Genomic DNA, 57,671 nt, shown 5'->3' with positions numbered 1-57,671 from the left:
CAGAGGTCGATTCCGGCCGCGGTGCCGGCCGAGGTCAGTACGTCTCCGTCGTCCACGAAAAGCTCCCGGGGGTCCACATGCACGGAGGGATAGCGCTTGGCCAAGGTGGGCGCGTACATCCAGTGGGTGGTCGCGGGGCGGCCGTCCAGAAGCCCCGCGGCGGCCAGTACGAACGCCCCTGTGCACAGGCCGATGATCCGGGCGCCCTCCTCATGGGCCCGGCGCAGCGCGTCGAGGGCCTCGGGAGGTGGTGGTTGGGAGATCGAGCGCCAGGCGGGCACCACTACGGTGCCGGCCCGTGACAGCGCTTCGAGTCCGTACGGGGCGCTGAGTTCCAGGCCCCCTGTGGTGCGAAGTGGCCCGTCCTCGCCGGCGCAGACCAGCAGCCGGTAGCGGGGCACGCCCGCGTCCTGCCGGTCGATGCCGAACACGGAGAGCGGGATGGAACTTTCGAAGATCGGCCCGCCGCTGAACAACAGCACGGCGACAACTTCGGCACGCCGCCGCGCGGACAGTTTGCGAGTGGCGCGGGACGACGCTGACGGTGCTGAGGATCCGGCTGATGGCGACAGGTTCTCCATCGCCGTACCGGTCCTGGACTCCTGGCTCATCATGGAGCTCAAGCCCCCCTCGATCGACGCGGCCCCTCGGTCCTGCACGTTTCCCCCGCCGTATTTCCCAAGATCGAATCTACTGTGTTTGGTGTGTCAGATGAGGCAGTTGTGAATACTTCACCACCTGGCGCTAAGTCGACTTGACCACGTGGCGTGAAGCATTCGATCACGAAGCGTTCCACTCACCGGGCCTGCTGGGAAGTACGCCTCTGGCTCCCGCGGTGGCCTACGACGCTCCTCGCGCCCCCTGGAGCCGTTTCATTGCAGGTGGCAGACGTGTCAGCAAGCGCTTTGACCAACAGGGGTACTGCGGCCAGAAGTTGGCTGAAAAACATACGCACCGATGTGCACGCCCCTGGACGGCACCCCGGTGTGCGCCCCCTGGCCAGCCAACCGCCCCGGTGCGCTCCTCACGGCCGCCGGCGTCATCGGGGCGTTATCGGGCCATTTGCCGGTCCCTCGCCGGACCGGTGTCTTGTTCACGCCGGTGCCGCGGAGAATTTGGTTTGCGCGGGGGGCGATGTTCGTGCGGTCACCCCCCGGCCGGGCGTCCCGCGCAGGTCTGGGGTGCTCCGCACATCGCTCCGGGGTGTCTCCAGGGGAGCCCTCGGGCCGCTCCGGAAGACCCCTTGAGCCGTTCTGGAGCCGCCCTGGACCCGTTCTGGAGCCGGCCCGCCCGCGACGGCCGCTCCCGCCGCGCGGATTCGTCCGGCCGGATGACGGCACGACGTTGCGCTCACGGCCGGGCTCCGGCATTCTCCTGGAAACTCCGGGTACGTAATGCCTGCGAAGGCTCGACGAGTCTGTGCAGGGATGCGTCTCCGCCGTACTCTGGAGTGACCAGGGTCGGAAGCCTCGAACTGGCCGAAACCGGTCAGCCTCGCGGCCCCCGTCAGGGTATTACCGAAGACGCAGCGAAGCTCGCTGTGACGACTGCAGCACCGCCGTTGTCCGCCGGTCGGCGTCCCCACGCCGCCCTTGTCGAGAAACCGCATCATGGCCGGTTATGAGCTCCCTGAGCCCGCTGAAGGCAAGCCGCTCGCCGAATCGGCGGCGCTCCCCGAAGCGGCCCCCGAGCTGCGCTCGTCCTGCGACCCGGCCTTCCGGCACGGTGTCGTGGTGGGATTCGACGGTTCGGTCTCCAGCGAGCGGGCGCTTGCCTACTCGATCGGCATGGCCCGGCGACTGGGCTCGGCTCTGATCATCGTCCACGTGGCCAACCGCCTCCCGGCCACGGTCTGGGCGGGCTGCGAACCACCGGTCTTCGTCGACGTCCCCGACCACAGAACCGAGGTCCTGGGGCTGGAACTCGCCTGCGCCGACCACCTCGCCGAGGTCCCCTGGATCCTCGTCGAACGCGGCGGCGACATCTGCCACGAACTGGAGGAGGTCGGCCGCGAGTACGAGGCCGACGCCATCGTCGTGGGCGGCACCCAGGGCATCATCGGCCGCATCTTCGGCTCGGTAGCAGGCCGCCTGGCGCGCCGGGCGCAACGCCCGGTCATCGTCATCCCGTAGAACGCCCACGGGAGCACCCAGGGGAGCGCCACCACAGCCACACCCACCACCGGCCGTCGGTCACGCACCCCGCACACCCATGCGGCAAACCGTCGCCGCAGCAGACCCACCCCCCGTATCCAGTGCGCTCTGACCCCTTGCGGCCCACGTTCCCGCAGGTCAGACGGGACGCAAGGGGGCCGGGGCCGCAGGGGTGGGTTTCGAAATGCTGCCGAGCTATTTGTGGGCCGCTGGGGGCACCCCCGGCCGAAGGTTGGGGGACCGTAAACAGTCGATTTCGAAACCCACCCCGGAGGACCCGGCCCCCGCACCCACCACCAACCCGCAGGCCTACTCCACCGTCACGGACTTCGCCAGGTTCCGCGGCTTGTCGATGTCACGCCCCATCGCCTTCGCCGTGTGGTAAGCGAACAACTGCAGCGGAATCCCCATCAGAATCGGATCCAGCTCGACCTCGTTCTTCGGCACCACGATCGTGTGGTCCGCCTTCTCCTGCACCTGGTGCGCCACCGCCAGAATCCGCCCGCTCCGCGCCTTGATCTCCTCCAGCGCCGCCCGGTTCTTCTCCAGCAGATCGTCGTCCGGCACGATCGCCACCGTCGGCAGCGCCGGCTCGATCAGCGCCAGCGGACCGTGCTTCAACTCGGAGGCCGGGTACGCCTCCGCGTGGATGTAGCTGATCTCCTTGAGCTTCAACGAGGCCTCACGCGCCACCGGATAGCCCCGCACGCGCCCGATGAACATCATCGACTTGGCGCCCGCGTACTCGGCGGCCAGCTTCTCGATCTCCGCCTCGCCCTCCAGCATCTCGGCGATCTGAGCGGGCAGCTTCCGCAGCCCCGCGATGATCCGCTTGCCGTCCGCGACCGACAGGTCGCGGATCCGGCCCAGGTGCAGCGCGAGCAGCGCGAACGCGACGACGGTGTTGGTGAAGCACTTGGTGGAGACGACGCAGACCTCGGGGCCGGCGTGCACGTACACGCCGCCGTCCGTCTCGCGGGCGATCGCCGAGCCGACGACGTTCACCACACCCAGCACCCGCGCGCCCTTGCGCTTGAGCTCCTGGACGGCGGCGAGCACGTCGTAGGTCTCGCCGGACTGGGAGACCGCGATGTAGAGGGTGTCGGGGTCGACGACCGGGTTGCGATAGCGGAACTCGGAGGCGGGCTCGGCGTCCGAGGGGATGCGGGCCAGCTCCTCGATCATCTGCGCGCCGATCTGGCCCGCGTGGTACGACGTGCCGCAGCCGAGGATCTTGATCCGGCGGACGCTCCGCGCCTCGCGCGGGTCGAGGTTCAGCCCGCCCAGGTGCACGGTGGAGAACCGGTCGTCGATACGGCCGCGCAGCACGCGGTCGACCGCGTCGGGCTGCTCGGAGATCTCCTTGTGCATGTACGTGTCGTGGCCGCCCATGTCGTACGACTCGGCCTCCCACTCCACGGTGGTCGGCGTGGCCGAGGTGCTGGAACCCTCGGTGGTGTACGTGCGGAAGTCGTCGGCCTTGAGGGTGGCCATCTCGCCGTCGTCGAGGGTGACGACCTGGCGGGTGTGGCTGACCAGCGCGGCGACGTCCGAGGCGACGAACATCTCCTTGTCGCCGATGCCGAGCACGACGGGCGAGCCGTTGCGGGCGACGACGATGCGGTCGGGGAAGTCCTGGTGCATGACGGCGATGCCGTAGGTGCCCTCGACGCGGCGCAGTGCTTCCTGGACCTTGGCCTCCAGGGTGTCGGCCTGCGAGCGGCCGATGAGGTGCACGACGACCTCGGAGTCGGTCTCGGAGGTGAACTCGACGCCGTCGGCGATCAGTTTGGCGCGCAGATCGTCGGCGTTGTCGATGATGCCGTTGTGGACGAGGGCGACTTTGCCCTCCGCGTCAAGGTGGGGGTGCGCGTTCTCGTCGTTCGGAGCGCCGTGCGTGGCCCAGCGGGTGTGCGCGATACCGGTGGTGCCGGCGAAGCGCTTGGGGATACGGGCCTCCAGCTCGCGGACCCGGCCCTTGGCCTTGACCGTCTTGAGGACCCCGGACTTTCCGGTGATGACGACGCCCGCCGAGTCGTAGCCCCGGTACTCCAGCCGCTGCAGGCCTTCCAGCAGCAGTGGAGCCACGTCGCGCTTACCGATGTATCCGACGATCCCGCACATATGGTCGTCCCTCTCCGTCGTGAGTCAGTCGTACGTCAGTAGGTGGTGCCGCACCCGCACGCGGGCACCAGGTGTTTCCGGTGTGTCAGCCTGTGTCAGCCGTAGACGATGCGGCGCAGTTGCCGCAGGGAGAGCTCCGGCGGAGCCACCGCGCGGTACGGCAGCTCCTCGGTGATCCGCTCGAAGATCACCGCGTTGACCAGGCCCTTGGCCTGGAGCTCGCGGTGCCGGCGGCGGACGAACAGCTCTGTCGTCTCGTCGAAGTACGCCAGCACGTCCTGGATCACCCGGACCGCCTCACCGCGGTGCAGCGGTGTGGTGCGGACCAGGTGGTCGACAAGGTCCTCATGGGACGTCTGGCGGTCGGGCATCCGTCGATACTGGTGTGATCATCGCCCGTTTGCAAGAATCCTGCCCGATTTCGGGCAGGAGATGGATCCGGGTGAGCCAAAAGCGTGGGGAATTGGTCTACACCTTGACCACTCCGGGGGCGCACGGTACCCAAGTGGCATCGGTACTCTCCGCCGCCCGCTGAAGGGAATCCCCCTGTGAGACGACCCAGCGTTCGGAACAATCTGCCCCAGATCCTGTGCTCGTTGCTGCTGATCAGCGCCACTGCCTGGGCCACCGCCCCGGCCGCGCCGGCCGCCTCGGCCGCCTCCGCCTCCGGAGCCGACGCCTCGTCGGCCGTCCTGGAGCGGGTCGTCCCCGCCCCGGCCTCCGTACGGTCCGGCGGCGCCTCCTATGCCATCGGCGCCGGCACCCGCATCCACGTGCCCGGGAACTCCGACGAGGTGCGGAAGGTCGGCGACTACCTCGCGGGCGTGCTGCGGCCGTCCACCGGACACCCGCTGCCCGTCGTCGCGGACGACGGAGGCAGCGACGGCATCGTGCTCAGGCTGGGAGCGACGATCAGTGGTGCGGGCAGCTACAACGCTGCCGGCGCCAGGTCGGACGGGGCCAAGGCGGACGGCGCCGAGGCGCCCCACGACACGGTCGTGGCACTCGGAGCGGAGGGGTACCGGCTCGTCGTCTCCGGGCAGTCGGTGACCATCGGCGCCGAGCAGGCCGCCGGGCTGTTCCACGGCGTGCAGACGCTGCGCCAGCTGCTCCCCGCCACGGTCGAGAAGCGCACCGTGCAGAGCGGCCCCTGGAACGTGCCGGGCGGCACCATCACGGACGCGCCGCGCTACGCCTACCGCGGTGGCATGCTCGACGTCTCGCGGCACTTCTTCTCCGTCGCGCAGGTCGAGCGGTACATCGACCAGCTCGCCCTCTACAAGATCAACCAGCTGCATCTGCATCTGTCGGACGACCAGGGGTGGCGGATCGCCATCGACTCCTGGCCGCGGCTGGCCGCCTACGGTGGCAGCACCCAGGTCGGCGGGGGACCCGGCGGCTCGTACTCGAAGGCCGACTACCGCGAGATCGTGCGCTACGCCGCGAGCCGCTATCTGACGGTGGTGCCCGAGATCGACATGCCCGGCCACACCAACGCGGCCCTCGCCTCCTACGCGGAGCTGAACTGCAACGGCATCGCCCCGCCGCTCTACACGGGCACCAATGTCGGCTTCAGCTCGCTGTGCGCCGCCAAGGACGTCACCTACCGGTTCGCGGACCAGGTGCTGGGGGAGCTGGCCGCCCTCACCCCGGGCCCGTATCTGCACATCGGCGGCGACGAGGCGCACTCCACCAGCCACGCCGACTACGTGACGTTCATGGACAAGGTCCAGCCGATCGTCACCAAGTACGGCAAGACCGTGATCGGCTGGCACCAGCTGGCGGGCGCGCACCCGGTCGCCGGGGCCGTCGGCCAGTACTGGGGCACGAAGGGCAGTGAGAAGGAGGTCGCGGACGCGGCCAAGGCCGGAATGCGGCTGATCCTCTCGCCCGCCAACCGTGCCTACCTGGACATGAAGTACAACGCCTCCACCCCGCTGGGCCAGGCCTGGGCCGGCCTGGTCGAGGTGAAGGACTCCTACAACTGGGACCCCGCCACCTTCATCAAGGGCGCACCCGCCTCCGCCGTCCTCGGCGTGGAGGCGCCGCTGTGGACGGAGACCATCGTGACCAGCGCGGACTCCGACTACATGACCTTCCCGAGACTGCCGGGAATCGCCGAGATCGGCTGGTCCCCGGCAGCCACCCACCAGTGGGATGCCTACAAGGTGCGGCTCGCCGCCCAGGGCCCGCGCTGGACGGCGCTGGGCATCGGCTACTACCGGTCGCCCCAGGTGCCCTGGCCGAGCAGCTGACGGCCGGCCGGCGGCGGACGGTCACCCACGACCGCCCGCCGCCGGCTCGTCAGCCCCTCAGCCCGTGAGCCCCAGCTCGCGGGCGATGAGCATCCGCTGGACCTCGCTGGTGCCCTCGCCGATCTCCAGGATCTTGGAGTCCCGCCACATACGGGCCACCGGGTACTCGTTCATGAAGCCGTATCCGCCGTGGATCTGGGTGGCCTCACGGGCGTTGTCCACGGCGACCGTCGAGGAGTAGAGCTTGGCGATCGCCGCCTCGTTCTTGAACGGCTCGCCGCGCACCAGCCGGGAGGCCGCGTCGCGCCAGCCGACACGGGCCATGTGGGCGCGCATCTCCATGTCGGCGAGCTTGAACTGGATCGCCTGGTTCGCACCGATCGGCCGGCCGAACGCCTCCCGGGTCTTCGCGTACGCCAGGGACTCGTCGACGCAGCCCTGGGCCAGCCCGGTGGCCAGCGCCGAGATCGCGATCCGGCCCTCGTCGAGGATCCGCAGGAACTGCGCGTAGCCGCGGCCCTCCTCGCCGAGCAGGTTCGCGGCCGGGACCCGGCAGTCGGAGAACGACAGCTCACGGGTGTCCGAGGCGTTCCAGCCGACCTTGGAGTACGGAGCCGCGACACCGAAGCCCGGCGTGCCCGAGGGCACGATGATCGACGAGATCAGCGGTCGTCCGTCGTCCTTGCGGCCGGTGACGGCGGTGACCGTGACCAGACCCGTGATGTCGGTACCGGAGTTGGTGATGAAGCACTTGGTGCCGTTGATCACCCATTCGTTCGTCGCCTCGTCCAGCCGGGCGGTGGTGCGCGTGCCGCCGGCGTCGGAACCGCATTCGGGCTCGGTCAGCCCGAACGCGCCCAGGATCTCCCCGGAACACATCCGCGGCAGCCACTCGCGCTTCTGCTCCTCGGTGCCGAAGCGGAAGATCGGCATCGCGCCCAGCGAGACGCCCGCTTCGAGGGTGATGGCGACGGACGAGTCCACCCGCGCGAGCTCCTCGAGGACGATGCCGAGGGCGAGGTAGTCGCCGCCCATGCCGCCGTACTCCTCGGGGAAGGGCAGGCCGAACAGGCCCATCCGGCCCATCTCACGGATGATCTCGTAAGGGAACTCGTGGTTCTCGTAGAACTCCCCGATCTTCGGCGCGATCACGTCGTGCGCGAACGCCTCGACGGTGCGGCGCAGTTCCTCGTGCTCGGGGGCGAGGCGGTGGTCGATCGACATGACTACGGCTCCTGGTGGGAGAGGGCGCGGACGGTGCGGGAGGGGCTTGGCCTCCCGAGCTGCTCCGCCATCCACACGCTTGTGGCGGTGAGGCGGTCGAGGTCGACCCCGGTGTCGATACCGAGGCCGTTCAGCATCCAGACGAGGTCTTCTGTGGCGAGGTTTCCGGTGGCGCTCTTCGCGTACGGGCAGCCGCCGAGGCCGCCCGCGGAGGCGTCGACGACGGTCACCCCCCGCTGGAGGGCGGCCAGGGTGTTGGACAGCGCCTGGCCGTAGGTGTCGTGGAAGTGCACGGCGAGCCGGTCCGTCGGGACCCCCTGCTCCACCAGCGCGGCGAGCAGCGCGGTGACATGGCCGGGGGTGGCGACCCCGATCGTGTCGCCCAGGCTCAGCTCGGTGCATCCCAGGTCGTACAGCCGGCGGGCGACGGCGGCCACCTGCTCCACCGGGACCGGGCCCTCCCACGGGTCGCCGAAGCACATGGAGAGATAGCCGCGCACGGTGGCCCCGGCCTCCCTGGCCTTGGCGACGACCGGCTCGAACATGGCGAGGGACTCGTCGACGGTCCGGTTGAGATTGGCCTTGGCGAACGACTCGGTCGCGCTGCCGAAGACCGCGATCTCCGAGACGCCGAGCGCCAGGGCGCGTTCCAGGCCGCGTTCGTTGGGGACCAGCACCGGCAGATGCGCGTCCACATCGGCCAGCAGCGGCATCAGCTCTGCGGCGTCGGCCAGTTGGGGCACCCACTTGGGGTGCACGAAGCTGGTCGCCTCGATCGTGCCGAGGCCCGCGGCGGCCAGCCGGTGGATGAACTCGGCCTTCACCGCCGTCGGGACGGTCGTCTTCTCGTTCTGCAGCCCGTCGCGCGCGCCGACCTCGTGGATCCTGACCCGCGCGGGCAGTCCGGACGCCGGTACGGACATGGGCAGACCGTTGGTCATGACTCCTCCCGGGGAGTGACGACGGCGAGCACCTGGTCCATGGCGACGGTGCTGCCGGGGGTGACGTCGATCTCGGTGACCGTGCCGTCGTGGGGAGCGGTGATGACGTGCTCCATCTTCATCGCCTCGACGACCAGCAGGCTCTGGCCCGCGGTCACCTCGTCCCCGGTCGCGACCTTGACGACGGTCACGGTGCCGGGCATCGGCGCGGTGAGCGCGCCGGTGCCACCGGCGCCCGCGCTGCCGCTCAGGGCGGCCGCGACGGGGTCGTGGTCCGCGACGTGCCAGCTGTCCCCGTCACGGCCCAGCCAGGCGCCCGCGTGGTGGAAGGAATGGGTGGCGCCGTCCCAGTGCAGGACGCCGCGTCCGCCGTCGGTGACCAGACGCGCGGGGACCGCCGGGGCGTCGCCCACCCGGACCTCGTCACCGCGGACCCGGACGGCCAGCGGCTCGTGTCCGGGCACCCGCAGATGGTGGGTGGTCCAGGCCGGCTCGCCGCCCAGCCGCCAGCCGTCGGCAGCCGAGAACGGATCGGTCCAGGTGGTGGCGTCCGACGCGGGGAGCAGGGCGGCCTGGCGCAGCAGCGCCGCGGCCGCGTAGACCTCGGGCGGGACGTCCGGTGAGATCAGCGAGCCGACCTCGCGCTCGACCAGTCCGGTGTCGAGGACTCCGGAGACCACCTCCGGGTGGGCCAGCAGCCGCCGCAGGAAGCCGGCGTTGGTGGCGACACCCAGGGTGACGGTGCCGGCCAGCGCCGCGCGCAGCTTGCGCAGCGCGGTGGCGCGGTCGGGCCCGTACGCGATGACCTTGGACAGCATCGGGTCGTACAGGCTGCCGATCTCGGTGCCCTCGGCGAGCCCGGAGTCGGTGCGGACCCCGTCGCCCTGCGGTTCGTGGAGCGACAGCACGGTCCCGCCGGAGGGCAGGAAGCCGCGGGCCGGGTCCTCGGCACAGATCCGGGCCTCGACGGCGTGGCCGGTGAGGGTGACGCCCTCCTGCCCGAACGGCAGGTGCTCGCCGGCGGCGACGCGCAGCTGCCACTCGACGAGGTCCAGGCCGGTGATCAGTTCGGTGACGGGATGCTCGACCTGGAGGCGGGTGTTCATCTCCATGAAGCAGTACGCGGAGGGGTCCGCGCCCGGGACGATGAACTCGACGGTGCCCGCGCCGACATAGCCGCAGGAGCGGGCGGCCTGCACGGCGGCCTCGCCCATCGCCGCACGGGTGGCCTCGTCCAGGAGCACGCTGGGCGCCTCCTCGATCACCTTCTGGTGCCGGCGCTGCAGCGAGCACTCCCGCTCGCCCAGGTGGACGACATTGCCGTGGGCGTCGGCGAGCACCTGGATCTCGATGTGCCGCGGCCGGTCGATCCAGCGCTCGACGAGGAGGGTGTCGTCGCCGAAGGAACCACGGGCCTCGCGCCGGGCGGCGGCGATCTCGTCGCCGAGCAGCGTCTCGTCCCGCACCAGCCGCATGCCCTTGCCGCCGCCGCCCGCGGACGGCTTGAGCAGGACCGGCATGCCGATCTTCTGTGCCTCGCCGATGAGTTGGGTGTCGGTGAGACCGCTGCCGGACGAGCCCGGGACGACCGGGACACCGGCCTCCAGGACGGTCGCCTTGGCGCGGATCTTGTCGCCCATCAGCTGGATCGCCGAGGCCGGCGGTCCGATGAAGACGAGCCCCGCGTCGGTGCAGGCCTGAGCGAAGGCGGCGTTCTCCGCGAGGAAGCCGTAGCCGGGGTGGACGGCCTGCGCCCCGGTTCGGGCGGCCGCGCGCAACTGCTCGTCGATGGAGAGGTAGTTCTCGATGCGGACCGCGGTGTCGGCCTCGCGGACGTGCCGGGCGTCGGCGTCGGCGTCGCTGAACACGGCGGCCGAGCGCACGCCGAGGCGCCGCAGCGTGCGGATCACCCGGACGGCGATCTCGCCGCGGTTGGCGATGAGGACGGTGTCGAACATGGTCATCTCTGTCCTCACATCCGGAAGACGCCGTAGCCGGGCTCACCCAGCGGCGCGTTGGCGCAGGCGGTGAGCGCGAGGCCCAGGACCGTGCGGGTCTCCAGCGGGTCGATCACGCCGTCGTCCCAGAGCCGGGCGGTCGCGTAGTAGGCGTTGCCCTGGGTGTCGTACTGGGCCCTGATCGGGTCCTTGAACGCGGTCTCCTCATCGGGAGCCCACTCACCGCCCGCCGCCTCGATCTGGTCGCGCTTGACGGTGGCGAGCACGGACGCGGCCTGTTCGCCGCCCATCACGGAGATCTTGGCGTTGGGCCACATCCACAGGAAGCGCGGTGAATAGGCCCGTCCGCACATCGAGTAGTTGCCGGCGCCGTACGAGCCGCCGATGACGACCGTCAGCTTGGGCACCCGGGCGCAGGCCACCGCGGTGACCATCTTGGCGCCGTGCTTGGCGATGCCGCCCGCCTCGTACTGGCGGCCCACCATGAACCCGGAGATGTTCTGCAGGAAGAGCAGCGGGATGCCGCGCTGGTCGCACAGCTCGATGAAGTGCGCGCCCTTCATGGCGGATTCGGCGAAGAGGATGCCGTTGTTCGCGATGATGCCCACCGGGTGGCCGTGCACATGGGCGAAGCCGGTGACGAGCGTCGTGCCGTACTCCGCCTTGAACTCGGCGAAACGGCTGCCGTCGACGATCCTGGCGATGACCTCGCGCACGTCGTACGGGGTGCGGGAGTCGACGGGCACCGCGCCGGTGAGCCCCGCGGGGTCGACGGCGGGTTCCTCGACCGGGTCGAGGTCCCAGGGGCGGGGGACCCGGGGGCCGAGGGTGGACACGATGTTCCGCACGATGCGCAGCGCGTGGGCGTCGTCCTCGGCCAGGTGGTCGGTGACGCCGGAGATCCTGGAGTGCACCTCGCCGCCGCCGAGCTCCTCGGCGGTGACGACCTCGCCGGTCGCGGCCTTCACCAGCGGCGGCCCGCCCAGGAAGATCGTGCCCTGGTTGCGGACGATCACCGCTTCGTCGCTCATGGCGGGGACGTACGCGCCGCCGGCCGTGCACGAGCCCATCACCGCGGCGATCTGCGGGATGCCGCGGGCCGACATCGTCGCCTGGTTGTAGAAGATCCGGCCGAAGTGGTCGCGGTCCGGGAAGACCTCGTCCTGCCGGGGCAGGAAGGCGCCGCCGGAGTCGACCAGATAGACGCACGGCAGCCGGTTGTCGAGCGCGATCTCCTGCGCCCGCAGGTGCTTCTTCACCGTCATGGGGTAGTACGTGCCGCCCTTGACCGTGGCGTCGTTGGCGACGACCACGACCTCACGGCCGGAGACCCTGCCGATACCGGCGACGACGCCGGCGGCCGGGGCCTGGCCTTCGTACATCCCGTCGGCGGCCAGCGGGGCGAGCTCCAGGAAGGGCGAGCCGGGGTCGAGCAGCCCGTCCACCCGGTCGCGGGGCAGGAGCTTGCCGCGCGCGGTGTGCCGGGCGCGGGCCTTCTCGCCGCCGCCGAGCCGGGCGGCGGCGAGCTTGTCGCGCAGCCGCGCACTCAGTTCGGCGTGCGCCGCCGCATTGGCGCGGTAGGTCTCCGACGCCGGATCGGCGGCGCTGGAGAGGACGGGTGCTGCCATGTGTCGGGCCCCCGGAAGTTAGCGAGCGTTAACGTGGTGACCTTCACGTTAACGCTCGCTAACGGGATTGTCTAGACTCGTTCCATGCACCCCACGAAGGCGACCGAGAACCGCCGCGACCAGATCCTCCGGGAGGCCGCCCGGCTCTTCGCCGAACGCGGATTCCATGGCGTCGGTGTGGACGAGATAGGGGCCGCGGTCGGCATCAGCGGACCCGGCCTCTACCGGCACTTCGCGGGCAAGGACGCGATGCTCGCCGAGCTGCTCGTCGGTATCAGCGGCCGGCTGCTCACGGCCGGGAAGGCCCGGGTCGCCGAGGCCAACGACCCGGCCGGAGCACTGGACGCGCTGGTCCGCGGCCATATCGACTTCGCGCTCGACGACCGCCCGCTGATCACCCTGCACGACCGCGAACTGGACCGGCTGCGCGACTCCGACCGCAAGCTGGTGCGCCAGCTCCAGCGGCAGTACGTCGAGCAGTGGGTGGAGGTCGTCCGGCAGGTGCGTCCTGCCGCGCCCGAGCCGCAGGTGCGGGCCGCCGTGCACGCGGTCTTCGGACTGCTCAACTCCACCCCGCACCTGGGCGCGCACAGCGGGCTCCCGGACCGGAACGACACGGCGGCGCTGCTGCGCCGGCTGGCACTGGGCGCACTGACGGCTCTGGACAGCATGGACGACCGGCGAGTAACTTACTGAGCGCTTGCTTATTTTCCCGGACCCCGGTCCCGGATCCCATGTCTCAGGCCCAGAGGAGGCGCGAAGTGCGTCGTACGGTGTTCAACGAGGACCACGAAGCGTTCCGCGAGACGATCCGGGACTTCATCGCCGCCGAGGTCGTTCCCGTCTACGACGAGTGGCTGGCGGCCGGCCAGGCCCCCCGCGACTTCTACCGCAAGCTCGGCGAGCTGGGCGTCTTCGGTATCGAAGTGCCCGAGGAATTCGGCGGCGCCGGCGAGACCAGCTTCAAGTTCCAGGCCGTCATCACCGAGGAGTGCGCCCGCGCGGGCGTCAGCTTCGGCGGCAGTGGCGTGCACACCGGCCTCTGCCTCCCGTACCTGCTGGCCTACTGCAACGACGAGCAGAAGAAGCGCTGGCTCCCGGACTTCGTCTCCGGCGACATGATGACCGCCATCGCGATGACCGAGCCGGGCACCGGTTCCGACCTGGCCGGCATGAAGACCACCGCCAAGCTCTCCGAGGACGGCACGCACTACGTCCTCAACGGCGCCAAGACCTTCATCACCGGCGGCGTGCACGCCGACCGTGTCATCGTCTGCGCCAGGACCGCCCCGGCCACCCCCGAGGACCGCCGCGCGGGCATATCGCTGCTGGTCGTCGACACGAAGTCCGAGGGCTACGCCGTCGGCCGCAAGCTGGAGAAGCTCGGCCTCAAGACCTCCGACACCGCCGAGCTGTCCTTCACCGACGTGAAGGTGCCCGTCGAGGACCTGCTCGGCGAGGAGGGCAAGGGCTTCTCCTACCTCGGCCAGAACCTGCCGCAGGAGCGGATCGCCATCGCCGTGGGCGCGTACGCGCAGGCCTCCGCGGCCATCGGCTTCGCCAAGGCGTACGTCCAGGACCGCACCGTCTTCGGCCAGTCCGTCGCCTCGTTCCAGAACACCAAGTTCGTGCTCGCCGACTGCAAGGCCGAGGTGGACGCGGCCCAGGCCGTCGTCGACCGCGCCCTGGACGCGCACGACGCCGGTGAGCTGACCGCCGCCGACGCCGCCTCCGCCAAGCTGTTCTGCACCGACGTCGCGGCCCGCGTCATCGACAAGTGCCTGCAGCTGCACGGCGGCTACGGCTACATGCTGGAGTACCCCATCGCCCGCCTGTACGCGGACAACCGCGTCAACCGCATCTACGGCGGCACCAGCGAGGTCATGCGCTCCATCATCGCCAAGTCGATGGGCCTGTGAGCGCGACCCTGTGAACACAGCGCTGACGTCCCTGCTCGATCTGCTCGATCTGGAGCGGATCGAGCAGGACATCTTCCGCGGCATCAGCAGGTCGGCGGTCGTGCCACGGGTGTTCGGCGGCCAGGTCGCCGCCCAGGCGCTGGTCGCGGCGGGCCGCACCGTCCCCGAGGACCGGGCCGCGCACTCGCTGCACGCGTACTTCCTGCGGCCGGGCGACCCCGGCGCGCCGATCGTCTACCAGGTGGACCGGATCCGGGACGGCCGCTCCTTCACCACCCGAAGGGTGGTGGCCGTTCAGCACGGGCAGCCGATCTTCCATCTGTCGGCGTCCTTCCAGGAGCACGAGGAAGGGCTCGAGCACCAGGAGCCCATGCCGCCGGCGCCGGACCCCGAGTCGCTGCCCACCGCCGAGGAACTGCTGCCCGCCCACGCGGACAAGTTCCCCGACCCCAAGGTCATCGACCGTCTCCTGGAAGCGCGGGCCGCCGTCGACCTGCGGTACGCGGAGGACCCGCCGTTCCTGGTCGCCGGGCAGGGCCCGCGCGAACCGCGCTCCCAGGTGTGGTTCCGCACCCGGGGCAAGCTCGCGGACGACCCGCTGCTGCACGTCTGCCTGGCCACGTACGTCTCGGACATGACGCTGCTGGACTCGGTGCTCCTCGCCCACGGGCGCGGCGGCTGGGCCGTCGGCGACGTGGTCGGCGCCAGCCTGGACCACGCCATGTGGTTCCACCGGCCCTTCCGCGCCGACGAATGGCTGCTGTACGACCAGCAGAGCCCGTCGGCGTCCGGCGGCCGGGGACTGGGCACCGCCCGGATCTACACCCAGGACGGGCGCCTCGTGGTGTCCGTGATCCAGGAGGGCGTGGTCCGCGTCCCGCGCTAAGGCGTGTGTCGAAAGTAGCGGCGTTCGCCCGGAGGGCGTGGCCCACGGCGTCCGGTGCGTGCGCTCGCAAGGCGGAGGGTCGTCCTCGTACTGGTCGTACGTGGACGAGCCCGACAACGCGGCGAGGGCGCGTGCCAGGCGGGGCTTTCGAAACACGCCCTAGCTGCAGCCTTACGCGGCGGGGAGGACGGCCCGCACCAGGAAGCCGCCGTCGGGTTGCGCGCCCGCGTCGAGGGTGCCGCCCAGCTGGGCGGCACGTTCGCGCAGGCCAGCGAGGCCGTGGCCGCCGGAGGGCAGCAGCGGACCGGGCCGCTCACCCGGCGGGCCGTTGCGGACGCTGACCAGGAGCCGCCCCCCGGTCAGCCGTACGTCGACTTCCGTCTCCGCGCCCGTCGCGTGCTTGCGCACGTTGGTCAGCGACTCCTGCACGATCCGGTAGGCGGCGTGCCCGACGGGCGCCGGGCAGCCTCCCGCGTCGACCCGGCCCCGCACCATGGGGCCCGCCGTCGCCAGCAGCGCCGGCAGTTCGGCCAGTCCGGGTCCGGCCGGTGCCGCCAGGCCCGCCGATGCTGCCCGGCCCGCCGTGTCCGCCGGGTCCGACGAGCCGGACGCGTTCGTCACGGGAAGCCGCAGCAGGCCCACCATGCGACGCAGTTCGTCCAGCGCGTCCCGGCTCAGCTCGCGCACCGCTCCGGCCGCGTCGCGGGCCTCCTGGCTCCGCGCGGTGACCTCCAGCGCGCCGGACTGCACCGCGATGAGGCTGATGTGGTGCGCGACCGTGTCGTGCATCTCGCGGGCGAGCCGGGCGCGCTCCTGGACGACGGCCTGCTCGGCGGCGAGCCGCGCCTCGCGTTCCCGGCTCGCGGCCAGCTCGGCGAGCCGGGCCGCCAGCTCCCGCCGGGAGGAGCTGAGCAGCCCGAGGGCCGTGGGGGCGGTGGCCAGCAGGGCGGAGAGCAGCAGCGCCAGGATCGTGGGCGCCGGCTCCCAGTCGATCGTGCCGAGCCACGGCCAGGGGACGAAGGAGACCACGGCCACGGCCGCGGCGCAGCCGCCGATGACCCACATGCGGGGCGTGACACGGGGGCGGGACCTGGTGCTGCCGTTTGCGTCCGGCGCCGTGCGGCCCGTCCCGCCGGAGGCGACCTGGTAGAGCGCGGCCATCGGCGCCAGCCACACGTACCCGAGCGAGAGCGCGGGCAGTGTCGCCGCGAAGGCGAGCAGCGGAAACCGCCGGCGCACCAGGAGAGCGGCCGTCGCGGTGCACGCGACGGCGAGCGAGAGGGAGCCGCCCATCGATCGCGTCGCCCACACCTCGGTCGCGGAGAGGGCGATCAGGGCGGCATCGAGGACGGCCGGCCGCAGTCTCACGTCCGCTCCACGGCCGGGGCGAGTCCCGCGCGGTGGGCGAGCACGGCCGCGGCGACCCGGTTGGGCGCGTCCAGCTTCCGCAGCACCGCGCGCACATGGTCCTTGACGGTGGCGACCGTGATCCCCAGCCGTGCGGCGATGTCGGAGTTCGGCAGACCCGCCGCCACGAGGACGAGGACTTCGCGCTCGCGGGTGGTGAGCAGGCCCAGGGCGACGGCGTCCGCACCGCCGGGGTCGTCGAGGCCCGTCCCGGCCCCTGCCCCGAGGTAGCCGTGCACGACCGTACGGCTGACGGTCGGCGTGAAGACCGTCCCGCCGGAGGCGAGCACCCGCACGGCGTCGATCAGCGTGCCCACGGCCGTGTCCTTGAGGAGGAAGCCGGTGGCGCCCTCCCGCATCGCGGCACTGATGTACGCGCTGGTGTCGAACGCCGTGAGCATCGCGACGGCGGGCGGCCGCGGCAGGGCGCGCAGCTCCCGCAGGACCGTGAGCCCGTCCGGTGCCGGCATCACGGCGTCCAGCAGCACGAGGTCGGGTGCGGCCGCCTCGATGGTGGCCACCGCGTCCCGGCCGTCGCAGTCGACGACCACCGCGATGTCTCCCGCGGTCTCCAGAATCCGCCGCAGGGCGACCCTGACCAGCGCCTCGTCGTCGACGATCGCTACATGGATCAACTTGCGCCTGCCTTCTGAAGCCCCTCTGCGATCGTAACCAGAGACTCCGGATCCGCAGAGTCCGGATCCGCTGCGCGGAGGTAGGCCGCGTGCCCGCGCCGGGCTCAGATCCGTGCTTCGAGGCCTGCGGCGGCCAGCAGGTAGGCGGTGAGCGGGTCGTACAGGTGGGGCGGCACGTTGTCGTCCAGGGGGACCGTCACCGTCAGGTCGCCCTCGGCCTCACCGACGAACAGCGCGGGATCGTTGCAGTCCGCGAACCCGACCGTGTCGATGCCCTGGCTGCCCGCGAAGCCCGCCCACCCGTGGTCGGCGACGACGAGATCGGGCTCCTGGCCCTCGTGCTCCATGGCGTCCAGCACCTCCCGCATGGGGTCGGGGGAGTGGGTGTGCATGAGGTTTCCGCCGCGGTGCAGGACGGACACGCCACCGATGTGCCGGATCTCGCCGTTGTCGGCGTACAGCCGGTCCGCGGGCAGCAGGATCTCGCAGCCCGCGTCGCGCAGCGCGGCGGCGAGCGCCTGGTGGACGGCGAACATGCCGGCCGGGTGACCGGTGGCGAACAGCACGCGGGCCCGGGATTCCGCCGCCTTGCGCAGCTCGACGGCCATCCGGTCCAGCGCGTCGATCGTCAGTTCCGCGTCGATGGTGTCCTGGCCCCTGCGGTGCTTCGGGTTGGCGACGACCCCGCAGCGTTCCACCATCAGCTCCAGCACGGCCCGCGGATCCGTCCAGCGCTCGCCGAGCTCCAGGCCCAACCAATAGTAGCGGTTCCCCTCGGCGAGCTCACGGTAGTGATCCAGGTTGTTCTCGCGGCTCGTGGCCACGTCACCCGCGATGCGGGTGCGTATGAGGTGCTCGGCGAGGGACTGGCGGGACGGCGTCGTGTCATGGGGCATGTGTCTCATTGTCGCGCCTGGCCGCACGGGCGTAGGGGGCGAGGGTGATCGACACCGATGTGTGACCCTCGGAGGGGTCCTGGACCGGCTTTCCGCCGGCTGTCGACGAGGCTCCTCCGGGCACCGGTTCCGGCCTCGGCACGGGCCCTGCCGTGTGTCGGCCCCGGCGTGGGCCCGATGCCGCTGACAGCGTCGCCGCCGACGTCGTCGCTGCTCAGAGCCAGCGCAGGGCGAACCAGAGGTCCATGCGGGTGTCGGGGTCGTCCAGGTCCGCGTCGAGCAGCGCGGCGGTCCGCGCGATGCGCTGCCGGACCGTGTTGCGATGCACTTCCAGTGCCACGGCGCTGCGGTCCCAGCTGCCGTGCAGCGCCAGCCAGGCGCGCAGGGTCTCCACGAGGGCGGGGGAGTCCAGCAGCGGTTCCAGCAGGGCGCGGGCCTGGGCGCGCGCCTCCTCGGGCGCCACGAGCGCCGTCATGCCCGCGCCGCCGCCGCGGTGCCGGGCCAGCTCGGAGCGGTTCGCGACGGCCCGGCGCAGCGCACCCGCCGCCTGGGCGTCGGCGGCGGCGAGTTCCGCCGTGGACGCGGGGGCGCTGACCCCGAGCGTCCAGCCCGGCTGCGCGGAGATCCGGCGGTCGGCGGGCAGCAGGGCCCGGACGGCGGCGACCCCGTCCGCGTCGACCAGCGCGGTGCCGAGCGCGGCCGCCAGAGCGGCGGCGGCCAGCGGTGCCGCCTCGCCGCGGGTGGGGCCGGAGCCGCGGTGGTGCCCGTGCACCACGATCCAGCGCGGCCCGGTCGCCGCGACGGCTTCCGCCTCGCCGCCGGTCTCGGCGGCAGGCCGGGTGGGAGCGGTCAGCAGGGGCGCGACGTCCTCGGGGCGCGCGCCGAGCAGCAGCCGCACCAGGGCGGCGGAGCGGTCGGTGTCGGCCGTGCCCTGGTAAGGGCCGGTGAGCAATGAGAGCAGCACGGTGGCGACCCCGGTGAGCGCGTTGTCGGCCGGATCGCGCCGCCCCGCCGCGACCGCCAGCACCAGGCCCTCGCCGGGAGCGCTCCCGGCCAGCGCGTAGGCCGCAAGATGCGCGCCGGCGACGGTGTCGGTGGCCGAGGACGGAGCCTGGACGGTCTGCGCCCGGTCGCCCGGCAGCGGCCTGACCACCTGCGCCAGTCGGCCGAGCGCCGTGCGGACCGGCGGCCCGGGGCGGGTGCCCGCCCCGTACAGCTCCCCGCCGCCGGGGCCGAGGAGGGCCGCCCAGCCGCCCAGATGGTGGGCGAGCTGACGCAGCACGGCGGGCACCGGCTCGGGGCGGGCGGCGGCGGAGGCCAGGGACTGCTGGGCCTCGGTGACCCGGCGCAGCTCGCGATGGCGGGCCTCGGCCATCGCCTGCCAGACGGCCCGGGCGACCGCGGTGAACGGGGTTTGCGGCGGAACCTCCACCAAAGGCAGGCCGTACCGGTCGCACGCCTCCACGAGGGCGCGGGGCGTCTCCTCGTAGACGGGTGCGAGCCCGAAGCCGAGCGCCGCGGCACCTGCCTCCACGGCGCGTGCCACGTAGTGGTCGAGATAGGCGTCGTCGACACCGCCACCGGCCTGGTCGACGCCGAGGTCATCGGTGGGGCCGCCGTCGGCGTCGGCCGGGCGCGTTTCCCGTCGCCTCGTGGTGTCGCCCGCCGATGGGAAGTGCACCCCGGCGGTCAGCAGCAGCTCGCCGCCCAGCAGATACGGGACCGGGTCTTCCATCTCACTGGTGTGCACCCAGTGGACGGGGATGTCCTCGCGCGGACCCGCGACCTGCCGAAGTCCCAGGTCCGCGCGGGCCAGCAGATCGGCGAGCGGTACCGGGGGAGTGGGCGGCGCCAGACTCGGCATGTGCGGTCCATCCACTGGGGTGACGTCGAATGGAGGAAACGTACACTTCAGCGACATCTTTCAGCCACCTAGGGTCATCCCCGGAATCGCCCGCACTCAGTGAAGCGCTTCGGACGGAGGAGAGCCCATGGCTGTCGACTACGGCCTGCTGGCCTCGCTCGCCACGTACGCCGTGGTGAGCCTGGCCACGAAGCCGACCGACGCGGCCGTCCTGGCGGCCTGGCGCGAGCGGCTCGCGGGCCGCGGCGCCACCGTCCCGGCCGTCGCGGAACCGGTGCCCGCACAGGGCTGAACCGGTCCCGGCACAGGGTCGTCCCGGTCCCCGGACCGGGCCGAACCGAAGTTATCCACAGCCCCGGCCCGCTTGTCAGCGAGCCGGGGGACACTCGAATCACACCGAAGCACCACGAGTAACGCGAAAGAAGGCACCCCGATGAGCAGCAACGAGCCGCGTGGACCGATCGACTCGTCCCGCATCCCGCGGTACGCCGGCCCCGCCACGTTCGCCCGGCTGCCCCGGCTGGACGAGGTCGGCACCGCGGACGTCGCCGTGGTCGGTGTGCCGTTCGACAGCGGGGTCTCGTACCGTCCCGGCGCCCGCTTCGGCGGCAACGCCATCCGTGAGGCCTCCCGGCTGCTGCGCCCGTACAACCCGGCGCAGGACGCCTCGCCGTTCGCGCTCGCCCAGGTCGCGGACGCGGGCGACATCGCCGCCAACCCGTTCAACATCAACGAGGCCGTCGAAACCATCCAGGCCGCCGCCGACGATCTGCTCGACACCGGCGCCCGCCTGATGACCCTCGGTGGCGACCACACCATCGCGCTGCCGCTGCTGCGCTCGGTCGCCCGCAAGCACGGGCCTGTCGCCCTGCTCCACTTCGACGCGCACCTGGACACGTGGGACACGTACTTCGGCGCCGAGTACACCCACGGCACCCCGTTCCGCCGCGCCGTCGAGGAGGGCATCCTCGACACCGAGGCGCTCTCCCACGTCGGCACCCGCGGCCCGCTGTACGGCAAGAAGGACTTGGACGACGACGAGAAGATGGGCTTCGGCATCGTCACCTCGGCGGACGTCATGCGCCGCGGTGTCGACGAGGTCGCGCAGCAGCTGCGCGAGCGCATCGGCGACCGGCCGCTGTACATCTCCATCGACATCGACGTCCTGGACCCGGCGCACGCCCCGGGCACCGGCACCCCGGAGGCCGGCGGCCTCACCTCCCGTGAGCTGCTGGAGATCATCCGCGGGCTCTCCTCCTGCCACCTGGTCTCCGCCGACGTGGTCGAGGTCGCCCCCGCGTACGACCACGCGGAGATCACCTCCGTCGCGGCCTCCCACACGGCGTACGAGCTGACCACGATCATGTCCCGGCAGATCTCCGCGGCGCGCCAGAGCGCCAAGTGACGGCCCGCAACGGCGGCGACCTCGTCGTCGAATCCCTGGCCGCGCTCGGCGCGACCACGGTCTTCGGGCTGCCCGGGCAGCACGCCCTCGGCACCTTCGACGCGCTGCGCCGCTCGACGCTCAGCTACGTGGGGCTGCGCGTCGAGAACAACGCGGGCTTCGCCGCCGACGCCTACGCCCGGGTCACCGGCGGCGTCGCCCCGCTGCTGGTCTCCACCGGCCCCGGCGCGCTGATGACGCTCGCCGCGCTCCAGGAGTCCGCCGCCGCCTCCGCGCCCGTGCTGGCCATCAGCAGCCAGGTCCCGACCGCCGGACTCGGCGGCGGACGCCACGGGTACCTGCATGAACTGCGCGACCAGAAGGCGTCGTTCCGCGACGTGGTCAAGTCCGTGCACACGGTCCGCACCGCCTCGCAGATCCCCTCGGCGCTCGCCGAGGCCTGGGAGTCCGCGCTCACCGCGCCGTACGGACCGGTGTGGGTGGAGATCCCGCAGGACGTGCTGCTCGCCGGCACCGGCGTCCCGCCCGTCACCGCGCTGCGTGCGGTGCCCCGCCCGCTGGAGCCGCGCGCCGAGCTGATCACCGAGGCGGCCCGGCTGCTGTCCGGGGCACAGCGGCCGGTCATCCTGGCCGGCGGCGGCGTCGTACGGTCCGGCGCGGCCGGGGAGCTCCTCGCGCTGGCCGAGCAGCTCGACGCCCCGGTCGCCTCGACGTTCGGCGGCAAGGGCGCGTTCCCCTGGGAGCACCCGCTGTCGCTGCAGTCCTGGATCGAGGACCGGCACACCACCGACTTCCTCGAAGCCGCCGACGTGCTGCTCGTCGTCGGCTCCGGCCTCGGCGAACTCTCCTCGAACTACCACACGTTCCGCCCCCGCGGCCGGGTGATCCAGATCGAGGCGGACCTCGGGAAGCTGGAGTCCAACCACCCGGCCCTCGGCATTCACGGCGACGCCCGGCTCTCGCTGGCCGCCCTGTGCGACCTGACGGTGCCGCGCCCGGACGAGGGGGCCGCCAAGGCCGTCGCCGAAGTCCTGGCGCTCGTCGGTGACCGGATCGCCGGCCAGGACCTGGGCCTGGAGCAGCAGTTGCTGGCCGCGGTCCGCGACGCCCTGCCCGACACCTCGCCCAGCTGCTGGGACATGACGATCCTCGGTTACTGGGCCTGGTCCGCCTTCGACGCCCGGCACCCGAACACCATGCACTCGGCGCAGGGTGCCGGCGGCCTCGGCTACGGCTTTCCCGCCGCCCTCGGCGCGGCCGCCGCCGATCCCACGCGGCCGGTCCTGGCCGTCTCGGGGGACGGCGGAGCCATGTACTCCATCGCCGAGCTGGCCACCGCGCGGCAGTACGGCCTGCCCGTCACCTGGCTCATCGTGGACGACGGCGGCTACGGCATCCTCCGCGAATACATGACCGACGCCTTCGGAAAGGCCACCGCCACCGAGCTGGCCTGCCCGGACTTCGTCGCCCTCGCCGAGTCCTTCGGGGTCCCGGCCACCGCCACCACGCCCGGCACCCTCCGCGACGACCTCGCGGCGGCGCTGGCCACCCCGGGCCCCTCCGTCGTCGTCCTCCCGGCGCACCTGCGGATGTTCGCCCCCACCCATCTCATAGGGAGCTGACCGGCCGCCCGCTCCGCCGGGAACGGGCCACCCGGCTCCATCAAGGCTTAGGTCCATCGCCCGAGAGGAGTGAGACCTTGGCCCCTCTTTGGCTGCGGTTTGTTGCAGCAGGATGAAATTCGCACGCCAGCGTGTTGCAGCGTCGGGTAGTCGTGGATCAGTGGGAGGACCCGGGTGACATCGGCGAAGGTTGAGCCGGAGCAGGGCTGGTTGCGGCGGTTGGTCGGCTATTGCTGGCGGTACCGCCGCAACGTACTGCTGGCGTTGGGCGCGTCACTGGGCGGGATGGCCGTCACCGCGCTCGTCCCACTGGTGCCGAAGCTGATCATCGACGACGTGGTGCTCGCACACGACCGTCCACTGCTGCCCTGGGCGATCGTGCTGGTGGTCGCGGCCGTCGCCGTCTACGTCCTGACATATGTGCGGCGCTTCTACGGCGGCCGGCTCGCCCTCGATGTGCAGCACGACCTGCGCAGCGACATGTTCCGCTCGCTGACCCGGCTGGACGGCCGGCGGCAGGACGAGCTGGACACCGGCCAGGTGGTCGGCAGGGCCACCAGCGACCTGCAGCTCATCCAGGGCCTGCTCTTCATGCTGCCGATGATGATCGGCAACGTGCTGCTGTTCGTGCTGTCCCTGATCGTGATGCTCACGCTCTCCCCGCTCCTCACCCTCGTCGCGCTGGCCGTCGCCCCCGCCCTGTGGTTCATCGCCGACCGCAGCCGTAAGCGGCTCTTCCCGGCCACCTGGTACGCCCAGGGGCAGGCCGCCGCCGTCGCGGGCATCGTCGACGGCTCCGTCACCGGCGTCCGCGTGGTGAAGGGCTTCGGCCAGGAGCAGCAGGAGATGGACAAGCTGGAGGGCGTCAGCAAGAAGCTGTTCGCCGGCCGGCTCCGCACGATCCGGCTGAACGCGCGCTACAGCCCGGCCCTCCAGGCCGTGCCCTCGATCGGCCAGGTGGGCATGCTGGCGCTCGGCGGATGGATGGCGACCCGCGGGCAGATCACGCTCGGCACGTTCGTCGCGTTCTCCACGTACCTCGCGCAGCTCACCGGCCCGGTGCGGATGCTGACCATGATGCTGACCGTCGGACAGCAGGCACGGGCCGGCGTCGAGCGCGTCCTGGAGCTGATCGACACCGAGCCGACGCTGGAGGAGGGCACCCGGACGCTGCCCGAGGGCGCGGCCACCGTCGAGTTCGACCACGTCACCTTCGGCTACGACCCCGAGCGGCCGGTGCTGGCCGACTTCTCGCTGCGCGTCGAGCCCGGTGAGACCGTCGCCGTCGTCGGTGCCTCGGGCTCCGGGAAGTCCACCGTCTCGCTGCTGCTGCCGCGCTTCTACGACGCCACCGGCGGCGCGGTGCGGATCGGCGGCGAGGACGTCCGCGACCTCACCTTCGACTCGCTGCGCGGCGCCATCGGCATGGTGCCCGAGGACAGCTTCCTGTTCTCCGACACCGTGCGCTCCAACATCGCCTACGGACACCCGGACGCCACCGATGAGCAGGTGCTCGCCGCGACCCGCGCGGCGCAGGCCCACGAGTTCATCGAGGCGCTCCCCGAGGGCTACGACACCGTGGTCGGCGAACAGGGCCTGACCCTGTCCGGCGGCCAGCGGCAGCGCGTCGCCCTCGCCCGCGCGATCCTGACCGACCCGCGGCTGCTGCTCCTGGACGACGCGACCTCGGCGGTCGACGCCCAGGTCGAGGCGGAGATCTTCGACGCGCTGCGCGAGGTCGTGACCGGCCGGACGACGCTGCTGATCGCCCACCGCCGCTCGACGCTGGCGCTCGCCGACCGGATCGCCGTCCTGGAGGACGGCCGGCTGGCGGACATCGGCACCCATGACGAGCTGGAGGAGCGCTCCGCGCTCTTCCGCAAGCTGTTGACCGACCCGGACGCGCTCGGCGCGGACGTCGTCACCGCCGACCCGGCCGGTGTGCTCGCCGCCGCCTGGTCGGGCGAGGGCGCCGCGACCGGACTGGCGGAGCGCACCGCCACCGCACCCGGATCCGGATCCGGATCCGGATCCGAAGAGGCTCACGGGTCCGAGAGGCTCAACGGGTCCGACCGGTTCAACGGAACGGGCAGGATCAACGGATCCACGGTGTCCGACAGCGTGACGGCAGAGCTGTGGCCCAGGGAACCGCACCCCGCTGACGGGCCCGCTACGGGGAAGGCACGGGAGAACGGAGCCGCCCCGGCTCCCATCGTTCCGGCGGCGGGTGGACCCGCCGGCATGGCCGCCGCGATGGCCGGGATGCCGGCCTCGCCCGATCTGCTCGCGAAGGTGGCAGCGCTGCCACCCGCCACCGACACACCCGACGTGGACGAGGCGCAGGCCCGCATCGTCGACGAGGAGTTCGGGCTGCGCAGCCTGCTGCGCGGCTTCCGCACCCCGCTGCTGTTCAGCCTGCTGCTGGTGGCGGCGGACGCCATCGCCGGACTGATGCTGCCGGTGCTGATCAGGCACGGCATCGACTCCGGTGTCCGGGAGGCCGCGCTCGGCGCGGTCTGGGCGGCCTCGGCCGCCGGCCTGGTGATCGTCGTCGTGCAGTGGGCGGCGCAGTGGGGATCGGCGCGGCTGACCGGCAGGACCGGCGAGCGCGTCCTCTACACGCTGCGGGTGAAGATCTTCTCGCATCTGCACCGGCTCGGGCTCGACTACTACGAGCGTGAGCTGACCGGCCGGATCATGACGCGGATGACCACGGATGTCGACGCCCTGTCGACATTCCTGCAGACCGGACTGGTCACCGCCCTGGTCAGCGTGCTCACCTTCTTCGGCATCCTGGTCGCGCTGCTCGCCCTGGACGTCCAGCTGGCGCTGCTGGTCTTCGCGACGCTCCCGCCGCTCGTCCTGGCCACCTGGGTGTTCCGGCGCAAGTCGGTCCGGGCGTACGAACTGGCCCGTGAACGCGTCGGCGTCGTCAACGCGGACCTGCAGGAGAACGTCGCCGGGCTGCGCATCGTGCAGGCGTTCCGCCGTGAGCGCGTCGGCGCCGTCCGGTTCGCGGAGCGCAGCAGCGCGTACCGCGAAGCCCGGGTGCGCGGACAGTTCCTGATCTCGGTGTACTTCCCGTTCGTCCAGCTGCTGTCCAGCGGCGCGGCCGCGCTGGTGCTGATCGTCGGCGCCCAGCGGGTCGGCGCGGGCACCCTGACCGCGGGCGCGCTCGTCGCGTACCTGCTCTACATCGATCTGTTCTTCGCGCCGGTGCAGCAGCTGTCGCAGGTCTTCGACGGCTACCAGCAGGCGTCGGTGTCGCTCGGCCGGATCCGTGAACTGCTGCGGGTGCCGAGCACCACCCCGGCCGCGGCCCGTCCGTTGGCCGTCCCGTCGCTGCGCGGCGAGATCACCTTCAAGGACGTGCACTTCCGGTACGGGGACGGCGCCGAGGCGCTGAGCGGCGTGGACCTGCACATCCCGGCCGGGCAGACGGTCGCCTTCGTCGGCGAGACGGGCGCGGGCAAGTCCACGCTGGTCAAGCTGGTCGCCCGGTTCTACGACCCGACCGGCGGCGGTGTCCTCGTCGACGGCACCGACATCCGCGAACTGGACATGACGGCCTACCGGCAGCGGCTGGGCGTCGTACCGCAGGAGCCCTACCTGTTCGCCGGAACGGTGCGCGACTCCATCGCGTACGGACGGATGGACGCGACGGACGCGGAGGTCGAGGCCGCGGCCCGGTCGGTCGGCGCGCACGAGATGATCGCGACGCTCGACGGCGGCTATCTGCACCTGGTCAGCGAACGCGGCCGCAACCTGTCCGCAGGGCAGCGGCAGCTGATAGCGCTGGCCCGGGCCGAGCTCGTCGATCCCGACATCCTGCTGCTGGACGAGGCGACGGCCGCGCTCGACCTGGCCACGGAAGGGCTGGTCAACCAGGCCGCCGACCGGCTGGCGGTGCGGCGCACCACGCTCGTCGTCGCGCACCGGCTGACCACGGCCTCGCGCGCCGACCGTGTCGTCCTGCTCGACCACGGCCGTGTCATCGAGGACGGCACGCATGACGAACTGCTCGCCGCGGACGGGCGATACGCCCGGTTGTGGCGCACATTCGTCGGTGAAGTACGGGCCGCCGCCTGATATTTCACTGTCCCAAGGCCCTCTGGTGGTAAGACCGTTGCTCCCCTAGGTTCGCGGCAACGTCCGTGAACCCAGGGGAGGGTGCATGCGTAAGGCGCTCAGATGGCTGCTGTCACTGATGCTGCTCGTCGGCGCGACCGGTGCGGTCGGGGCCGGTGCGACGGGGACGGCCACCGCCGCGGATTCGGCGAGTGTCGATTCGCCGAGTGTCGATTCGGCGAGTGCGGATATCAAGGACCGCATCCTGGCGATACCCGGGATGACCCTCATCGAGGAGAAGCCGGTCACCGGCTACCGCTACTTCGTTCTCCATTACACGCAGCCGATCGACCACCTCCGCCCCTGGAAGGGCACCTTCCAGCAGCGGCTGACGGTGCTCCACAAGGCGACCGACCGCCCGACGGTCTTCTTCACCTCCGGCTACGGACTCTCCACCAACGCGAGCCGCTCGGAGCCGACCCGGCTCATCGACGGCAACCAGGTCTCCATGGAGTACCGGTTCTTCACGCCGTCCCGTCCCGCCGAGCCGGCCGACTGGTCCAAGCTCGACATCTGGCAGGCGGCCAGCGACCAGCACCGGATCTTCCAGGCGCTGGACCGGATCTACCACCGGAACTGGATCGACACCGGCGGCAGCAAGGGCGGCATGACCGCCACCTACTTCCGCCGCTTCTACCCGAACGACATGGACGGCACGGTCGCCTATGTCGCGCCCAATGACGTGGTCAACAAGGAGGACTCGGCCTACACGGAGTTCTTCAAGACCGTCGGCAACGCCGACTGCCGTGCCGCGCTCAACGCCGTGCAGCGCGAGGCGCTGGTACGCCGGGACGAGATCGTCGCCCGCTACCAGAAGTACGCCGACGACAACGCGCTGACCTTCACCACCGTGGGCAGTGCCGACAAGGCGTACGAGAACGTCGTGCTGGACCTGGTGTGGGCGTTCTGGCAGTACCACCTGGAGTCGGAGTGCCCGACCGTCCCCAAGCCGACCGCGACCACCGATGAGCTGTACACCTTCATCGACACCATCTCCGGCTTCGACTTCTACACCGACCAGGGCCTGGAGTACTACACGCCGTACTACTACCAGGCCGGCACGCAGCTCGGCGCGCCCACCTTCGCGACCCCGCACCTCAAGGGGCTGCTGCGCTACCCGGGCATCTACCAGCCGCGCTCGTACGTGCCCCGGTCCATCCCGATGACCTTCAAGCCGTCGGCGATGCCGGATGTGGACAACTGGGTGCAGCACCACGCCCATCGGATGCTGTTCGTGTACGGAACGAACGACCCATGGGGTGCAGAACCGTTCCGTCTCGGGAAGGGCGCGAAGGACTCCTTCGTGATGTGGGCGCCGGGCGCGAACCACGGCGCGAACATCGCCGCGCTCAAGCCCGCGGACAACGCCAAGGCGACCGCGGAGGTGCTGAAGTGGGCGGGCGTCACCCCGGCCACGACGCTCGCCCCCTCGTTCGACGCGAAGCTCGACGTACCGAACGACGTCATGGAGCGCCACCCGCTGTAGCGCCGGACCCGGCCCTGGTCCCGGGTTCGGAGATCAGGGCGTGATCCGAGCAAGGACGTGGTTCACAGCCGGCGGGCGCATCCGACGCCCGCCGGCCCGACGTTCACGAACAGCGCCGTTCCCGGCGGGCATTGGGCGCGCTCAGCTGCGATCGCGTCCACCCGGTACCCGGGCTTGTTCCGGCTGGAACGGTCACAGGCCGTCTCCTTCACCTGGCCGGCACCCGCTGTGTAGACGCAGTCGCCGACGATGGTGCGCGGACCACCGCCCGCCCCCGGGTCACCGGGGTGCGGGCCGTCGCGTTTGCGCATGCAGGCGTACCCCGGCGACCGGCCGGACGACACCGACAGGACGAAGTCCGTCGTCTCCGGACAGCGGTCTCCCGCCCGCACCGTGGGGGCTGTCGAGGCGGCTTGTCCGGCGGCCGGCGATGACGCCGGTGCTGACGCATCCAGCAGCAGACCGTAGAACCGGACCGTGACCTCGGCGATGGCGTTCGGGTCCGAGCACGCCACCTCCCGGTACGAGCCCAGCGGATCGCTCTGCGCACACGCGCCTTCCGCGAGGAACGCCGTATCCGTGCCCGCGGGCTTCAGGGTGGGTGAGGGGGCGGCCGTTCCCGCCCCCGAACCGCCGCCAGCCGTCCCCCGGAACGGTGTGCAAGCCGCGAGCGCGGCGAGGAGGGCGAGTGCGAACAGGACGGCGGCCGATACCACCGCGGCGTGCAGAAACGATCCCAAATGGCCGTACCCGCGCATGAAGGCCCCCCTAGGCTTCCCCCGGGCAACATGCACCCATACGTCAGGGTAGGGGGTGGAACCGGCGGAGGGGAGGGCCCGCCGGCTCCGGGTTGGTCCGGCACCTTCCCGGACGGTCCGACTCCCGACCCGATGTGTTTCCCGGGAGCCCCGACTACCGGTATTTCAGGCCGTGTCCGATCGGATAGAGCGCCTTTTCAGGATCGTCCGCGCGGGGCACCGCGACCGGCAGCCGGCCCGTCGGAGCCGCTCTGCCGGCGATGACCCGGGCCACCGCGCGCATCGACACATCGGTCCAGCCGTACACGGCGAGCCCGGCCGCGACGCCGCCGAGCCACGCGATGTCGTACGGATTGCGGAGGGCGATCTGAACGACCGGGATGCCGGTCGCCACCAGTGCCTTCACCAGGGCGATCTGGCCGGCCGCGGCCGCCGTGACGTTGTACGTGCCGATGACGACGCCGTCCTTGCCGCGGGCGGCCGCGACGGCCTCGTCGATGACGGCCTGGCCGGGCGCGGTACCGGTGGGCAGCGCCTGCGCTGGGTGGCCGAGGTCCGTGAGCGCCTTGGCGAGAACCGAGGTCGGCGGGCCACCCGTGCCGGACGGCGCGGCCGGATCCGCGCCGACCACGAGCAGATTCCGGTGGGCGCGGCGCGGCAGCGGCAGGACCCGGGAGGGGTTGGAGAGCAGGGTGACGGTACGGTCGGTGATCCGGTCGGCGGTCGCGAGGTGCGAACGGATGCCGACCGCCCGGTCGACGCCCTGATGCGTGACATAGGGATTGCGAAACAGGCCTTTGCGGGCCTTGAGTTCCAGGATCCGGACCAGGGACTCGTCGATCCGCTGCTCGGTGATCTCCCCGGACGTCAGCGCGTCGAGCACCGCGTTCCAGGCGACGTCGAGAAGCGGCGGGTTCAGCAGCTGGTCGGCGCCGGCCTTGAGGGCGAGCACCGGCACCCGGTCGTCGCCGTACTTCTGCCGCACACCGGCCATGCCGAGCGAATCGGTGATCACGACGCCGTCGTAGCCGAGTTCCTCCCGGAGGATCCCGGTGAGGATGGGGCGGGAGAGGGTGGCGGGGTCCCCCGAGTCGTCGAGCGCGGGAACCAGGATGTGGGCCGTCATGATCGAGTCGATCCCGGCAGCGATCGCGGCGCGGAACGGCGGGGCGTCGATCCGCCGCCACTCGTCCAGCGAGTGGGTGATGACCGGCAGTTCGAAATGGCTGTCGGTGCCGGTGTCGCCATGGCCGGGGAAATGCTTGGCGGTGGAGGCGATCCCGGCCCCCTGGTACCCCTTGACCTGGGCTGCCGCCAGAGCGGCGACGGCCTGCGGATCGGCGCCGAAGGACCGTACGCCGATCACGGGGTTGGCCGGATTGATGTTCACGTCGGAGACCGGGGAGAAGTTCTGGTTGACGCCCATGGCGCCGAGCTCGGTGCCGACGACATGGGCCGCGGCGCGGGCGTCGTGCGGATCACCGTCGGCGCCGAGCGCCATCCCGCCGGGGAAGAGCGTGGCGGGTGAGCCGATCCGGGCGACCGCGCCCTGCTCCTGATCGGTGGAGATCAGCAGTGGGATCGGAGTCCCGTGGGCCAGCGCGGCGCGCTGGATGCCGTTGGAGAGGTCGGCGATCTGGTGCGGGTCCCGGGTGTTGTGCGCCCAGCTGAAGTAGATGATGCCGCCGAGGTGGTACTTGGCGATCAGTTCGGCGGCGTCGGAGACGCCCATCTCGCTCTGGTTGGAGGCGACGTCCGCAGGGTCAGGGGCGGTGGCGGAATGGCCGTAGACCCGCATCACGAAGAGCTGGCCGACCTTCTCCGCACGGCTCATCCGCGCGATGATCGCGCGGATGAGCCTGCGGTCCGGGGCGGCGGCCTGGGCCGACGGGACGCCGGCGGCGAAGGCGCCCGCTGTGACAGCGGTGGCGGCCGCGGTGGCGAGAACGGTGCGGCGGGATGGTTGGTGGTGCATGTCGAACTCCTTCCGGCTGGAGGAGATGAGCACGCTGAAAGTTTTCTTCAGTTGAAACGGATAGCCGGAAAGTTTTCGTCAGTCAATGGCTGTGACGCGAGTCGGCAGCACATTCACCGGGACGGCCAGCACCGCCGCGTAGATCTCGGGCCGGATACAGCGGATGTTCTCGCCTCCGGTCGGCGACGCCGATACCCGCCCCTCGGGAGTGATGAGTAGCGCGGCGCCGGTGGACCGGCAGCCGGACAGCTTGAATCCGAAGCGCCGTTCACCGCTTTTCGGCGAATGCGCGGCCAGCTGTGTGCGTACGGCCGAGGCGCCGGCGGCGGGCAGACCCGCCAGATAGGCGTTCAGCTGGGCGGGCTGGGTCACTTCCGAGCCCTTGAGCCCCTGGCTCTGGGCGGTCGCGCCATTGAGGTACGTGAACGCCACCGTCGTGCCGGGGCTGGGCGCGGTGGCCGCCGCACCTCCGGTCCCGAACACCGGATGCTTCGGCATACGGTCGCGCGGCACCTCGAAGACCACCGTGACCTGATAGGCGACCAGGCACTCCGGCTTGGGCTTCGGCTGGCTGACCCCGAGCGTCAGCCGGTCGCCACTGGCGAGCAGCGCGGCCCCGGTGGCCTGGCTGCAGCCGGTGGTCTCCACCCAGCCCACCAGCACATTGCGCGAGAAGTCCGTCTTCTGGGTGCGCTGGGCGATCTCGCGGGCCGCCGCCGGATCGGACCCCGCGAACCAGCTCGGGAAGCGGGACAGCTCGAGTTCGCTGTTGACCACCGAGTGGACCGCGGGCGGCCTGCGCACCCCGGCGGAGAGGTACACGACCCGGGACTCGATCCCGTGGGCCCCGGACTGGACGGGGGTGGTCGCGGTGCCGGCGGACGACGGACTGCCCGACGGAGAACCACCGGTCGACGGTGGAACCCCCGTCCCCGAGGTGCTGGGGCTGTGGTCGCCCCCGGCACTGTCGGAAGGCGGCGCACCGGTGGCGGACCGGTCCTGACCGCAGCCGGTGGACAGGGCTGTCAGTGACGCGGCCAGCACCGCGACCGACACGGCTCTACGGAGCTTTATCAGCAGCATGTGGCTTGGACGGGCGGATTCCACGACCGGTTCCGTGCGGTGGCTGAACATGGCTCCATCGTCGGGCCGGCCGAGGTCACCGGGCAGTGTGTGATGCGCCGTTTGGCCGAAAGCGCACGGACCGCCCCTGGCATGGACCGGCCCCGCATGCGCACTTGCCGGCATGGACCGACCTCCCCCAAGGACTCCCAAGGACCCCCACGGACCGCCCCGCGACCGGCGCACGGCCGGCCCCGGTGTCATGCCGAGTTGGCGAGCAGCCGGGACAGATGCTGCCGGGCCGGTGACAGCAGCTCCGGCAGATCCGCGACCTGCGGGTACCAGCGCTTCTCGTACTCCCAGCAGAGCCAGCCGTCCCAGTCCCCCCGGCTCAGTACCTCCACGGTCTCCGCCAGCGGCAGCACACCCTCCCCGAGCGGCAGCGGGGTGGTGTCCTCGGCCGAGGCGATGTCCTTGACCTGCACGTACCCCAGGTGCGGGGCGAGTACGGGGTAGGTCTCGGACGGCTGCTCACCACCGCGCCAGGTGTGCATCACATCCCAGATCACGCCCACGCTGCCGTGCCCGACCAGCCCCATGATCCGGGCCGCGTCCGCTCCGGTCGGGTGCGAGTCGTGCGTTTCGAGCAGCACCTTCACCCCGAGGCGGGCGGCGTCCGGCGCGACCGCCGCAAGGCGCCGTGCGGCGTACAGGTCCGCCTCCGCCGCAGGCAGTTCCCCACCGCCGGGGAAGACCCGCACGAACGGAGCCCCCAGATCGGCTGCGAGGGCCAGGTTGGCCCGCAGGTCCGTCAGCACCGGCTCGTCGTCACCCGGCGCGGCGACCTTGGCGTAGGCCGCCACCGTCAGGATCTCCACCCCCGACTTCTCGAACTCGGCCACGACCGCGCTCCGTTCCGCCGCCGACAGGCCGGTGTGGACGGGTTCCTCGGCGTTGGCCCGGATCTCCACACCGTGGAAACCATGCTCAGCGGCGAGGCGGACGACCTGCTCGATGGGGAGTGCGGGGACGCCGAGTGTGGAGAACGCGAGCTTCATCCGGCGGACACTAGGCACCACGCAGGGCATGGTCAACCTCCCACGGCGCTCTCGGCGCGCGCCGCCGCGATCCGGCCTAAAGCACCAGGCGCCAGTCCTGTCCCACGAGGTCCTTGCCGAAGCTGTGATGCGGCTTCTCCGCGACGAGCTCGAAGCCGGCCCGCTGGTAGATCTTCCGGGCCGCCCCCAGCACATCGTTCGTCCACAGCACCAGCTCGCGGTAGCCGGCCCCGCGGGCGAAGGATATGCACCGCTCCACCAGCCGGTCGCCTATGCGATGACCGCGCGCACCCGGCTCGACCAGCAGCAGCCGCAGCCGCGCGACGCCGGGTGCCTCGTCGCGGACGCAGAACACACAGCCGGCCGGCACACCGTCCAGCTCCGCCATCCACAGCGCCTCGCGCCCGGGATCCGGATCGGCGGCGAAGTCCGCCACGATCCGTGCCACCAGTGCTTCGTACTCACTGTTCCAACCGAACTCGGCCGCGTACACCGCCGCGTTCCGCTGGATCACCCAGCCCAGGTCGCCGGGCCGTGGTCCGCGCAGTTCGATCCGGGCCGGGGCAGGCGGGTGGTCGTCGCGCAGTATCTCCCGGACGGTGCGCATGGCCTCGGCCAGCCGCGGGCGGTCCTCCTCGGGCACATCGCTGAGCAGCGACCCGACGGCGTCCTCCGCCCGTTTCTCCAGCAGCGTGGCCGCCTCCCGGCCCTGCGGGGTCAGCTCTATGCGCTGCCGCCGGGCGTCCTGTTCGGACGGCGCACGGGTGACCAGCTGGTCCTGTTCGAACTTCGACAGCATGCGGCTCAAGTGCCCGGCGTCGAGCGAGAGTTCCACCCGGAGGTCGGCGGCGTCGGTCCGCCGGGAGTGCGCCAGCTCGTACAGCACCCGCGCTTCGGTCAGCGTGTAGGGAGTATGCAGATGGCGGCTGTAGTCCAGCGCGCCGATGAGGTTGGTGTAGAAGCGGTTGAACGCGCGGATCTCTTGCACGGCCATGGGGGCACCTCGGCATTCACCGTCGAAATTCCTTTGCCTGAGTCAAAAGTAAGCCCGCGACGGCACCGCGAAAAGGCCTGTGGATAACTTCCGGGCGCCCCTGCGGACACCCCGTGACGCCCTCGTGGACGGCCTCCCGGACGGCCTCCCGGGCGTCCCGTGAACCCCTCGGCCTCGTTTCAGGCGGACCCGGCCCGCGGCGGTGCCGTGGACGCCCGCACCATCAGCTCGGTGCGGATCGTCGCGAGGCCGCCGGGCGGCGCGGCCTGCCGCCCCATGACGAGGCGGCCGGCCCGGGCGCCCGCCTCCTGCAGCGGGATGCGGACCGTGGTCAGGGCCGGCGCGGTGTCCACGCTGAACGGGAGATCGTCGAAGCCCGCCACCGAGACGTCGTCCGGAATGCTCAACCCCTGGTCGCGCAGGGCCGCGCAGACGCCGAGCGCGACGGTGTCGTTGGCGGCGATGACGGCGGTCAGCGTGGGTTCCCTGCGCAGGAGTTCCAGCGCCGCGTCGTAGCCGGAGGAGCGGTCGTACGAGCCGTGCACCGTGAGCCGGTCGACGGTGGGACCGGTGGCCGGCAGGCCGTGGTCCGCCAGTGCCGCCCGGTGGCCCTCCAGCCGGTGCCGGGTGGTGGTGCGGTCGGCGGGACCCGCGACGTACCCGATCCGGCGGTGGCCGAGGGAGAGCAGGTGCTCGGTGAGCCGCCGCGCGCCGCCCCGGTTGTCGAACGCGACGGTCGCGACGGGGATCTGCGTGGCCGGCTGTTCCAGCGGAGGCCGTCCGCACAGCACGATCCGCGTGCCGGACTCCGCGAGCCGGGCGAGCCGGGCGGCGACCGCCGCACTGTGCTCCGCGCCCTCGACCGCGCCGCCGGTGATCACCACTCCGGCCGCACGCTGGCGTTCCAGCAAGGTGAGATAGGTGAGTTCGGCCTCGGGGGAGCCGCCGGTGTTGCAGACCACCGCGAGCTTGCCGCCGCCGGGTGCGGATGCGTCGCTGATCTCGGCCTGGACGGCGCTCGCGATCAGTCCGAAGAACGGGTCCGCGACGTCGTTGACGAGTACTCCGACCAGGTCGGAGGTGGCGGCCGCGAGGCCTCTGGCCTGCCCGTTTACCACATAGTCCAGGTCTTCTACGGCCCGCTGGACGCGGTCGCGCGTGCTGCCCGCGACCGGGTAGTTGCCATTGAGGACACGCGAGACGGTCGCGGACGACACCCCGGCGCGCGCCGCGACATCGGCGAGGGTCACTGCCATCTGCGTCCGTACCTCCTGCTGGCCGTCCCGGGACCGCACCGCCCGTTGCCGGACATGTTCTCACCTTGTCGGATCGGCCCGCTTCCGGCTAGCGTGCCAGAGAAGAAAGCGCTTGCTATCGCTTGACCGGCGGTAGCGGCCGAAGAGGAGGACCCAACGTGACACGCAGGACAGTGCGGATCGCCATGAACGGCGTCACGGGCCGCATGGGCTACCGCCAGCACCTCGTCCGCTCGATCCTGAGCCTGCGCGAGCAGGGCGGACTCGACCTCGGGGACGGCACGACGCTGTGGCCCGAGCCGGTCCTCGTCGGCCGTCGGGAGCACGCGCTGCGCGCGATGGCGGACCGGCACGGGCTGGAGCACATCTCCACCGACCTCGACGCCGTCCTGGCCGACCCGACGGTCGAGATCTACTTCGACGCGCAGGTCACCTCGGCCCGCGAGGAGTCGGTGCGCAAGGCCATCGCCGCCGGAAAGCACATCTACTGCGAGAAGCCCACCGCCACGTCCCTGGACAGCGCCCTGGAGCTGGCCAGGCTCGCCACCGCCGCCGGCGTCAAGCACGGCGTGGTCCAGGACAAGCTCTTCCTCCCCGGCCTGCTGAAGCTCAAGCGGCTCATCGACGGCGGCTTCTTCGGGCAGATCCTCTCCATCCGCGGCGAGTTCGGCTACTGGGTCTTCGAGGGCGACTGGCAGAGCGCCCAGCGGCCCTCCTGGAACTACCGTTCACAGGACGGCGGCGGCATCGTTGTCGACATGTTCCCGCACTGGGAGTACGTGCTCCACGAGCTGTTCGGGCAGGTCCGCACCGTACAGGCGCTGACCGCCACCCACATCCCGCGGCGCTGGGACGAGCACGGCAAGCCGTACGACGCGACCGCCGACGACGCCGCGTACGGCATCTTCCAGCTCGACGGCGGCGCCATCGCCCAGATCAACTCCTCCTGGACGGTGCGCGTCAACCGCGACGAACTGGTGGAGTTCCAGGTCGACGGCACGCACGGCTCGGCCGTCGCGGGCCTCCGGGACTGCCGGGTGCAGCACCGCTCCGCCACCCCCAAGCCGGTCTGGAACCCGGACCTCCCGGTCACCGAGCCCTTCCGTGACCAGTGGCAGTCGGTCCCCGACAACGGTGAGTTCACCAACGGATTCAAGAGTCAGTGGGAGCTGTTCCTCCGGCATGTCGTCCTCGACGAGCCCTGGCAGTGGGACCTGCTGGCCGGCGCGCGCGGCGTCCAGCTCGCCGAACTGGGCCTGAAGTCGTCCGCCGAGGGCCGGCGCCTCGACGTCCCGGAGCTGTCCCTGTGAGGGGCCGGGCGGCCATCGAGCTCCCCAGTGCCACCGGTGAACTACGTTCCTATGTGCCGCGTACCGAGCCCGTTGTCCATGCCCTGGGCGGTGAACTGCGCAGCCGGGTCGTCTACTCGGCCGCGCACGTCGTCGCCGACCCCTGGCGCAGCGCCGCCGACGAACCGGCGGCCATCGACTGGGACGCCACTCTCGCCTTCCGCCGCCACCTGTGGTCACAGGGTCTGGGTGTCGCCGAGGCGATGGACACTGCCCAGCGCGGCATGGGTCTGGACTGGGCGGCCGCGGCCGAGCTGATCCGCCGCTCCTCCGCCGAGGCACAGGCCACCGGAGGCCGCATCGCCTGCGGCGTCGGCACGGACCAACTCGTCGCGCCCGCCCGGACACTCACCGAGGTGACCGCTGCCTACGAGGAGCAGCTCGCGGTCGTGGAGGAGTCCGGATCGCAGGCCGTCCTCATGGCGTCCCGCGCGCTGGCGGCCCTGGCCAGCAGCCCTGACGACTACGTCGAGGTCTACAGCCACCTGCTGCGCCAGTCCGCGGAACCGGTCGTTCTGCACTGGCTCGGTCCGATGTTCGACCCCGCGCTGGCCGGCTACTGGGGCAGCGAGGATCTCGACGCGGCCACGGAGACGTTCCTGGACGTCATTGCCGCCCACCCCGACAAGGTCGACGGGATCAAGGTGTCGCTGCTCGACGCCCGGCGCGAGGTGGAACTGCGCCGCAGGCTGCCCAAGGGCGTGCGCTGCTACACCGGCGACGACTTCAACTATCCCGAGCTGATCGAGGGCGACGAGCAGGGCTTCAGCCATGCGCTGCTCGGCATCTTCGACCCACTGGCGCCGCTCGCCGCCGCCGCCGTCCGCACCCTGGACACCGGGGACGCGGCCGGCTTCCGGGCACTTCTCGACCCGACCGTCGAGTTGTCCCGGCACCTGTTCGGCGCTCCGACGCGCTACTACAAGACCGGTGTGGTGTTCCTGGCCTGGCTGGCGGGCCACCAGTCGCATTTCACGATGGTGGGCGGTCTGCAGTCGGCACGCTCCCTCCCGCATCTCGCCCGTGCCTACGAGCTGGCCGACGGTCTCGGCCTGTTCCCCGACCCGGCGCTGGCCGAGGCGCGGATGCGGCAGCTGCTCGTCATCCACGGGGTGTCCGCATGAGCACGGACCGTATGAGCGCCGACAGCGGGAGCGCCGACAGCGGACGCCCCGACCGTACGACCGCTGGCCCCGTGACTGCTGCCGTCCCGGTAACCGCTGTCCGCGCGACAGCCGGAGATCTGGCGCGGCTGAGCATCAACCAGGAGACCGTCAAGCAGTGGTCGCTGCCCGAGTTGGCGGCGGGTTGCGCCGGGCTCGGAGTGCCTGGTGTGGGCCTCTGGCGTGCGCCGGTGCAGGAGTACGGCGTCGAGCGGGCCGCCCGTCTGATGCGGGAAACCGGCCTCCAGGTGACGTCCTTGTGCCGCGGCGGCTTCTTCACCGCGAGCGATCCGGCCGCCCGGCGCGCGGCGATGGACGACAACCGGGCCGCGATCGACGAGGCGGCTGTCCTGGAAACCGGCACCTTGGTGCTGGTTTCGGGCGGACTGCCATCAGGAGAGCGCGATATCGGGGCCGCACGGGAGCGGGTCGCCGACGCGCTGGCCGAGCTGGCTCCGTACGCCGCCGAGCGGTCGGTGCGCCTGGCGATCGAGCCGCTGCACCCGATGTACGCGTCGGACCGCTGCGTCGTCTCCACGCTCGGCCAGGCACTGGACATCGCCGAGCGCTTTCCCGCCGAGCGGGTCGGGGTCGTCGTGGACACCTACCACCTGTGGTGGGACGACCGGGTTCCGGCGCAGATCGCCCGCGCCGGCGCGGGCGGCCGGATCGCGGCCTTCCAGCTCGCGGACTGGGTCACCCCGCTGCCCGAGGGCGTGCTGCTGGGGCGGGGCCAGCTCGGTGACGGCTGCGTTGACCTGCGCGGATTCCGTGAGCAGGTCGATGCCGCGGGGTATTCCGGCGCCGTGGAGGTGGAGATCTTCAACCCCGCCCTGTGGGCGCGGGACGGCGCCGAAGTGGTCGCGGAGATCGCCCGCCGGTACCGCGAACACGTCCTCTGAAGAATCTTCAAATTATTTCTGTCCGGCGTACAACCCTTCTGGGGGGTGGTCGGTCTTATAGGCATCAAGGTTCCCGGGAGGGGTTCGGGGAACTGAGGTAGTGATATGCGCCCGAGGGGGGCTTCGGGGGTACTGGGGGGAAACGCAAAGGGGTCCGGCTCACGCCGGACCCCTTTCGTCTGTCCCGGGACGGGTCACCGCCCCCAGGCGCCCCCAGGGCTCATCTCTTGGAGCGGGCCCGCTTGGCGAGCACGGTCGCCACCACGGGGATGACGAGTTCGAGCGCTCCGGCGACGGCTGTGACCGGCAGACCCGTCTTCTTCGCCACCGCTCGGGCGGTCGGCGCCGTCACCTTGCGGAGTACGGCGACCAGCATGCCGCCGCCCGCCACCGAAGCCGGTCCGCCGAGTCCGGCGAAGCCGACGGCCCCGGCCGGCGGCTCGGGTTCCGTGGCGGCCTGCTCCAGCGCCTGGCTGAGTTCCGCGGTGCCGCCCGGGGTGACCGCGTCGTCGGTGAGGACGCCGGTCAGCGAGGTGACCGAGGTCCCCACGAGCTTCCGGGCCGATTCCGGATCGGTGCCCAGCACTCCGGCGATCTCCTGGATCTGGTCGTCGCCGAGCTCGGACAGCACTTCGTTCTGCAGCGGTTGGTCGCTCATACTCCGGACGCTACGCGCGAAGGCGGTCCGGGGCCCGTGGTGGTCGGCCGAACGCGTCAGGCCAGGTCCGGGCGCTGCGCGGGCCTATCGCATGGACGCGTAGACGATGAGGTTGTCCACGGGGTGCCCTGCGGCGTCCAGGGCGCCGTCACAGGTGACCAGCCGCTGTACGGGGTCGGGGTCCCGGCCGTAGACCTTCTCGGTCGGGAAGGTGTTCTTGTTCACCGTCTGGGTGCCGGTCACCGTGTAGTGCACGTTCTTCACGGCGGCGTCGCGGACGGCGATGTCCGCGCCCTTCTTCACCTTTGTTCGGGGCCTCGGGCGAACGGCCATGAGCCCATCGGCCGAAAAGACGAGAAGTGCCGTGGCGGCGTCAGCGCAGCGGCGTACGCGGCGGTGCGCCGCGGTTGTCCACAGGCACACCCGGAGTGTCGGGGGCAGGCGGTACCTTCGGACCAGATCGCCGACGAGCAGCAGTCGGGCAGCCGCTGGACCGTCGCGGAGGCCGCTGGGGGAGGGGAGGCAGGGCCATGGGGGACGCGCGACTCGCCGTGCTCGAAGCCGTCCTGGAGCGGATCACCTACGCCAACGAGGACAACGGCTACACGGTCGCGCGGGTCGACACGGGCCGCGGCGCCGGTGATCTGCTGACCGTGGTCGGCGCCCTGTTGGGCGCGCAGCCGGGCGAATCGCTGCGCATGGAGGGCCGTTGGGGCTCCCATCCGCAGTACGGCAAGCAGTTCACCGTGGAGAACTACACCACCGTCCTGCCCGCGACGATCCAGGGCATCCGCCGATACCTCGGTTCGGGGCTGATCAAGGGGATCGGGCCCAAGATCGCCGACCGGATCGTGGAGCACTTCGGCACCGACACCCTGGATGTCATCGAAGGGGCGCCGAAACGGCTGATCGAAGTGCCGGGGCTCGGGCCGAAGCGGACCAGGATGATCGCCGTCGCCTGGGAGGAGCAGAAAGCGATCAAGGAGGTGATGGTCTTCCTCCAGGGAGTGGGGGTGTCCACGTCCATCGCGGTGCGCATCTACAAGAACTACGGCGACGCGTCGATCTCCGTGGTGAAGAACCAGCCCTACCGGCTGGCCGCCGATGTGTGGGGCATCGGATTCCTGACCGCCGACCGGATCGCCCAGGCGGTGGGGATACCCCACGACAGCCCGGAGCGGGTCAAGGCGGGGCTCCAGTACGCGCTGTCGCAGGCCACCGACAGCGGGAACTGCTTCCTGCCCGAAGAACAGCTGCTCTCCGACTCCGTCAAGCTGCTGCAGGTGGACGCCGGACTGGTGATCGACTGCCTCGCGGAGCTGGTGGGCGAGGAGGGCGTGGTCCGGGAGTCGGTACCGGATCCGGAGGGCGGCGATCCGGTGCGGGCCGTGTACCTGGTGCCGTTCCACCGGGCGGAGATCTCGCTGGCCGGCCAGCTGCTCAGACTGCTGCGCGGGCCGGAGGACCGGCTGCCGCTGTTCCAGGACGTCCAGTGGGACAAGGCCCTGTCCTGGCTGGCCGGCCGCACGGGAGCCGATCTGGCGCCCGAGCAGCAGCAGGCGGTGCGGTTGGCGCTGACCGAAAGGGTCGCGGTGCTCACCGGTGGCCCCGGCTGCGGCAAGTCGTTCACGGTGCGTTCGGTGGTGACTCTGGCGCAGGCGAAGAAGGCCAAGGTGGTGCTGGCCGCGCCGACCGGCCGCGCCGCCAAACGGCTGGCCGAGCTGACCGGCATGGAGGCGTCGACCGTGCACCGGCTGCTGGAGCTCAAGCCGGGCGGGGACGCGGCCTACGACAAGGACCGGCCGCTGGACGCGGACCTGGTGGTCGTGGACGAGGCCTCGATGCTGGACCTGCTGCTCGCGAACAAGCTGGCCAAGGCGGTGCCGCCGGGCGCGCACCTGTTGTTCGTCGGGGATGTGGACCAGCTGCCGAGCGTCGGCGCGGGCGAGGTGCTGCGGGATCTGCTGGCCCCGGGCAGCCCGGTCCCGGCGGTGCGGCTCACCCGGATCTTCCGCCAGGCCCAGCAGTCGGGCGTGGTGACCAACGCCCACCGGATCAATTCGGGAGTCCCGCCGATCACCCAGGGGCTGCCCGACTTCTTCCTCTTCCCCGAGGAGGACACCGAGGAGGCGGGTCGGCTGACGGTGGAGGTGGCGGCCCGGCGGATCCCTGCCAAGTTCGGCCTCGACCCGCGCCGCGACATCCAGGTGCTCGCGCCCATGCACCGGGGCCCGGCAGGCGCCGGCGCGCTGAACGGCCTCCTTCAGCAGGCCATCACCCCGGCCCGGCCGGATCTCCCGGAGCGCAGGTTCGGCGGCCGCACGTTCCGTGTCGGCGACAAGGTCACCCAGATCCGCAACAACTACGAGAAGGGGGAGAACGGCGTCTTCAACGGCACGGTCGGGGTGGTCACCGCGCTCGACACCGTCGAACAGAAGCTCACCGTGCTCACGGATGAGGACGAAGAGATTCCGTACGACTTCGACGAGCTGGACGAGCTGGCCCACGCGTACGCCGTGACGATCCACCGGTCCCAGGGCAGCGAGTACCCGGCGGTGGTGATCCCGGTCACCACGGGGGCATGGATGATGTTGCAGCGGAATCTGTTGTATACGGCTGTTACCAGGGCGAAACGCCTGGTGGTTCTGGTCGGGTCGCGCAAGGCGATAGCCCAGGCGGTACGCACCGTCTCGGCCGGTCGGCGCTTCACCGCCCTCGATCACCGGCTCGCTCAGGGCGCGAAATAGGCACTCCGTGCCATGTTTCGGCCCTATGGCCGACCCCGAGTGCACGCGCCAGTGCCAAATGGGGGACAGTGGACCTAGTCAGGGCACCTCGAAGAAGAGGCAAAACCGTCGGTGAGGGAATGACGTGAGCGACAACTCTGTAGTACTGCGGTACGGGGACAGCGAGCACAGCTACCCGGTGGTCGACAGCACTGTCGGCGACAAGGGCTTCGACATCGGCAAGCTGCGCGCCGACACCGGTCTGGTCACCCTGGACAGCGGATACGGCAACACCGCGGCCTACAAGTCCGCGATCACTTTCCTTGACGGTGAAGAGGGCATCCTTCGCTACCGCGGTTACCCCATCGAACAGCTCGCCGAACGTGGCAGCTTTATCGAGACCGCGTATCTGTTGATCAACGGTGAGCTCCCGACCGTCGATGAACTTTCCACCTTCAAGGGTGAAATTACTCAGCACACGCTGCTGCACGAGGACGTCAAACGGTTCTACGACGGCTTCCCGCGCGACGCCCACCCGATGGCGATGCTGTCGTCCGTGGTCAGCGCGCTGTCGACGTTCTACCAGGACAGCCACAACCCGTTCGACCCGGAGCAGCGCCACCTGTCCACGATCCGGCTGCTCGCCAAGCTGCCGACCATCGCGGCCTACGCGTTCAAGAAGTCGGTCGGCCAGCCGGTCGTCTACCCGCGCAACGATCTCGGCTACGTCGAGAACTTCCTGCGCATGACCTTCTCGGTTCCGGCCGAGGAGTACGAGCTCAACCCGGTCGTGGTGGGTGCGCTCGACAAGCTCCTGATCCTGCACGCGGACCACGAGCAGAACTGTTCGACCTCGACGGTCCGGCTGGTCGGCTCCTCGCAGGCGAACCAGTTCGCCTCGATCTCGGCCGGCATCAGCGCCCTGTGGGGCCCGCTGCACGGCGGCGCCAACCAGTCGGTGCTGGAGATGCTCGAGGGCATCAAGAACGACGGCGGCGACGTCGACGCCTTCATCCGCAAGGTGAAGAACAAGGAAGACGGCGTGAAGCTCATGGGCTTCGGGCACCGCGTCTACAAGAACTTCGACCCCCGGGCGAAGATCATCAAGGCCGCGGCGCACGACGTCCTCTCCGCTCTCGGCAAGTCCGACGAGCTGCTGGACATCGCGCTCAAGCTCGAGGAGCACGCGCTCAGCGACGACTACTTCGTCTCGCGCAAGCTCTACCCGAACGTGGACTTCTACACGGGCCTGATCTACCGGGCCATGGGCTTCCCGACCACCATGTTCACGGTGCTCTTCGCGCTCGGCCGGCTTCCCGGCTGGATCGCGCAGTGGCACGAGATGATCAAGGAGCCCGGATCCCGTATCGGCCGCCCGCGCCAGATCTACACGGGCATCGAGCTGCGGGACTACCTTCCGGTCGAGTCCCGCTGACCGAAGGCCGCCGACCGCGCGGCAGGCGGCGGTGCACACCGCCGCCGACGCCGCGGCGCACAACCCGCGGAGCATGAAGAAGCGCCCCGCGCCAGATCCCCCCACGGGTCCGGCGCGGGGCGCTCCCGTCCCCCGGATCGGATCCCCCCACGGGTCCGTACCGGGTGCTGGGTGACGCGCTATGCCGGGACGAGAAAGTCCGAGAGGGCCGCTCAAGCTCTCCGGGCACTTTCGCCCCGGCGACGCGATTGGGCCGTCCCCCAAGACGACCCGCTCTTTCATCCCACCAACGCTCCCCGGGAGCGTGGTGTTCCCCTCCATAGACCCACGAGTGGCGGTAATGGTTACGTTCCATTCGGTGTGATCTACGTCTCTTTACGGACGCCCGCCCCACTCGCAGACCGAAACGGTCCATCCCGTAGCGTGCTGTCACTTCTCGAGGGGCGGAGCGCATGGCACAGAACGAGGCAGTGGGCCGGAACATCGTCGTGACCGGTGGCGGTACGGGCATCGGCCGGGCCATCGCGACCCGGCTCGCCGGGTCGGGGGACCGGGTCACGATCGTCGGCCGCCGCCGGGACGTGCTCAGGGCCACCGCCGAGGAGCTGCGCGGCGAACACGGTCTCGACGTCACCCCTGTGGACTGCGACCTCGCCGACCCCGACGAGGTGGAGACGGCGCTCACCCGGCTTCCGGACCGGGTCGACGTGCTGGTGAACAACGCCGGCAGCCGGGAGCCGGCGACCGGGCCGGGGCCGCACGGGGTGCGGGCCCGATGGCGCGGAGACTTCGAGCGCAATGTGCTCACCGCGGTGCTGCTGACCGAATCGCTGCGCGACCGGCTCACCACGGACGGCGGCCGGGTGATCACCGTGACCTCGGTCGCGGCGTTGCGCGGCGGCGGCTCGTACGGCGCGTCCAAGGCCGCCCTGCACGCCTGGAACCACTCGCTGGCGGCCCAGCTGGGCCCGCAGGGCGTCACCTGCAACATCGTCGCCCCGGGCACCGTCGCCGGCACCGAGTTCTTCGGCGCCCGGCTCGATGACGCGGAGCTGACGCGCCGGGCCGGCCGTACCCTCGTCGGCCGGGTGGGCAGGGCCGCCGATGTGGCGGCCGCCGTGGTGTTCCTGGCCTCGCCCGAAGCGGGCTTCATCACGGGCGAGATCCTGCAGTGCAACGGTGGCGAGCTGCTCGGTCGGTAGCGGGCGCATGGCCGGTGGGCAAGGCCCGCATGGTGCCCTGCGGTACCCCGGGCCCGCCTGCTCCCCGGGTCTGCGACCACAGGTGGAGCCGGACCGGTCCCTGAGGATGACCTGTTTCGGGCAATCCCCTGGGAATCCCCCTATCAGGACGAAACTCTCTTGCGGCGCTCCAGTTGCCCCTGCCAGCTTGGGGATACGGGAGGGAAGAGGGGCAGCCACATGGACGTTGGACACTTCGTGTCGTCACTCGACTTCACCGCGGGTCTCGTCGAGCACCTGCGGGGTGGAAACGTTGTGTGGGCGTACGCGCTGCTGGCCGCGACCACGCTGCCGCCGCTCGTGCCCAATGCGGTGCTGCTCGTCACCGGCGGAGTACTGGCCGCCCAGGGCCGGCTGGACCTCACCCTCGTGCTCGTGGTCGTCGCGCTGAGCGCGCTGGCCGGGGACATGCTGATCCACCGCACCGGACGGGCCGTGAGCGGCCGCGTCGTATCCCGTATCCACCGCAGGCCGCGGCAAGCAGCCCTGTTGCGATGGGCCGCGCTGCGCATACAGCGGCATGGGGTGCCCTTCGTCATCGCGGTGCGTTTCCTGCCGAGCGGACGCCTGATCGGTGGCCTCGCCGCGGGCGTGGTCCGCTATCCGGCACGCCGTTACCTGGCCGGAGCGGGGGTGGCCGAGGCGGTGTGGGCCACGTACTCCGTCGGCGTCGGCTACTTCAGCGGCCGCGCGGCCTCCAACTCCCTGTACGCCGTCGGCCTCGGCCTCGGCGTCTCCCTGCTGGTGGCGGCCGTGGGAGTACTGGCCCAATGGGCGTCGAGGACGCGGGAACGCCGTCAGGTTCCGATGGCAGTTCCCATGGCACTTCCGGCCGGTTTCCCGGCCACCCCAGCCCCAGCTCCGGCGCTCGTTCGGGCTTCGGCTGCCAGGCCCGAGAGCGTCCTGGACAAGGACTTCTGCGAGTCTGCCGGGCGGGGCCTCTAGCCGCGCGGGCGGCCGTACCTGTTGCGGCTCAGTGGTGGCCGAGCGGGGGGCGGGATTCGGTGCCGACGTACGGGGCCAGATAGCGGTACAGCAGGCCCTTCAACTCCTTGATGTACGCGGCCTGTTCCGCGCCCTCCTGGGCGAGGACGAGCTCCAGGCCCGTCTTGAACATGGCGAACGCGATCTCGGCGATGCGGGCGCGGTCCGCGGCCGAGAGCAACGGCGCGCGCAGCTCGATCAGCCGGTCGACGCGTTCCAGTAGCGAGGCGTGCAGCTGATCGTGCTCGTCGGTGACCTTGCCCGGCGTGTCGGGGCCCTTGATCAGGGCGAGGAAGGCCGGGTTGGCGCAGTTGAAGTCGATGAACGGGTCGACGATCCGGTCGATCATCTCGGAGAGCGGCAGTGCGGCGTTCTCCGGAGTGAAGACCAGGCCGTGGGCCTGCTGCATCTGCTGGATGAGCCGGCCGCCGAGTTCGACCGCGATGGCTTCCTTGTTGGGGAAGAACTGGTAGAGCGTGCCCGGGGAGACGCCGGCTTCGCGGGCGATGGCGTTCGTGCTCGCCGCCCGGTAGCCGGACGTGCAGAACACGCTCGCGGCCGCTTCCAGCAGCTGCGTCACCCTGCGCTCGCCGCGCGCCTGGCGACGGCGCGGCTTCTCCTCCACCTCGGACACGTGTAGGCCCCAATCATGATTGACAAATACGAGTGGTCGCTCGCATTCTTGAAAACGCGAGTTGCTGCTCGTGTTTTTCATTCTATGCTCGTTCTACGGGGAGGGGACACCTCAGTGATGCCCGATGTCAACCGCGAGCGCGCCGTCGGGGGCTGGACCCGGGCGGTCACCGCCCGGCCCAGGCTGACGCTGCTGCTCGCGCTGCTCTTCACCGCCCTCGCCGTGGTCGCCGGCAGCGGTGTGGCGGACCGGCTGAGCGGCGGCGGGTGGGAGGCCCCGGACTCGGAGTCGTCCTATGCCACCAAGGCACTGGAGGAGCACTTCCCCGCCTCGCAGCCCAATCTCGTCCTGCTGGTGGACAGCCGCGGAGCGGGCGTCGACAGCCCGCAGGTGGCCGCCGCCGGACGTGACCTGGCCCGCAGGCTCGCCGCCGACCCCTCGATCGCCGGCGTCACGTCGTACTGGGCCACCGGAGCACCCGAGTTGCGGGCGAAGGACCGCGGCGAAGCCATGATCGCGGCCCGGATCGTGGGCGGCGACGATGCGGTGGGCGCCGCCGTCGAGCGCATAGCGCCCGCCTACCGGGGCGCTCAGGGGGTGGTGGACGTGCGGATCGGCGGATTGGCCGCGGTCCGGCACGAGCTGCAGAGCACCATCGAGGAGGACCTGCTGCGCGCCGAGATGATCGCGCTGCCGGTCACGCTCGTGCTGCTCGTGATGGTCTTCGGCAGCGCGGTGGCCGCCCTGCTTCCCCTCGGCGTGGGCATCATCGCGATCCTGGGGACCAACGCGGTGCTACGCCTCATCACGTCCTTCACCGATGTCTCCCTCTTCGCCCAGAGCCTGACCACCGTGCTCGGGCTGGGGCTGGGGATCGACTACGCGCTGTTCATCGTGCGCCGCTTCCGTGAGGAACTGGCGGACCGGGACGACCCCTTGAAGGCGGTGGGCGCGACGCTGCGCACCGCCGGCCGTACCGTGCTGTTCTCGGCGCTCACGGTCGCCGCCGCGCTCGCGGCGATGCTGGTCTTCCCGCAGTACTTCCTGCGCTCCTTCGCCTACGCCGGTATCGCGGTCGTGCTGCTGGCGGCCGGTGCCGCACTGATCGTGCTGCCCGCCGCCCTGGTGCTGCTCGGGCACCGGGTCAACGCCCTGGATCTGCGCAGGCTGTGGCGGCGACGGGTTCCCGCCGCGGAGCCGCGCGAGCCCGGAGCCGGCTACGCGGCGCTCGCCCGGCTGGTGATGCGGCGCGCTCCGCTCTTCGCCATAGGTGCCACCGCGGGCCTGCTCCTGCTCGGACTGCCCTTCCTGCAGATCCAGTTCGGCACGGCCGACGATCGCCAGCTCCCGGCAGGCGCCGAGTCGCACGCCGTCCAACAGCACATACGTGAGGCGTTCCCCGGCAATCCGGGCGGCGGAATCACGGTGCTCGCCGAGGGGAACCCCGGTCGGGACGCGCTCGCTGGATACAAGGGAAAGCTGGCCGCGCTGCCCGGAGTCGTCACGGTCGAAGGCCCCTTCGCCGCTCCTTCCGGCGGCCCGGCGTACCTCACCGTGCTGCCCCGGACCGAGGCCGTGGACGCGGCAACCCAGGACCTGGTGGGGGAGATCCGAGCGGTGGACGCCCCGTTCGGGACCGCGGCCACCGGCCAGGCCGCCGTGCTGGTCGATGCGCAGAAGGCCATCGCCGACCGCTTGCCCTGGGCGATCGGAATGATCGCCGTCGTCACTCTCCTTCTGGTGTTCCTGTTGACCGGCAGCGTGGTGATACCGCTCCAGGCGGTGCTGCTCAACGCGCTGAGCCTGACCGCGATGTTCGGGGCGGTGGTCTGGGTGTTCCAGGACGGACATCTGTCCGGGCTCCTGGGATTCACGGCGACCGGCAGCATCGAGACCACCCTCCCGGTGCTGATGTTCTGCCTGGCCTTCGGCCTGTCCATGGACTACGGGGTCTTCCTGCTGTCACGTATCAAGGAGGAGTACGACCGCAGCGGTGACCATCAGGGAGCGATCGTCTTCGGTGTGCGGCGTACCGGCGGACTCATCACCGCGGCCGCAGTGATCCTCGCCGTCGTCATGGTGGCCATCGGTACCTCACGGGTGGCCAACACCAAGATGCTCGGCCTCGGCATCGCCCTGGCCGTCCTGATGGACGCCATGGTGGTCCGTACCCTGCTTGTCCCGGCCGTCATGCGACTGACCGGTCAGGCCACGTGGTGGGCGCCGCCCGCGCTGCGCCGGTTCCATGACCGGTTCGGCATAAGCGAGGGCGGCGGCGGGGGAGTGGCGCCGGAGGCGGCTCGTGCCCCGCAGCGTGATCAGGAGCGGGACCCCGAGCCGGTCCGGTAGCTGTTCGCCGGTCAGGAGCCGGTCGTTGTGGGGTGTCGGTCAGAGTCCCGGCGGCCCGGGTATGGGTGTCAGTCGGGATCCCGGCGGCCCCGATTACCGGGCCGCCGGGCACTCCAAGCTCGAATGGTGTCGGCATACCAGAAGGGTTTGCCGCTCTCCACGACGTCCGGAGCGGGCAGGTGCCCGTGCTTGCGATACGAGCGCACGGTATCGACCTGGACCCGGATATGTGCGGCGATCTCTGCGTACGACCACAGGGTTCGGTCGGTCATGTCACGCACCTCCCTACAGTGGGGTGGCTGTTGATCAGTAACCCTTGTCCTGTGAACGACATGTACTGACAGCCGCATGGGCCTGTAGATCGTTTGTGACACGGAACCCGCGTAACAGTGACAAACGTGGCAGATAGGTGACGATCAGCACCAGGGTGGGGCTAACCCCCGTAGTGACTGGCGGGGCGTCGCCAGTGCACAAGTGAGTGTGCACAAACCATTGTGTACACATGCCGAAGCAACGACGCATCAAGGAGATCGGCGATCTCGGGGCGCTCAAGGCGCTCGCGCACCCACGCCGTCAGCAGATCCTCGACCATCTGGCGCTGCACGGGCCGGCCACCTCGGCGACCCTCGCCCGTGCCCTGGACCTGAACACCGGAGCCACCAGCTACCACCTGCGGGAGCTGGACCGGCACGGCTTCGTCGAGGAGGCCGAAGGGACGGGACGGGGGCGCGAGCGCTGGTGGCGAGCCGCCCCGGCGGACCTGCGCTTCCCGCAACGCTCCGAGCAGAGCGACGAGATGCGGCCGGTCGTCGACGAGATGAACCGTCTCGCGTTCGCCGCCGACCTCGCGCTCTTCGAGCGGTCCCAGCGCGAGATCGAGGGCGTATGGGCGGACGGCCAGCCCTACTCCCGGGGCTCCATCCAGGTGACCCTCCCCGAACTGCGCGATTTCTTCGAGGAGTACATCGCCCTGGTCAACCGGTACAAGCGCGCCGACGACGAACTGCCGGAGGGCGCACGAAACGTGCTCACGCGATTCCTCGCCTTCCCGGCACCGGCCGACGCCCCGGAGGTCCAGTCGGCAGCAGGTTCGGCCGCCGATGAGCCGACCGATCCCCTGCCCGCCGAAGCGAAGACCCAGAACCTGCCCGATGAGCAGACCGAGGACCTGGCCGAAGCGACGAACGACGACACCACGAACGGGGACCCCTCATGAACACGTTCGCCATGGACACCGACCGCATCGCGCTCGCGCCGGCCGTACGACTGGCGGCCGTCACCAAGATCTACGGCCGGGGTCCCCGCGCGGTACGCGCCCTGGACGGGGTCAGCGCCAGTATTCCGCGCGGCTCCTTCACCGCGGTGATGGGGCCGTCCGGCTCCGGCAAATCGACCTTCCTGCACTGCGCGGCCGGGCTGGACACGCCCACGAGCGGCACGTCCCACCTCGGGGACACCGAGCTGACCGGGTTGAATGAGACCCAGCTCACCCAACTGCGGCGCAGCCGGGTCGGCTTCGTCTTCCAGGCGTTCAACCTCGTCCCCGCACTGACCGTCCGTCAGAACATCGCGCTTCCGCTCAGACTCGCGAAACAACGGCTCGACCCGGCCTGGCTGGCGGAGATCCTGCGGCGCGTCGGACTGGCCGGCCGTGCGGACCACCGCCCCGCGGAACTGTCCGGGGGACAGCAGCAGAGGGTGGCCATCGCCCGTGCGCTGATCACCCGCCCTGACGTGGTCTTCGGCGATGAACCGACCGGCGCCCTGGACACGGTCACCGCCAAGGAGATCCTCGGCCTTCTGCGCGGCTGCGTGGACGGCACCGGCCAGACCGTCGTCATGGTCACCCACGATCCCGTCGCCGCTTCGTACGCCGACACCGTGCTCTACCTCGCCGACGGCCGCATCGCGGGCCGTGACGACGAGCCCACCGCCGACCGGGTGGCCGAGCGCATGACGCACCTGGGGGCGTGGTCCTGATGCTGCGCTACGCACTGCAGACCCTGAGGGCCCGCAAGGGCGGCTTCGCGGGAGCCTTTCTCGCCCTGTTCTGTGCCGCGGCGCTCGTCACCGCGTGCGGGGTGCTGCTGGAGACCGGTCTCCGGGGCGAGATCGCGACCGAGCGGTACGCGGCCGCACCGATCGTCGTCGGAGCCGACCAGAACGTGCACCAGACCACCGTCAAGGAGAAGAAGGGCAAGACCAAGGTCAAGGACAAGGCCAAACCGCTCGCGGAGCGGGTCTGGCTGCCGGACACCACCGTGCGGACCGTCCGCCAGGTGCCAGGAGTACGGGCCGCCGTCCCCGAAGTCACCTTCCCCGCCTATGCGGTGGGCCGGGGTGCGGACCGGAGCGGCTCGCTGAGCGGAAAGCCGTCCTTCGGCCACGACTGGGCCTCCGCCGTACTCACGCCCTTCACCCTCGCCGAGGGCCGCGCCCCGCAGACGGACGGCGATCTCGTCATCGATCGCGAACTCGCCGGGCGGATGGGCCTGAAGCCCGGCAGCAGCGTCACCGTCCAGTCCACCCGGGCCCCGCGCAGCTATCGCGTCACCGGCATCGCCGCCGCCCAGGACGGTGATCTGCGGCAGCAGACCTCGCTGTTCTTCACCACCGCCGAGGCCGGACGGTTGGCCGGCCACCCCGGGCAGATCACCGCGATAGGAGTCCTGCCGGAGCCCGGCGCGGACACCGGCGCCCTCGCCACGAACCTCGCCACCGCGCTGCAGGGCACGAAGGCCCAGGTGCACACCGGAGCCGACCGCGGACCGGTGGAGTTCCCCGACGCGGCCAAGGCCCGGATCAAACTCGTCAGCATGGGTGGCGCGATCGGCGGCACCTCACTCCTCGTCGCGGTCCTCGTGGTCGTCGGCACCTTCGCTCTGACCATCCAGCAGCGCTACCGGGAGATAGCCCTGCTGCGCGCCATCGCCGCCACCCCGAAGCAGATCCGCCGGCTGATCGGCAGGGAGGCGCTGCTGGTAGGCCTGGCGGCGGGCGCTCTCGGTTCCGTCGCGGGCCTGCCGGTCGCGTACTGGCTGCACGCCGAGTTCGTCGGTTTCGGCGCCGTGCCGGACACGCTGCGGATCGCGTGGAGCCCCTTCCCGATGTTCGCGGCCGTGGGTGCCGCGCTGCTCGGCGGCTGGTCCGCAGCCCGGATATCCGCCCGCAGGGCGTCCAGGATCCGGCCTGCCGAGGCGCTCTCGGAAGCCGCCATGGAGACCCGTACGTCCCCCTGGGGGCGGCTGCTCGCCGGCGGGCTGTTCCTCGCGGGTGGCATCGTCCTGCTCGTCGTGCTCAGCGGTCTGCGGACCGAACCCGCGTCCACGCCGGTCACCTTCCTGACCGTGGTGGTCCTCGCCGTCGCGGTGTCCCTGCTCGGGCCGCTGCTGGCCCGGATCGCCGCCGCGGTACTGGCCGTTCCGCTCCGCGCCTCCCGCATCGGCGGCCACCTCGCCGCCGCCAACGTCCGTACCAACTCCAAGCGCCTCTCGGCGGCGGTCACTCCGCTCGCGCTGCTCGTCGGGATGACCTGCACCGTGATCTTCGTGCAGACGACGATGGGTCACGCCGCTCAGCAGCAGGCCTCGGCGGGCAACCGCGCCCAGTGGGTACTCGGCGCCGCCGCGCCCGGTGTGCCCGGCGAAGCCGCCGCGGCGGTGCGCCAGGTACCCGGCGTCACCGCGGTCACCGAGGTCGTACGGACCAGCGTCCGGGTCGGCCTCTCGAAGTACACGGCGCAGGGCGTGACCCCCGCAGGACTGACGACGACCTGGGATCCCGACGTCACCCAGGGCACGCTCCGGGGGTTCGGCGACGGTGACATCGCGCTCAGCGAGGTCGCCGCCGACGGGCTGGGAGTCCGGCCGGGCAGCACCGTACGGCTCACCCTCGGCGACGGAACTCCCGCCGCTCTCAAGGTGGCCGCCGTCTACGCTCGCGGTCTCGGATTCGGCGACCTGACGATGTCCCACGACCTGGTCGCACGACATGTCGACAATCCGCTGGCATCGGCCGTCCTCGTCGCCACCGACGGCCGCGCGGACCGTGCGGCGCTCGGCGCGGCGGTCAAGGACTTCCCAGGTGTCGCCGTTCTCGACCACGATCAGGCGGGAGCGGTCCAGGCCGAGGTCCAGCAGTCCAACGCCGAGGTCAACTACCTCGCGATGGGCCTGGTGCTCGCCTTCACCGCGATCGCGGTCGTCAACACCCTCGCGATGTCCACCGCCGACCGGTCCCGGGAGTTCGCGCTGCTGCGGCTCGTGGGCACCACCCGCCGGCAGGTGCTGCGGATGCTGCGGCTGGAGGCGCTGACGGTCGTGCTCGTCGGGGCGGTGCTCGGCACCGCGATAGCCCTGGCCACCCTGACCGCGTTCAGCCTCGGGATGACGGGTGCGGCGGCCCCGCGGCTCGACCCTGCCGGATACCTGCTGATCGTGGCCCTGGCGGCGGGTCTCGCCCTGCTCGCCACCGCCCTCCCGGCCCGGCTCGCGCTGCGGGTCCGGCCCGCCGAGGCGATCGGCTGACCGCGAAGAAGTCCGGGAAGAAGTCCGGTTCGAACACTTGCCCCTGTGATTGCTACCGGACAGTATCGGCAGCCATCCGTACGGAGCCCGAGCCTGAGAGGTGGGCCATGCGCCTGCGCCGTACCGCTACCGCACTCGCCGTCAGCGCTGCCCTCCTGGGCGCCGGAAGCCTCCCCGCCGCCGCTCAGGCCGGCCAGAACGCTCCGGCCCAGGCCGCCCGGAGCCACCAGGCAGCCCCGGTTGCCGCCGCCCCCCACCGGGCGGCGGCACCGGTGGCGGCCGGCACCGTCACCACCCCCGACGGCCGGACCTATCTCGCCGACCGCCAGGGCCGCGCCCTCCAGTTGCACGGCCTCAACCTCGGCAAGACCGACACGGTCACCGAGGCGGGTATCGCCGAGCTCGCCACGAGCGGCTTCAACCTTGTCCGGCTCAACATCCAGTGGCAGAAGGTCGAACCGCGGCGCGGCCACTACGACACCGCCTATCTGCGCTACCTCGGCCGGGTCATGGACTGGGCGGACCGGTACGGCGTCCTGGTCCTCGTCGACTGGCACCAGGACGTCTTCGGACCGGCCTTCGGCTTCAACGGCATCCCCGCCTGGGCCACCCGCACCGACGGCATCCCTTACGAACCGCTGCCCGGCGACGACTGGTTCGCCAACTACTTCCAGCCCGCGGTCGGTGCGGCCTTCCGGCACCTCTACGACGACGCGGATCTGCGGGCCGCCCAGGCCGCCGCGTACACCAAGGTCGCCGCGACGCTGCGCGGCCACCGGTCCCTCCTGGGCTACGACCTGTTCAACGAGCCGTTCGGCCCGTTCACCGGTGACCCCACCGACCCGGCCACCCAGATCGAGAACTCCGCCGCGATGGAACGGGGCCGGCTCGCCGGCCTCTACCGGCGGCTGATCGCCGCCGTCCGCACGGCCGATCAGGACGCCTGGCTGTTCGTCGAGCCCACCGTCCTCATCGGCCAGGGCGTCCCCACTCAACTGCCCGGCTTCAACGACCCCCGACACGGCTCCGACCGCATCGGCTACGCCCCGCACTACTACGACACCGCCGTGGAGAACGGCGCCGACTGGGATCCCGCCGACGGGTTCATCGAAGCCTACGAAGCCGTCATCCGCGCCTATCCGGCCGCTCACAGGATGCCGGTCCTGGTGGGCGAATGGGGTCCCGCGAAGGCCACCGGCAGCGGCAACGCCGAGCTGATACGCCGCCAGACAGCGTCCATGCGCGGCTTCGCCACCGGCTGGGCCCTGTGGTACGACTGCCACGCCGCCGAAGGCGGTGGCTACTGCGCCTACGACGCCGAAGGCCTACCCGCGCCCGGCAAGGAGCCGGTGTTCGCCGCCTACGCGCCGGCGATCGCCGGGACACCCGGCGCGGAGTTCTACGACCCCGCGACCCACACGTACACCCTCGCCCTGACCACCACCGCGGTCTCGCGGCGCGCCTGGACGGAACTGCGGCTGCCCGCCACGGCGTTCCCGCACGGCGCCAGGGTGTCCGTCACCGGCGCCCGCGGTGCTCTCGTCCACCAGGTCGCGGGAGAGGCGCGGATCCTGCTTCCGGCGACCCCGCCGGGCTGGCACGTGACGCTGACGGTCACGGCCCGCTAGAGCCCTGCGGCCCCCGGAAGGCTCCTAGTCGGCGCGGATCGCCGCCGCCAGCGCTCCGGCCTTGGCCGCGCCCAGCTTGCGGGCGACATCGGCCTCGCTGATCATGCCGACGAGCGAGTCGCCGTCCAGCACGGGGATCCGGCGGACGCGCTTGGCGGCCATCGCGGCGACGACGCTGTCCGTGTCGTCGTCGGCCTTGGCCGTCAGGGGCTTCCCGTTCATCAGCTCTGCGGCCCGTATGGCCGACGGGTCGTGCCCGATGGCCACACACCGCAGAACGATGTCCCGGTCGGTGAGCACGCCCCGCAGTCCGCCGTCCGAATCGGTGATGGCCAGCGCGCCGATGCCCGCATCCCGCATCCGCTTGGCAGCCACGTCCAGCGTCTCGTGTTCGGAGATGCTCTCCACACCCTTGTGCATGATGTCGCGTGCAGTCGCCACGGAAACTCCGTCCATCGCAGGTAAGCCCCCGCATCGACGCTAGGCGAGCCCGCCCCGCCCTGCATCCGGAGCCGCCCCCTGCTCGCCCACCAGGCTGGCGAACCGGTCACCCACCCCGAAAGTCTCTTCGCCCCGCCGCTCGCCAACCACTGGGCCGAACGGGTGCCGAACGGACACCGGCCGCGTTCCTGCCAGAAATGTCGACACGGATGAGGTACACCCGCCGGGAACGAGCCGGCGACGCCGTACGCACTCGGGGGCAGAGACTCACGTGAGTCGCTGCCCCCGAGTGCATGAACAGGGCGCCGTACCGGCACGACCTGCGGAAAGGTTTCCCCGGAACGGGTGAAGCGGTGGTGCCCCCAGCAGGACTCGAACCTGCGGCCAAGTGCTTAGAAGGCACCTGCTCTATCCACTGAGCTATGGGGGCCGGACAGTGGCCGCGGCTGTTTCCGCCCCTGGGTGGTTCCGTGACCTGGCCGGGGTCAAGGATAGGGCGCGGTGGACCTTCTACCGGTTGCTTCACCTCCGTGACACGTTGTGGAGGTTCAGTGAAGCGGTCCGATAATCGCAGGCGGGTACGAATGCTGCACCGCTTTTTCCGCCTCAGTCGGTGGCCGTTGTGCACTCGTTATGCCCGGGTCTCGTCCGGCTCGCTTACCGCCGTATCGGGTGCGTGCGGGCCAAAAAGGCGTGAACTGGGCGGTATACGCTTCAAAAATGCGCCAAAATGGGGCATTCTGCCACTGTGGCGATCTTGGACGTACGGCCCGATCTGCTAGACGCGCTTTCCGCGCTGCGCGACCGCGTCGACGTCGCGCGCTTTCCGTTCCCACTTCCTGGAGCCGCGCGGGCCCGCCGTACCCGCCAGGAGCTGATCGCGCAGCTCGACGACTATCTGGTGCCCCGGCTGCGGACCCCTGAAGCGCCGCTGCTGGCGGTGGTCGGTGGATCGACGGGGGCCGGGAAGTCCACGCTGGTCAACTCGCTGGTGGGGCGGCGGGTCAGCGAGGCGGGGGTGCTGCGTCCCACGACGCGGACGCCGGTGCTGGTGTGCCACCCCGCGGACCGGGCCTGGTTCTCCGATCCGCGGATCCTGCCGGGTCTGGCACGGGCCTGGTCCGCGCGGCCCGGGACGCAGGACGAGGACGGGGCCGCGGAGGGCGAACTGCTGCGGCTGGAGATCGATGACGCGCTGCCCAGGGGGCTCGCGCTGCTCGACGCCCCGGACATCGACTCGCTGGTCGCGCGCAACCGTGAGCTGGCCGCGGAGCTGATCTGCGCGGCGGACATCTGGATCCTGGTCACCACCGCGTCGCGGTACGCCGACGCGCTGCCCTGGCATCTGCTGCGCACCGCCAAGGAGTACAACGTCACGCTGGCCACCGTGCTGGACCGGGTGCCGCACCAGATCGCCGAGGACGTCGCCCGGCACTACGCGGCGCTGCTGACGAAGGCCGGGCTCGGGGACGTACCGCGCTTCACCGTTCCGGAGCTGCCCGAATCCGCGGGCGGCGGCGGGCTGCTGCCGCAGACCGCGGTCGCCGCCCTGCGCCAGTGGCTGGCGCACAACGCCGAGGACCCGGCCGCCCGCCAGCAGGCGGCGCAGCGCACCGTGGTCGGCGTCCTGGACTCGATGCGCGCCAGGATGCCGGCGCTGGCCTCGGCCTCGGCCGTCCAGCACGCGGCGGCGGTACGGCTGGCCCGTGGCGCGGAGGACGCGTACGCGGAGGCCGCCGAACGGATCGACGGCGCGGTGACGGCCGGGGTGCCGTTGGCCGGCGAAGCCCTGGCGCGCTGGCTGGAGTACCCGCACTGCGGGCGGGAGGCGCTGCAGTCCGCGCTCGCCGAAGGGCTCGCGACGCTGCTGCGCTCCGAGGTCGACGCGGCCGACGAACGTATTGCCGCCGGATGGCAGCGGGACCGCGCGGGGGCCGCGCTGCTCGCGGAGCCGGACGGGCGCCCGGACCGGGCGGCCGCCGCGGACCGGATCGACGCCGG

Annotated in this window: 45 protein-coding genes and 1 tRNA gene (1 of these 46 running past the window's edge); 23 read left to right on the top strand and 23 right to left on the bottom strand. The window is 71.2% G+C overall.

The window, feature by feature from the left end; genetic code table 11:
* Nucleotides 1-581, bottom strand: the 5' portion of a protein-coding gene (locus tag G3I60_RS19695; protein WP_164295473.1) for a helix-turn-helix domain-containing protein. The gene continues 700 nt to the left of window position 1, outside the view; 581 of the gene's 1,281 nt are visible here — the first part of the coding sequence; it begins with the start codon at nucleotides 579-581; the stop codon falls past the left edge of the window.
* 1,029 nt (nucleotides 582-1,610) lie between these two features.
* On the opposite strand from G3I60_RS19695, the gene G3I60_RS19690 reads away from it, so the two are divergent.
* Nucleotides 1,611-2,132 carry a universal stress protein gene (locus G3I60_RS19690; RefSeq protein WP_138355048.1) on the top strand — a complete coding sequence of 174 codons (522 nt, stop codon included), beginning with the start codon at nucleotides 1,611-1,613 and terminating at the stop codon, nucleotides 2,130-2,132.
* Nucleotides 2,133-2,462: 330 nt separating this feature from the next.
* Here G3I60_RS19690 and glmS read toward each other — a convergent pair whose 3' ends face one another.
* Both glmS and G3I60_RS19680 read right to left on the bottom strand, forming a co-directional pair.
* Entirely contained in the window at nucleotides 2,463-4,277 is a 1,815-nt protein-coding gene (gene glmS / locus G3I60_RS19685; RefSeq protein WP_138355049.1) for a glutamine--fructose-6-phosphate transaminase (isomerizing), read from the bottom strand.
* 95 nt (nucleotides 4,278-4,372) lie between these two features.
* Nucleotides 4,373-4,648 (bottom strand): hypothetical protein, encoded by a 276-nt coding sequence (locus G3I60_RS19680; RefSeq protein ID WP_138355050.1) that lies wholly within the window; start codon nucleotides 4,646-4,648, stop codon nucleotides 4,373-4,375.
* Between the two features lie 177 nt (nucleotides 4,649-4,825).
* On the opposite strand from G3I60_RS19680, the gene G3I60_RS19675 reads away from it, so the two are divergent.
* Nucleotides 4,826-6,532 (top strand): beta-N-acetylhexosaminidase, encoded by a 1,707-nt coding sequence (locus tag G3I60_RS19675; protein WP_164295411.1) that lies wholly within the window; start codon nucleotides 4,826-4,828, stop codon nucleotides 6,530-6,532.
* Nucleotides 6,533-6,589: 57 nt separating this feature from the next.
* Here the strand turns inward: G3I60_RS19675 and G3I60_RS19670 are convergent, their stop codons facing one another.
* Genes G3I60_RS19670 through G3I60_RS19655 form a run of 4 tightly spaced genes read right to left on the bottom strand, consistent with a single transcriptional unit; the run spans nucleotide 6,590 to nucleotide 12,283 of the window.
* On the bottom strand, nucleotides 6,590-7,756 hold the full coding sequence (locus G3I60_RS19670) for an acyl-CoA dehydrogenase family protein (RefSeq protein ID WP_164295410.1): 1,167 nt from the start codon (nucleotides 7,754-7,756) through the stop codon (nucleotides 6,590-6,592).
* A gap of 2 nt (nucleotides 7,757-7,758) precedes the next feature.
* On the bottom strand, nucleotides 7,759-8,697 hold the full coding sequence (locus G3I60_RS19665) for a hydroxymethylglutaryl-CoA lyase (protein WP_138355052.1): 939 nt from the start codon (nucleotides 8,695-8,697) through the stop codon (nucleotides 7,759-7,761).
* On the bottom strand, nucleotides 8,694-10,655 hold the full coding sequence (locus G3I60_RS19660) for a biotin carboxylase N-terminal domain-containing protein (protein WP_164295472.1): 1,962 nt from the start codon (nucleotides 10,653-10,655) through the stop codon (nucleotides 8,694-8,696). The genes G3I60_RS19665 and G3I60_RS19660 overlap by 4 nt, the downstream gene beginning before the upstream one ends.
* Nucleotides 10,656-10,669: 14 nt before the next feature.
* A complete protein-coding gene (locus tag G3I60_RS19655) occupies nucleotides 10,670-12,283 on the bottom strand; it encodes a carboxyl transferase domain-containing protein (RefSeq protein ID WP_138355053.1) in 1,614 nt (537 codons plus the stop codon).
* An 84-nt stretch (nucleotides 12,284-12,367) separates the two neighbouring features.
* Here G3I60_RS19655 and G3I60_RS19650 point away from each other — a divergent pair, with 84 nt between their 5' ends.
* From G3I60_RS19650 to tesB, 3 genes are all read left to right on the top strand, one after another.
* Nucleotides 12,368-12,979, top strand: a complete 612-nt coding sequence (locus G3I60_RS19650; RefSeq protein ID WP_138355054.1) for a TetR/AcrR family transcriptional regulator — start codon at nucleotides 12,368-12,370, stop codon at nucleotides 12,977-12,979.
* 65 nt (nucleotides 12,980-13,044) lie between these two features.
* Nucleotides 13,045-14,202: an acyl-CoA dehydrogenase family protein gene (locus G3I60_RS19645; protein WP_164295409.1), complete on the top strand. Its 1,158-nt coding sequence runs from the start codon at nucleotides 13,045-13,047 to the stop codon at nucleotides 14,200-14,202.
* A gap of 10 nt (nucleotides 14,203-14,212) precedes the next feature.
* A complete protein-coding gene (gene tesB, locus G3I60_RS19640; protein ID WP_138355056.1) occupies nucleotides 14,213-15,088 on the top strand; it encodes an acyl-CoA thioesterase II in 876 nt (291 codons plus the stop codon).
* A 171-nt stretch (nucleotides 15,089-15,259) separates the two neighbouring features.
* On the opposite strand, the gene G3I60_RS46445 is transcribed toward tesB, so the two are convergent.
* The 4 genes from G3I60_RS46445 to G3I60_RS19620 all read right to left on the bottom strand — a co-directional run bounded on the left by G3I60_RS46445 (nucleotide 15,260) and on the right by G3I60_RS19620 (nucleotide 19,890).
* Nucleotides 15,260-16,456: a histidine kinase gene (locus tag G3I60_RS46445; protein WP_164295408.1), complete on the bottom strand. Its 1,197-nt coding sequence runs from the start codon at nucleotides 16,454-16,456 to the stop codon at nucleotides 15,260-15,262.
* A complete protein-coding gene (locus G3I60_RS19630) occupies nucleotides 16,453-17,130 on the bottom strand; it encodes a response regulator transcription factor (RefSeq protein ID WP_164295407.1) in 678 nt (225 codons plus the stop codon). Before G3I60_RS19630 ends, G3I60_RS46445 begins: the two co-directional genes overlap by 4 nt.
* A gap of 104 nt (nucleotides 17,131-17,234) precedes the next feature.
* A complete protein-coding gene (locus tag G3I60_RS19625; RefSeq protein ID WP_138355059.1) occupies nucleotides 17,235-18,026 on the bottom strand; it encodes a phosphatase in 792 nt (263 codons plus the stop codon).
* 214 nt (nucleotides 18,027-18,240) lie between these two features.
* A complete protein-coding gene (locus G3I60_RS19620; RefSeq protein WP_138355060.1) occupies nucleotides 18,241-19,890 on the bottom strand; it encodes a PucR family transcriptional regulator in 1,650 nt (549 codons plus the stop codon).
* Between the two features lie 127 nt (nucleotides 19,891-20,017).
* Between G3I60_RS19620 and G3I60_RS19615 the strand changes: the two genes are divergently transcribed.
* The 5 genes from G3I60_RS19615 to G3I60_RS19595 all read left to right on the top strand — a co-directional run bounded on the left by G3I60_RS19615 (nucleotide 20,018) and on the right by G3I60_RS19595 (nucleotide 28,531).
* Nucleotides 20,018-20,182, top strand: coding sequence for a hypothetical protein (locus tag G3I60_RS19615; protein WP_164298404.1), 165 nt, complete (start codon nucleotides 20,018-20,020; stop codon nucleotides 20,180-20,182).
* A gap of 141 nt (nucleotides 20,183-20,323) precedes the next feature.
* Nucleotides 20,324-21,295, top strand: coding sequence for an agmatinase (gene speB / locus G3I60_RS19610; RefSeq protein ID WP_138355061.1), 972 nt, complete (start codon nucleotides 20,324-20,326; stop codon nucleotides 21,293-21,295).
* Entirely contained in the window at nucleotides 21,292-22,917 is a 1,626-nt protein-coding gene (locus tag G3I60_RS19605) for a thiamine pyrophosphate-binding protein (RefSeq protein ID WP_164298402.1), read from the top strand. The genes speB and G3I60_RS19605 overlap by 4 nt, the downstream gene beginning before the upstream one ends.
* A 174-nt stretch (nucleotides 22,918-23,091) precedes the next feature.
* Nucleotides 23,092-27,006, top strand: a complete 3,915-nt coding sequence (locus G3I60_RS19600) for an ABC transporter ATP-binding protein (protein WP_164298400.1) — start codon at nucleotides 23,092-23,094, stop codon at nucleotides 27,004-27,006.
* An 85-nt stretch (nucleotides 27,007-27,091) separates the two neighbouring features.
* The gene (locus G3I60_RS19595) at nucleotides 27,092-28,531 is read left to right on the top strand and encodes a S28 family serine protease (protein ID WP_164298398.1); all 1,440 of its coding nucleotides are present in this window, start codon (nucleotides 27,092-27,094) and stop codon (nucleotides 28,529-28,531) included.
* A 62-nt stretch (nucleotides 28,532-28,593) separates the two neighbouring features.
* Here G3I60_RS19595 and G3I60_RS19590 read toward each other — a convergent pair whose 3' ends face one another.
* The 6 genes from G3I60_RS19590 to G3I60_RS19565 all read right to left on the bottom strand — a co-directional run bounded on the left by G3I60_RS19590 (nucleotide 28,594) and on the right by G3I60_RS19565 (nucleotide 35,634).
* On the bottom strand, nucleotides 28,594-29,289 hold the full coding sequence (locus tag G3I60_RS19590) for a hypothetical protein (protein ID WP_164298396.1): 696 nt from the start codon (nucleotides 29,287-29,289) through the stop codon (nucleotides 28,594-28,596).
* 154 nt (nucleotides 29,290-29,443) lie between these two features.
* The gene (locus G3I60_RS19585; protein ID WP_164298393.1) at nucleotides 29,444-31,264 is read right to left on the bottom strand and encodes a glycoside hydrolase family 3 protein; all 1,821 of its coding nucleotides are present in this window, start codon (nucleotides 31,262-31,264) and stop codon (nucleotides 29,444-29,446) included.
* 78 nt (nucleotides 31,265-31,342) lie between these two features.
* Nucleotides 31,343-32,398, bottom strand: a complete 1,056-nt coding sequence (locus G3I60_RS19580; RefSeq protein WP_164298392.1) for a hypothetical protein — start codon at nucleotides 32,396-32,398, stop codon at nucleotides 31,343-31,345.
* A 188-nt stretch (nucleotides 32,399-32,586) separates the two neighbouring features.
* Nucleotides 32,587-33,384: a sugar phosphate isomerase/epimerase gene (locus G3I60_RS19575; RefSeq protein ID WP_138355068.1), complete on the bottom strand. Its 798-nt coding sequence runs from the start codon at nucleotides 33,382-33,384 to the stop codon at nucleotides 32,587-32,589.
* 76 nt (nucleotides 33,385-33,460) lie between these two features.
* The gene (locus G3I60_RS19570; protein WP_164298390.1) at nucleotides 33,461-34,378 is read right to left on the bottom strand and encodes a helix-turn-helix domain-containing GNAT family N-acetyltransferase; all 918 of its coding nucleotides are present in this window, start codon (nucleotides 34,376-34,378) and stop codon (nucleotides 33,461-33,463) included.
* 179 nt (nucleotides 34,379-34,557) lie between these two features.
* Nucleotides 34,558-35,634 (bottom strand): LacI family DNA-binding transcriptional regulator, encoded by a 1,077-nt coding sequence (locus tag G3I60_RS19565; protein ID WP_164298389.1) that lies wholly within the window; start codon nucleotides 35,632-35,634, stop codon nucleotides 34,558-34,560.
* A gap of 158 nt (nucleotides 35,635-35,792) precedes the next feature.
* Here G3I60_RS19565 and G3I60_RS19560 point away from each other — a divergent pair, with 158 nt between their 5' ends.
* The 3 genes from G3I60_RS19560 to G3I60_RS19550 are packed head-to-tail and all read left to right on the top strand — an operon-like array spanning nucleotide 35,793 to nucleotide 39,048.
* Complete coding sequence (locus G3I60_RS19560) at nucleotides 35,793-36,944, top strand: Gfo/Idh/MocA family protein (RefSeq protein WP_138355071.1); 1,152 nt, start codon at nucleotides 35,793-35,795, stop codon at nucleotides 36,942-36,944.
* The gene (locus tag G3I60_RS19555; protein ID WP_343241841.1) at nucleotides 36,941-38,107 is read left to right on the top strand and encodes a dihydrodipicolinate synthase family protein; all 1,167 of its coding nucleotides are present in this window, start codon (nucleotides 36,941-36,943) and stop codon (nucleotides 38,105-38,107) included. The genes G3I60_RS19560 and G3I60_RS19555 overlap by 4 nt, the downstream gene beginning before the upstream one ends.
* Entirely contained in the window at nucleotides 38,104-39,048 is a 945-nt protein-coding gene (locus G3I60_RS19550; protein WP_239070012.1) for a sugar phosphate isomerase/epimerase, read from the top strand. The genes G3I60_RS19555 and G3I60_RS19550 overlap by 4 nt, the downstream gene beginning before the upstream one ends.
* Before the next feature lie 220 nt (nucleotides 39,049-39,268).
* On the opposite strand, the gene G3I60_RS19545 is transcribed toward G3I60_RS19550, so the two are convergent.
* A complete protein-coding gene (locus tag G3I60_RS19545; RefSeq protein WP_138355072.1) occupies nucleotides 39,269-39,706 on the bottom strand; it encodes a DUF937 domain-containing protein in 438 nt (145 codons plus the stop codon).
* 84 nt (nucleotides 39,707-39,790) lie between these two features.
* Nucleotides 39,791-40,039 (bottom strand): class F sortase, encoded by a 249-nt coding sequence (locus G3I60_RS19540; protein WP_164298387.1) that lies wholly within the window; start codon nucleotides 40,037-40,039, stop codon nucleotides 39,791-39,793.
* A gap of 197 nt (nucleotides 40,040-40,236) precedes the next feature.
* Here G3I60_RS19540 and G3I60_RS19535 point away from each other — a divergent pair, with 197 nt between their 5' ends.
* The 4 genes from G3I60_RS19535 to G3I60_RS19520 all read left to right on the top strand — a co-directional run bounded on the left by G3I60_RS19535 (nucleotide 40,237) and on the right by G3I60_RS19520 (nucleotide 46,053).
* Entirely contained in the window at nucleotides 40,237-42,453 is a 2,217-nt protein-coding gene (locus G3I60_RS19535; RefSeq protein WP_164298385.1) for an ATP-dependent RecD-like DNA helicase, read from the top strand.
* A gap of 124 nt (nucleotides 42,454-42,577) precedes the next feature.
* Nucleotides 42,578-43,867 (top strand): citrate synthase, encoded by a 1,290-nt coding sequence (locus G3I60_RS19530; protein WP_138355075.1) that lies wholly within the window; start codon nucleotides 42,578-42,580, stop codon nucleotides 43,865-43,867.
* Nucleotides 43,868-44,319: 452 nt separating this feature from the next.
* Complete coding sequence (locus G3I60_RS19525) at nucleotides 44,320-45,069, top strand: SDR family NAD(P)-dependent oxidoreductase (RefSeq protein ID WP_138355076.1); 750 nt, start codon at nucleotides 44,320-44,322, stop codon at nucleotides 45,067-45,069.
* A 219-nt stretch (nucleotides 45,070-45,288) separates the two neighbouring features.
* The gene (locus G3I60_RS19520; protein ID WP_164298383.1) at nucleotides 45,289-46,053 is read left to right on the top strand and encodes a DedA family protein; all 765 of its coding nucleotides are present in this window, start codon (nucleotides 45,289-45,291) and stop codon (nucleotides 46,051-46,053) included.
* A 28-nt stretch (nucleotides 46,054-46,081) separates the two neighbouring features.
* Here G3I60_RS19520 and G3I60_RS19515 read toward each other — a convergent pair whose 3' ends face one another.
* The gene (locus G3I60_RS19515) at nucleotides 46,082-46,726 is read right to left on the bottom strand and encodes a TetR/AcrR family transcriptional regulator (RefSeq protein WP_269288581.1); all 645 of its coding nucleotides are present in this window, start codon (nucleotides 46,724-46,726) and stop codon (nucleotides 46,082-46,084) included.
* Between the two features lie 117 nt (nucleotides 46,727-46,843).
* Here G3I60_RS19515 and G3I60_RS19510 point away from each other — a divergent pair, with 117 nt between their 5' ends.
* Nucleotides 46,844-49,075, top strand: coding sequence for an MMPL family transporter (locus G3I60_RS19510; RefSeq protein WP_164298380.1), 2,232 nt, complete (start codon nucleotides 46,844-46,846; stop codon nucleotides 49,073-49,075).
* Nucleotides 49,076-49,143: 68 nt separating this feature from the next.
* Here G3I60_RS19510 and G3I60_RS19505 read toward each other — a convergent pair whose 3' ends face one another.
* Nucleotides 49,144-49,347, bottom strand: coding sequence for an AlpA family transcriptional regulator (locus tag G3I60_RS19505; protein WP_138355080.1), 204 nt, complete (start codon nucleotides 49,345-49,347; stop codon nucleotides 49,144-49,146).
* A gap of 230 nt (nucleotides 49,348-49,577) precedes the next feature.
* Here G3I60_RS19505 and G3I60_RS19500 point away from each other — a divergent pair, with 230 nt between their 5' ends.
* The 4 genes from G3I60_RS19500 to G3I60_RS19485 all read left to right on the top strand — a co-directional run bounded on the left by G3I60_RS19500 (nucleotide 49,578) and on the right by G3I60_RS19485 (nucleotide 55,229).
* Complete coding sequence (locus G3I60_RS19500; protein WP_164298378.1) at nucleotides 49,578-50,291, top strand: helix-turn-helix transcriptional regulator; 714 nt, start codon at nucleotides 49,578-49,580, stop codon at nucleotides 50,289-50,291.
* Entirely contained in the window at nucleotides 50,288-51,055 is a 768-nt protein-coding gene (locus tag G3I60_RS19495; RefSeq protein WP_164298376.1) for an ABC transporter ATP-binding protein, read from the top strand. Before G3I60_RS19500 ends, G3I60_RS19495 begins: the two co-directional genes overlap by 4 nt.
* Nucleotides 51,055-53,601 (top strand): FtsX-like permease family protein, encoded by a 2,547-nt coding sequence (locus tag G3I60_RS19490; RefSeq protein WP_203673341.1) that lies wholly within the window; start codon nucleotides 51,055-51,057, stop codon nucleotides 53,599-53,601. The genes G3I60_RS19495 and G3I60_RS19490 overlap by 1 nt, the downstream gene beginning before the upstream one ends.
* Nucleotides 53,602-53,708: 107 nt before the next feature.
* Nucleotides 53,709-55,229, top strand: a complete 1,521-nt coding sequence (locus G3I60_RS19485; protein ID WP_164298372.1) for a glycoside hydrolase family 5 protein — start codon at nucleotides 53,709-53,711, stop codon at nucleotides 55,227-55,229.
* 24 nt (nucleotides 55,230-55,253) lie between these two features.
* Here G3I60_RS19485 and G3I60_RS19480 read toward each other — a convergent pair whose 3' ends face one another.
* Together G3I60_RS19480 and G3I60_RS19475 are read right to left on the bottom strand one after the other, a co-directional pair.
* The gene (locus tag G3I60_RS19480) at nucleotides 55,254-55,670 is read right to left on the bottom strand and encodes a CBS domain-containing protein (protein WP_138355085.1); all 417 of its coding nucleotides are present in this window, start codon (nucleotides 55,668-55,670) and stop codon (nucleotides 55,254-55,256) included.
* A gap of 354 nt (nucleotides 55,671-56,024) precedes the next feature.
* Nucleotides 56,025-56,100: transfer RNA gene (locus tag G3I60_RS19475), tRNA-Arg, on the bottom strand.
* A gap of 318 nt (nucleotides 56,101-56,418) precedes the next feature.
* Between G3I60_RS19475 and G3I60_RS19470 the strand changes: the two genes are divergently transcribed.
* Nucleotides 56,419-57,671: dynamin family protein (locus G3I60_RS19470; RefSeq protein WP_164607550.1), on the top strand; the 1,253-nt coding region annotated here is incomplete at its 3' end.

Source organism: Streptomyces sp. SID13666 (genome assembly GCF_010548325.1).
Lineage (GTDB): Bacteria > Actinomycetota > Actinomycetes > Streptomycetales > Streptomycetaceae > Actinacidiphila > Actinacidiphila fildesensis.
This window is presented reverse-complemented; position numbering and strand designations above follow the sequence as displayed.

Bases quoted from the DNA above. Each gene is read 5' to 3' on its own strand.
- G3I60_RS19690 (WP_138355048.1), top strand. From the start codon at position 1,611: ATGGCCGGTTATGAGCTCCCTGAGCCCGCTGAAGGCAAGCCGCTCGCC.
- glmS (WP_138355049.1), bottom strand. From the start codon at position 4,277: ATGTGCGGGATCGTCGGATACATCGGTAAGCGCGACGTGGCTCCACTG.
- G3I60_RS19680 (WP_138355050.1), bottom strand. From the start codon at position 4,648: ATGCCCGACCGCCAGACGTCCCATGAGGACCTTGTCGACCACCTGGTC.
- G3I60_RS19670 (WP_164295410.1), bottom strand. From the start codon at position 7,756: ATGTCGATCGACCACCGCCTCGCCCCCGAGCACGAGGAACTGCGCCGC.
- G3I60_RS19665 (WP_138355052.1), bottom strand. From the start codon at position 8,697: ATGACCAACGGTCTGCCCATGTCCGTACCGGCGTCCGGACTGCCCGCG.
- G3I60_RS19660 (WP_164295472.1), bottom strand. From the start codon at position 10,655: ATGTTCGACACCGTCCTCATCGCCAACCGCGGCGAGATCGCCGTCCGG.
- G3I60_RS19655 (WP_138355053.1), bottom strand. From the start codon at position 12,283: ATGGCAGCACCCGTCCTCTCCAGCGCCGCCGATCCGGCGTCGGAGACC.
- G3I60_RS19650 (WP_138355054.1), top strand. From the start codon at position 12,368: ATGCACCCCACGAAGGCGACCGAGAACCGCCGCGACCAGATCCTCCGG.
- G3I60_RS19625 (WP_138355059.1), bottom strand. From the start codon at position 18,026: ATGCCCCATGACACGACGCCGTCCCGCCAGTCCCTCGCCGAGCACCTC.
- G3I60_RS19620 (WP_138355060.1), bottom strand. From the start codon at position 19,890: ATGCCGAGTCTGGCGCCGCCCACTCCCCCGGTACCGCTCGCCGATCTG.
- G3I60_RS19615 (WP_164298404.1), top strand. From the start codon at position 20,018: ATGGCTGTCGACTACGGCCTGCTGGCCTCGCTCGCCACGTACGCCGTG.
- speB (WP_138355061.1), top strand. From the start codon at position 20,324: ATGAGCAGCAACGAGCCGCGTGGACCGATCGACTCGTCCCGCATCCCG.
- G3I60_RS19595 (WP_164298398.1), top strand. From the start codon at position 27,092: ATGCGTAAGGCGCTCAGATGGCTGCTGTCACTGATGCTGCTCGTCGGC.
- G3I60_RS19590 (WP_164298396.1), bottom strand. From the start codon at position 29,289: ATGCGCGGGTACGGCCATTTGGGATCGTTTCTGCACGCCGCGGTGGTA.
- G3I60_RS19585 (WP_164298393.1), bottom strand. From the start codon at position 31,264: ATGCACCACCAACCATCCCGCCGCACCGTTCTCGCCACCGCGGCCGCC.
- G3I60_RS19580 (WP_164298392.1), bottom strand. From the start codon at position 32,398: ATGTTCAGCCACCGCACGGAACCGGTCGTGGAATCCGCCCGTCCAAGC.
- G3I60_RS19575 (WP_138355068.1), bottom strand. From the start codon at position 33,384: ATGAAGCTCGCGTTCTCCACACTCGGCGTCCCCGCACTCCCCATCGAG.
- G3I60_RS19570 (WP_164298390.1), bottom strand. From the start codon at position 34,378: ATGGCCGTGCAAGAGATCCGCGCGTTCAACCGCTTCTACACCAACCTC.
- G3I60_RS19565 (WP_164298389.1), bottom strand. From the start codon at position 35,634: ATGGCAGTGACCCTCGCCGATGTCGCGGCGCGCGCCGGGGTGTCGTCC.
- G3I60_RS19550 (WP_239070012.1), top strand. From the start codon at position 38,104: ATGAGCACGGACCGTATGAGCGCCGACAGCGGGAGCGCCGACAGCGGA.
- G3I60_RS19545 (WP_138355072.1), bottom strand. From the start codon at position 39,706: ATGAGCGACCAACCGCTGCAGAACGAAGTGCTGTCCGAGCTCGGCGAC.
- G3I60_RS19540 (WP_164298387.1), bottom strand. From the start codon at position 40,039: ATGGCCGTTCGCCCGAGGCCCCGAACAAAGGTGAAGAAGGGCGCGGAC.
- G3I60_RS19535 (WP_164298385.1), top strand. From the start codon at position 40,237: ATGGGGGACGCGCGACTCGCCGTGCTCGAAGCCGTCCTGGAGCGGATC.
- G3I60_RS19525 (WP_138355076.1), top strand. From the start codon at position 44,320: ATGGCACAGAACGAGGCAGTGGGCCGGAACATCGTCGTGACCGGTGGC.
- G3I60_RS19520 (WP_164298383.1), top strand. From the start codon at position 45,289: ATGGACGTTGGACACTTCGTGTCGTCACTCGACTTCACCGCGGGTCTC.
- G3I60_RS19510 (WP_164298380.1), top strand. From the start codon at position 46,844: ATGCCCGATGTCAACCGCGAGCGCGCCGTCGGGGGCTGGACCCGGGCG.
- G3I60_RS19505 (WP_138355080.1), bottom strand. From the start codon at position 49,347: ATGACCGACCGAACCCTGTGGTCGTACGCAGAGATCGCCGCACATATC.
- G3I60_RS19500 (WP_164298378.1), top strand. From the start codon at position 49,578: ATGCCGAAGCAACGACGCATCAAGGAGATCGGCGATCTCGGGGCGCTC.
- G3I60_RS19495 (WP_164298376.1), top strand. From the start codon at position 50,288: ATGAACACGTTCGCCATGGACACCGACCGCATCGCGCTCGCGCCGGCC.
- G3I60_RS19490 (WP_203673341.1), top strand. From the start codon at position 51,055: ATGCTGCGCTACGCACTGCAGACCCTGAGGGCCCGCAAGGGCGGCTTC.
- G3I60_RS19485 (WP_164298372.1), top strand. From the start codon at position 53,709: ATGCGCCTGCGCCGTACCGCTACCGCACTCGCCGTCAGCGCTGCCCTC.